This is a genomic window from Acetobacter sacchari, assembly GCF_017377715.1.
Taxonomy (GTDB): Bacteria; Pseudomonadota; Alphaproteobacteria; order Acetobacterales; family Acetobacteraceae; genus Acetobacter; species Acetobacter sacchari.
In genome coordinates, this window is the sequence record NZ_JAFVMF010000009.1 from 1 (window position 1) to 57,671 (window position 57,671).

A 57,671-nucleotide genomic window follows, 5' to 3' on the forward strand; every position below is an offset into this window, starting at 1 on the left:
GACGAGGTGACGAGGTGACGAGGTGACGAGGTGACGAGGTGACGAGGTGACGAGGTGACGAGGCGTCTCGCACGTTCCTGACCAACGCAACAGTAGCTTTCATCATATGCGGGGAGCTGTGCTGAGCTGCAGACGACAAGACAGACCGAGACCGCGTTCTCGTGCTCTTCCACGATTTCAATTCTGGACCATACACGGTGCTTCCATGAAAATTTCTACCCGTAGCGCAACCTTTCTCGGCCTTGTTTCCGCCTTCGCATTAGCTGCCTGCGCATCCAGTGAGCCGACGGGCGGGCCCGCAGCCCAGATTGTCGCCGCCGCCCCGAAGGTCATCGTCGTAGCAGGGTGGGAGAATGGCGCAGATTCTGGCGACGCGCCGGGTGAGTATCAGGACTGGGTGGAGCGCGAACATCTGGACGAGGTCGTGCCGGTCCGCGGCGTGCCGGACGCGATACTTCGGCGGAACAAGGACGGGGTCTATGGCCTTGTGTTGCGCCATGGCGCAACCGACCTGATGGCGCTGGCGCTGGACCCGCATTTCGACTTTCAACACAGCTACTGGATATTTACCGGCATTTCCGGCGTCGATCCGAACGTCGCTTCCGTCGGCAGTGTTGCATGGGCGCGCTGGGTGGTGGACGGCGACGCGCTCCGCGAAATCGACGACCGAGACATTCCGAAAAATTGGCCTTACGGCCTCTACGCCATCGGCGCCGACAGGCCCGACACATTGCCGTCCGACGCCAATCATTATGGCTCGGTCACGAACATGGACGAACTCAGCAAGGCTTATCCGCTGAACGTCGGTCTGGCACAGTGGGCTTACGCCATAAGCCGCACGGCAAGCTTGTCGGACGACCCGGAAATCGCCCGCCGCCGCGCCGCTTGGAAAGGGTTTCCGAACGCGCAGAGACCACCCTTCGTGTTGATGGGCGAAACGCTGGGGGCCTTGCGCTACTGGCATGGCCAGTCACGCAACCGCTGGGCCGAACGCTGGGTTTCCCTCTGGACGCACGGCAAGGGCGTTTTCGTCATGACGAATGAAGAGAGCCAGACAAACCAGATCGAAATGAGGTTGCTGGCCGATCGCGGCTATCTCGACGCACGCCGGATCATGGTGCTGCGCTCGGGCAGCAACTTCGACATGCCGCCGCCGGGGAAAAACGCGGCGAAGTCCATGGGCGACGAAGGACCAGGGCAAACGGTAGCGTTCGATAATAACGAGCGCGCCGGAGCGCCAGTCATCGCTGAACTTCTCGCTCATTGGGCGGATTACGAGGATCATATCCCGTCGTCGGAATGACGCGCGGCTGCGCCAGCGCTCAAGCGGGACGTTGGCGGGGGATTCCCTCGCCAACGCCTGTCAAACGATTGTTAAAAATTTTACCTTATATATGGCTATTTTTTAAATATCGAAATCACCTCGTGTCACGAATTTCTTTTTCCAGATGCACATTCATTGCCCGTCGATCCGATGGCTCCTTGAATAAGTCATTTAATCCCAACCTGTCCCGGGCGCGAGATTTCATACGAGAAATCCTGGCTCTCAAACTATAACGCGGTATTTTCGGGTCCGGTCCTCTTAGGGAATAGTACACCTCAGCCAACCCGTCGTAATCGTGCGTTTCGAACGGAAGGTAATCAATCAATCCCTCCGGTTGACTCTCTGGAAGGTAAAGGGGTTCGAAGAAAACCCCATATCCGTAGCGGTATTCATCATAACGTCGCAATTTTGCTTCACGCTGCGCGCGCGTCCGAATGATCCATTCGAAATGGACAATATATAACTCGCTGGAAAAACGGGACCATTTATCGATGTAAAACCCCTCACTATGCATTGCCGGGACATATTCGACTTCCTGAGGGCGAAACAGCCTCCAGGCATGATCCGCTCCTGCGTGAAGCGCCCTGTCGGCCCAACGATCGGACCGACCGAACTTCAACGGTTGTCCCGGTTCATACCATGCCCACCGACGTGGAATCGCAACGGACTGTGCCTCTGCGGGAGGCTCCGGTCCGTCCAGCCGCTCGAAAAGCGCGTCCGAGGGAATCTCGTCGTCATGAATAAACAACGCCCACGGGGTCGCAACCACGTCCTTCACCAGAGGCACGATCGCTTCGGTGAAGGTAAAATCCTGAACTTCCACACACTGCGCGCCGTATTCGGCGGCTATCTGGCGCGTGTCGTCAGTGGTTCTGGCGTCAATCAGCAATATCGGCGCGACGCTCCGGGCTCGATAGTGCTCCAGAAGCGCTGACATCCATTTCCCGCTCTGTCGCGTCGGAATGACCACGGTATACCAACGTTGCATGTGCTTCACTTACTCTCTCTATGATCGCGAAACGCTTCCGCCCGGTCATCCAAAAAAGACGCATCAGGGAGCAACTGATAAATATTTTTGTGAATTTCTGTAGTTTTCATTTAATTCTACTAATCGCAGGCACGCTTCAACTGGACCAAAAAAACCTGGATCACTTGCAGAGTGAGCCCCATGCGTAACTGCACCTTCACGGCGAAAGCTGCTCCCGCATAATAATCAAAGCATTGGGCAGCATTCCAATTACCCGAGATGGGATACGTTAACTGATGATGGAGGTTCCATGCTTTCAGCATCACGTTGACTTGAGAACCGTGCGAAGGATTCACCACGTCGCCGCTCATAAGCCGCCTCTGAACGTCCCAACGGCGACTGCACGACGAACTGCAGGAACGTCTCCGGCCTTCCGCCGTAAAACTTGCCTAACGGATGCAGCGAGACCAGAAGCACCCGAACCGTTCGATGGAAAGATCCCGACTTGGCGCATGCGTGCACCCCTGTCCCGCTCCGCTTGCGAGCCCCGCTCCCCTCTGTCCGCCGGCGCGCGCCTTGCTGAGCGGAAACTCCGTCGCGGCAATGCTGATTGCGCTGGCTCTGGACGCGATGATCGGCTGGCCGGACAGCGTATATTTACGGATCGGCCATCCTGTGACGTGGCTCGGCAGGCTGATCGATCTGGGCGACCGGGGCCTCAACCGCGAGGACGCAAGCAGCCTTGTCCGCCGCATCGCCGGCTCGGTCTGCGCATGCTTTACGATCTGCGTAGCCGCCGGCGTTGGCCTGATCGCTGCCAGACTGTTACCCGGAGGATGGATCGGATCAGTCCTGACCGGGGGGCTGGCATGGCCGCTGGTCGCCGCGCGCTCTCTGAACGATCACGTCGCGGCGGTCGCGAATCCGTTGGCCGATGGCGACCTTTCCGACGCGCGACGCGCCGTCTCCATGATCGTCGGTCGCAACCCCGATCTGCTTGACGAAGCGGGGATCGCGCGGGCTGCGGCCGAAAGTCTGGCCGAAAACACATCCGACGGCGTGATAGCCCCATTGTTCTGGGGAGCATTGTTCGGGCTGCCCGGCATAGCCGCGTATAAGGCGATCAACACGCTTGATTCGATGATCGGCCATCGAACGCCCCGCCACGAAGCGTTCGGCTGGGCCGCAGCCCGGATCGACGACGTCGCCAATCTGGCTCCGGCTCGCCTAACGGGGCTGATGTTCGCCGTCGTCTCCAGAAGGCCTCTCATTGCGTTGCGTACGATGTGGCGCGACGCACGCTTCCACCGCTCTCCAAACGCCGGGTGGCCCGAAGCAGCATTCGCGGGCGCCCTCGACATTCGTCTTTCAGGGCCCCGCGCCTATGCTGATCGCGTCGCCAACGAGCCGTGGCTCAACGGCGACGCGCCAGACCCGCAGGCTCAGGACCTCCTGCACGGACTGGCCCTGTACCGCAGGATGCTGGCGGCTTTGGCGGTGGTCATGGCCACGATCTCAGTTTTGTCCGGGCATCATGACCCGCACTCAGGAGAACCGCCGGATTGCACTGCGTCCCGGCCATCGATAACCCACTGCGTCGGCCACACAAGGTTGGCCGACGAGACGCAGGGAAGCTGATTCGATGAAATTCACCGCCGAGGACGCGAAGACCCTGCGCCGCATCCTGCGCTGGCGTCGGGATGTGCGCCATTTTCGGACCGATCCGATCGACGAGGCGATCATCGCCCGATTGCAAGAAGCGATGGACTTGGCGCCCTCGGTCGGCAACGCCCGTCCGTGGCGCGTCGTCCGCGTTGACGACGCGGCCCTGCGCAACGCCGTCCGTGCGAATTTCACGCGTTGCAACGCTGAAGCCGCCGCCACGTATGACGGTCAGAAGCATGAGGATTACCTACGCCTGAAGCTTGCCGGTCTGGATCGGGCGCCGCTTCAACTGGCAGTTTTCACCGTCTCCGACCCGGATGAGGGTCATGCTCTGGGCCGTCGCTCCATACCGGACACGCTTCGCGCCTCTACGGATATGGCGATCCACAGTCTATGGCTTGCGGCCCGCACGGAAAATCTGGGGCTTGGCATGGTCTCCATTCTCAATCCAGCGTCCATGGAGACCCTGTTCGACTGCCCGCCCATCTGGCGTTTCTCCGCTTATCTTTGCATCGGCTATCCAGAGTTCGACGACGACATGCCGCTGTTGCATCGCGTTGGATGGCAAAAGAATCACGCGCACCCATGGGAGCAACGATAGAATCCAGCAACGTCACTAAGCCGGGCAGTACCTAACTCCTCGTGACGCCATCCGACGCGTTTGCGCACGACGTCGACTTAATCTCACGGTTTATTTTTTAATAACATATTTTATGATTTTCATTATATATTCATGAAAAATTTACCTATTGAGTTTTTTTACTAAAAAACCGTAAGATAAAAATGATAGTAAGGAGGGGATTCCCAAAAGAGCAAAAGTCAAAGAAAATATATTCAATATCGAGACTATGAACCACGCCACATAAAATAGTACGCAGAATTCACCTTCCTTTCTTCTAGCTATTTTTAATATTGGATTTACTATAAATATTAATGACAATATCATATCAATTCTCAAAATTATCGCGAAATAGTGAAGTGGATTCCACGAAATAACACGCAGAACAAAAGGGATCATTATAAAAGTGTATATTAAAATTTCAATAGTATTTGAGAGGAAGAACAATACAAATGCAAATTTTTTCATATTTCCACACTACAAAAACGGCGCACGGAATTCATTTATGCTCATATTTAATCTTCATTTTCCCTAATTATATCCAAGACATACCTCCGGATCAACGACAAGCTATAGGAGGTGGAAGGATCGAAAAAACGTAAATTAATGCCTTGACATGGGTTTAAGACGCTTTTTTCCTTTAGAACTTTAAAAAATGCTGATGACCACCCTGACGAAATCGCTTCTTAAAGAGATCGACTCTGATGCTTTTGCTCCGACCCGGTTCGCGGCAACCCTCACCTTCCTTCAGTAACGGCAAGCAGTAGTTGAGGCGTATCAGACTTCTTCGCCCGCTAGGGCGATCCCAGTTGAACGAATCAAGACCTAACGCGCTGCGGCCAGCATACCGGTCACATCGCAATGCGCTTCCAGATGATCCGCCAAACCGTCGAGGACAGCGTCCACCCGCTCGCCATAGTTCAGGGCGGAAGGCGCCGCGCCGAGCTGGCGCAGAAAGGCGTTGCGAAACCGGTCGTCGGCGAACATGCCGTGCAGATAACTGCCCATGATCCGTCCGTTGGCCGAAACCGCCCCTTCGGACGCGCCCGCCACATGCGCGAAGGGACGGTCAAGCGCGGCGCCTGTCGTCTCGCCAATGTGGATTTCATATCCCGACATGGGCGCGCCACTGGCCGCATGGATCGCCTCCACCCGCGACAGGCGCTTTTCGGGCCGCATGACCGTGACCAGATCCAACAGTCCCAGTCCTGGCGTATCTCCCGCCGCGCCATCAAGTCCCAGCGGATCGTGGATCGCACGGCCAAGCATCTGATATCCGCCACAAACGCCAAGCACATGTCCGCCACGGCGCACATGCGCGGCAATGTCGATATCCCACCCCTGCGCACGCAACCAGGCGAGGTCTGCTCGCGTCGATTTGGTTCCCGGCAGGATCACCAGATCCGTGTCGCCCGGAATGGCGTACCCTGCGCCGATCATGGAAAGCGTGACGCCCGGCTCCTGCGCCAGCGGATCGAGATCGTCGAAATTGGCGATGCGGGAGAGAACCGGAACCGCAATACGCAAAGCCCCTGAACCGGCGGCGCGGCGCAGGTCGAGCGCGTCCTCCGCAGGCAACAGTGCGGCGTCCGCGAAGTGGGGGATCACGCCAAAACCGCGCCATCCGGCGCGGCGTTCGATAAGGGCGTACCCGTCATCGAACAGACTTGGGTCGCCGCGAAAACGGTTGATCAGAAACCCCGCTATCTGCGCTGCGTCTTCCGGCTCCAGCACTGCTTTCGTGCCGACGATCTGGGCGATCACGCCGCCCCGGTCGATATCCCCGACGAGGATCACAGGCACGTCGGCAGCCCGCGCGAACCCCATATTGGCGATGTCGCCCACGCGCAGATTCACCTCCGCCGGGCTGCCCGCACCTTCGACGATGACGATATCCACGCTTCGACGCAGCCGGTTGAAACTCTCCAGCACGGGAGCCAGCAATTGCGGCTTGAGACGGGCATATTCGCGCGCTTTCACTGTTGCGAAACGTCGGCCCTGCACGATCACCTGCGATCCTGTGTCCGATTCAGGCTTGAGCAGGACAGGATTCATGTCCGTGTGCGCGGCGCGCCCACAGGCCAGCGCCTGCAACGCCTGAGCCCGTCCGATCTCCCCGCCGTCCGCCGTCACTGCCGCGTTGTTGGACATGTTCTGCGGCTTGAACGGCGCGACCGACAGCCCACGGCGCCGCGCCACGCGGCACAGCCCCGCCACCAGCAGGGATTTGCCGACATTGGAGCCCGTTCCCTGAATCATCAGCGCACGCACGGATAATGTCCTAGAATTCAACGCCCGCCTGCGCCTTGATCCCGGCGCGGAAGGGATGTTTCACCAGCGTCATTTCCGTCACCAGATCGGCCATCTCGATCAGCTCGGGTTTGGCGTTGCGTCCTGTCAGCACCACGTGGGTCATCGGCGGCTTTTCCTCACGCAGGAACGTCAGAACCTCGTCAAGGTCGAGATAGTCGTAGCGCAGGGCGATATTGATCTCATCCAGCAACACCATCTGAATACGCGGGTCGCGGATCAATTCCTTCGCCTTCTCCCACCCCCTGCGGGCGGCGGCGATGTCGCGCTCCCGGTCCTGCGTCTCCCAGGTAAAGCCTTCGCCCATCGCATAGAACTGACACAGATCGGCGAAGTTGGCTTCGATCAGCCGTCGCTCGCCAGTGTCCCAGGCGCCCTTGATGAACTGCACGACAGCGCAGGGCATGTCGTGGGCTATACAGCGCAGGATCATCCCGAAACCGGATGAGGATTTTCCTTTTCCCGTCCCGGTATGAACGATCAGCAGGCCTTTCTCACCCTGCTTGGTCGCCATGATCCTGTCGCGAGACGCTTTCCTCTTCGCCATCTTTTCGGCGTGGCGCGCATTATCGTCCTGACCATTGTCGTCGTGATCAATATCGGTGGTCATGCCCGGCTCCAGTCCCTGAGATGCGAACGCTTGACATGCCAGGCGCATTGCCCCAACAGCCAGATTGCTTGGTTCCGCTCTATAGACACATCTATCGAGAGGCGAAGAGGGAATGCGACAGGACGACGTCCGAAGCGCAGCCGCCCCCGCGACCGTGACCGGAAAGATCGCGCACAGCCACTGACGACAGTCGGGAAGGCCGCCCGATCATTGGGGAGACCCTGAATCCGCAAGCCGGGAGACCTGCCAGCGACGATACAACGGACAGCCGGGGTGCGCTGTGACCGGCTGAACGTCCCTCGCCGCGACATCGTGGCGCGGGCACGGCCGCGCACGCCTTTCCCGGCTGCAACACAAGGCCGGGACATGAACGCGAAGCTCTACGTCTGCACGACCTGCCGCGCCGGAGAGCCGGTTGTGGAAGGCCAGCCCGTACCGGGCGCGCGCCTGCACGCCGCTCTGACCGCGGCGGACGCGCCGGACGGCGTGACCATAGTCCCCACCGAATGTCTCTCGGCCTGCAGCAACGGTTGCGCCGTCGCGCTCGCCGGGCCGGGACGATGGAGCTACGTCTACGGGCGCCTGACCGACGCCGACGCCCCCGACATCCTGAGCGGCGCCGCAGCCTATGCCTCGACTGCTGACGGCATCGTCCCCTGGCGCGAACGCCCCGTGATTTTCCGCAAGCAGAGCCTTGCTCGCATTCCCCCGCAGGAGAACTGACATGTCCGCATCGGCGCCAGCGACGACGCTCGAAAAAATTCCGGTCACCATCGTCACCGGCTTTCTCGGGGCGGGAAAAACCACGCTCATCCGTCACCTGATGACCAACCCGCAGGGCCGCAGGCTCGCGGTGCTGGTGAACGAATTCGGCACGCTCGGGGTGGACGGAGATATCCTCAAATCCTGCGCAGACGAGAACTGCCCCGAGGAAAACATCCTCGAACTGGCGAACGGCTGCATCTGCTGTACGGTGGCCGACGACTTCATCCCGACGGTCGAGCGGCTGATGGCGCTGCCGCAACGCCCGGATCACATCCTGATCGAGACTTCGGGCCTCGCGCTGCCCAAGCCGCTGCTCAAGGCGTTCGAATGGCCGGGCATCCGCTCGCGCATCACGGTAGACGGCGTCGTGACGCTGGCGGATGCGGAAGCCGTGGCGGACGGCCGCTTCGCCCCCGATCCGACGGCGGTGGAGGCTCAGCGGCTGGCTGACGACAGCCTCGATCACGACACGCCGCTGGCGGAGGTGTTCGAAGACCAGCTTGCCTGCGCCGACATCGTGCTGCTGACCAAGGCTGATCTGGTGGACGAAAAAAAACTCGCCCGCGCCCGTGCAGCGATCGCAGAGATTGCGCCGCGTCCGCTGCCGATCGTCGCGATGAACGACGGCGTCATCGATCCGCAGGTCATCCTCGGACTGGAAGCAGCCGCCGAAGATGATCTGGCCGCTCGCCCGTCGCATCACGACGGCCATGACGATCATGAGCACGAGGATTTTGACAGCGTCGTCATCGACCTGCCGGAGATCGCCGATCCCGAGGAGCTGACGGAGGCCGTCCGCGCGCTCGCCCGCGAGCAGCAGATCCTGCGCGTGAAAGGATATGTGGCCGTCGCTGGCAAGCCCATGCGTATGCTGCTGCAGGCGGTCGGCGAGCGCGTTCGGACACAGTACGACCGGCCATGGGGCGCCGCGCCGCGCATGACGCGGCTGGTGGCGATCGCCGAGCACGATCATATTGATCGCGTCGCGATCCGCGCCGTGCTGGCGGGCCGGACCACACAGAAAGCGTAACCCGATGCACGTCATCTTCCGGGAAAGTCATGGTCTGGAAGAGACGGAAACGCCGGTCGATCTCGGACAGACTCCGGCCGAGATCGTCGTGCTGTCGTTCTCGGACAGCGACCTTGGCGCCTTCGCCGCCGGTTGGCGCGCGGCGAACGGCGCGTTGCCGACGTTGCGGCTGGCAAATTTGGCGGCGTTGCGGCACCCGTTGTCGATCGACACCTACCTCGACGCCACGCTGTCGCACGCGAAAGCGATCCTGATCCGCCTGATCGGCGGGGTCGGATACTGGCAATACGGGCTGTCGCAGGTGGAGCATCTCGCCCGCCGCAACAAGATCGCGCTCGCCGTGCTGCCGGGCGACGGGCAGGACGATCCGCGCCTGAACGCTGCCTCCAACATTCCGGAAACGACGCTCCGCCGCCTGTCCCGCCTGTGCGACACTGGCGGGGCGACGGCCGCGCAGGCGGCGTTGGCCGAACTGGCGCAGGCCGCCGGCCTCTCCGCCCCTCCTCCGCAGGCGGTTGCAGCGATCCCGGACTACGGCTGGTACGAACCGGACGCAGGCGTCGTTTCCTCTCCACCGGACGGCTCCGAGCCGCTGGCGGTGGTCAGTTTCTACCGGGCCTATCTCACGGCGGCCGACACCGATCCTGTGGACGCCTTGATCCACGCCATGCGCGCGCGCGGGTTTCGCGCGGTCGGGCTGTTCGCGACGTCGCTCAAATCCCCGGACGCCGCGCGCTGGATCTCGAGCGCGCTGCGCGACGCGCACACCGACGCCGTCATCAACGCCACCGCCTTTTCCGCACGCGGGGAAGATGGAGCCTCGCCGCTCGACGCTACCGAATGTCCGGTTTTTCAGGTCGCGCTGTCCACCGCGCGGCGCGAAGACTGGGCCGTGTCCGAGCGCGGGCTGTCGCCTGCCGATCTGGCGATGCATGTCGTTCTGCCGGAAGTGGACGGCCGGATTTTCGCTGGCGTCGTCAGCTTCAAGGCCGCGGACGAGCGCGATCTCCAGCTTCAGTTCTCTCGCCTGACACATCGGGCCGACCCTGCGCGGATCGCAGCGGCTGCGGATCGCGTGGCCGCATGGCGCAGACTGGCCGTCACGGCAGCGGCGGAGCGGAGTCTGGTTCTCGTTCTCTCGACCTATCCGGGGCGTCCCGACCAGATGGCGCACGCGGTAGGGCTGGACGCGCTCCTCTCGACCGACGCAATTCTGGGCGACCTGTCGCACGCCGGATACGCCATAGAGCCCTCCGCGACGCCTTTGGTCGAGGCGTTGCAGACCGAGCGGTTCGAATGGTCTCTGGAGTCCTATCGCGTAGCGCTCGCCAGCCTGCCGTCCGCGTTAAGACAGGCGGTCGAAGCCGAATGGGGCGACCCGTCCTCCGACCCTTCGGTCATCGACGGCGCCTTCCGGTTTCCTGCAACGCGTCGAGGCGCCGCGCTGATCGCTCTGCAACCCGAACGCGGCGACGCCCGCCAGCGTGACGGCGACTACCACGACCTCTCCAGAACGCCGCGCCACGCCTATGTCGCGTTCTACCTCTGGCTGAGGACGCAGGAACCACACGCGCTGATTCACGTCGGCGCACACGGCACGCTGGAATGGCTGCCGGGCAAGGCGGTCGCCCTGTCCGACGCGTGCTGGCCGGAAGCGCTGACCGGCGCGTTGCCGGTGATTTATCCTTTTATCGTCAACGATCCGGGCGAGGCCGCGCAGGCAAAGCGACGGATCGGCGCCGTCACGCTCGGCCACATGCCGCCGCCGCAACGGGCCGCTTCGGTTCCTGAAGGTATGTTGCGGCTGGAGCGACTGCTCGACGAATATTCGTCCGCCGAAGGACTGGACCCGGCGCGGCGTACGCGGCTGATCGACGCGATCCGCGCCGAAGCGCGGGCGGCGGGCGTCGAGCAGGATCTGGGCGTCCCCGAGGAAGCCGGCGCCGCCGAGGCCATCGTGCGGATCGACCGATTTGTCTGCGACATCAAGGAAAGCCAGTTCGGCGACGGCCTGCATATCTACGGACAGGGAGCAGGCGAGCGCGAGGGCCTGCTGGCGGCCCTTGCGGGGCGTCGGGTTGCGCCGGGGCCGTCCGGATCGCCGCTGCGCGGGCGGGCCGACGTGCTGCCTACCGGACGCAATCTCTACGCCGTCGATCCGCGCAGCGTGCCCAGCCGCGTGGCGCACGCGCAAGGCGTCCGGCTCGCGGAAGAACTGTTGAGACGTCACCTGCAGGATCACGGCGACTGGCCGCGCGGGCTGATCGTCGACCTGTGGGGATCGGCGACCATGCGCACGGCGGGCGAGGAATTCGCCATGGCGCTGCATCTGGCGGGGCTCGCCCCCCGTTGGAACGCCGGTTCGGAGCGAGTGAACGGTTTCGAGATCCTGCCTCCGGTCCTCCTTGGTCGCCCGCGCATCGACGTGACGCTGCGGGTCTCCGGCCTGTTCCGCGACACGTTTCCCGGCCTCGCGCAGATGTTCGAAGCCGCCGCCGCCACGCTGGCGGAGCGGGAGGAGCCAGTGGAGGACAACCCCTACGCCATCCGTGGACCACGCGTTTTTGGACCGAAACCCGGTCATTACGGGATCGGTCTTGGCGACGCGGCGGAGAATTACACCGCCGACGGCCGCGACGACGCCGGAGAGGCGTGGCTCGGGGCCTCGGAATGGGCGATCGGCGTGGACGGCGACATACGGCAGGATCGGGAGGCTCTGGAGGCGCGCCTGCTGAACGCGGACGCCATGGCCCATGTGCAGGATCTTCCCGAAACGGACCTGCTGCTTTCGCAGGATTACGCCGCGCATGAAGGCGGCCCCGCCGCCGCCGCCGCGATGCTCGGCGGCGCTGCGCCCGCACTCTACCACATCGACGCGACCCGACCCGAAGCCCCCCGCGCCCGCACACTGCGGGAGGAACTGTCGCGCGTCGTGCGCGCCCGCGCGGGCGATCAGAACTGGGCGAGCGGCATGATGCGCCACGGCTTTCGCGGCGCGGCGGAGATCACAGCCACGCTCGACAACCTCGCCGCCTTCGCTCACCTGACGCGGGACGTGCCTGTGCATCTGTTCGACATCTACTACGAAGCAACGCTTGGACAGGATGATCTTGTCGCGTTCATGGAACAGGAAAATCCGACTGCCCTCGCGGCCCTGCGCCATCGGTTCCGAGCCCTTGCCGACGCCGGGCTATGGGTCACGCGCCGCAACGCCATCGCCGCCAGCCTGCGGGATTCGCCGTGACGACGCCCCCGCGTCCGTTGGTCAAGGGCTGGTGTCCGGGCGCGCTGCGTCCGATGAGGTCCGGCGACGGGATGCTGGTCCGTATCCGACCGCCCTGTGGTCGCCTGACGCAGGCGCAGGCGGCGGGCGTGGCGCTTTTGTCGACGCGCTACGGCAACGGGCTGCTCGATCTGTCGACGCGCGCCAATCTGCAACTTCGGGGCGTTAGCGAGGAAGGCTGGCCGCGCCTGCTCGACGGTTTGGCGGAACTGGGGCTGCTCGACCCGACACCGGAAGCTGAGGCGCGACGCTCGCTCGTCGTCGCTCCGTTCTGGCGAGACGGCGACGGCACGATGGAACTGGCCAGCCGCCTTTCCGACGCCCTGCGCGACGAAGAGGGTCTCTCCCTGCCCGGCAAATTCGGCTTCGCGATGGATGCCGGGGAACAGCCGGTCCTGCGGAACGTCTCCGCCGACATACGGATCGAGCGAAACGAATCGGGCGCGCTGCTGTGCCGCGCTGACGGCGCCAGCCATGGCGCGCGCGTCACAGCCGCGACGATGGCGGACGCCGCGCTCGCCCTTGCCCGATGGTTCGTCGCAAGCGGCGGCGCAGTGCGCATGGCGGCGCATATTGCGAGCGGCGCGACGCCTCCCCCTATGTTCTCCGAAGTCGCGGCGGCGAGGGAGTGTCCCGCCACGCGCCCGGCTCCCGGCCCGGTCGCAGCCGGTTTCATGGTCGCTCTCACGTTCGGGCAGATGGAAGCGGCAACACTTTCGGCCCTCGCCGACACTGCGCCGCTTCGCGTCACGCCATGGCGCATGGTGTTGCTGGAAGGCGTGACGACGGCTCCTGAAATCGACGGCGTCATTACCTGCGCGGACGATCTGCTCCTGCGCGTCGTCGCCTGCGTTGGCGCGCCCGGCTGCGCGCAGGCGTTGCAGCCCACGCGGCCTCTGGCGCGCGCGTTGGCGCCGCAGATCCCCCTGGGCGAGACGCTGCATGTCTCGGGTTGCGCCAAGGGTTGCGCCCATCCCGCCGCCGCCTCCGTGACGCTCGTGGCGCAAACCGGCGGGTTCGGTCTTGTGAGGAACGGCGACGCCTCATCCCCTGTCGAACGCTCTCTGACGTCCCGGCAGTTGCAGGCCGCGCCCGAAACGCTGACAAGGGGCGCCGATGCCATATTCCTATGAAACCGACGGCGCCGCCATCTATCGCCAATCCTTCGCCACCATCCGCGCGGAGGCCGACCTCGCGCGCTTCAGCGCGGAGGAGGAGATCGTCGTCGTGCGGATGATCCACGCCGCCGGAATGGTCGGGCTGGAACGCCATATAGAGTTCACGCCCGGCATGGCCCAGGCCGCGCGGGCAGCGCTGGAAGCGGGCGCGCCGATCCTGTGCGACGCCCGTATGGTCAGCGAGGGCGTGACCCGCGCCCGCCTGCCCGCCGACAATGCCGTCATCTGCACGCTGCATGACGAACGCGTGCCCGCTCTGGCGCAGGAGATGGGCGATACGCGCTCGGCTGCTGCGCTGGAACTGTGGCGGCCGCATCTGTCCGGCGCCGTCGTCGCCATCGGTAACGCGCCGACGGCCCTGTTCCGCCTGCTCAACATGCTGGAGGAGCCCGGCTGCCCCCGGCCGGCCGCGATCATCGGCTGCCCCGTCGGTTTCGTCGGCGCGGCGGAGTCCAAGGCGGCCCTGATGGAGGCCCCTCCGACCCCGGCAGTGACCGTCAGGGGAAGACTCGGGGGTTCCGCGATTACAGTCGCCGCCATCAACGCACTGGCCAGCCGGAAGGAATAGGCCATGGCGGGAAAGATCATCTGCGTGGGTCTTGGGCCGGGCGATCCGGAGTTAATGACCGTACGCGCCGACAGGCTGATCCGCAGTGCGGGGCGCATCGCGTATTTCCGCAAGGCCGGACGCGCGGGACAGGCGCGGCGCATCGTCGAAGGCATGCTTGCGCCGGATGCCGTCGAACACGCTATGGAATATCCAGTAACCACGGAACTTCCTTTCGAAAGCGACGAATATCGGAACACGCTCTCCACGTTCTACGACGACTGGACGGATCGCCTCGTTGCGCTTGCGCAGACACAGGACGTCGTGGTCCTGTGCGAAGGCGATCCTTTCTTCTACGGCTCCTTCATGCATCTGCACGTGCGCCTGCAAGGCCGCGCGACTGTCGAGGTCGTCCCCGGCGTTCCCGGCATGACCGGCTGTTGGAACGCGACCGGAACCCCGATCACCTGGGGCGACGACGTGCTGACCGTGTTGCCGGGCACGATGCCCGAAGCTGAACTGACTCGGCGCATGCGCGACGCCGACGCACTGGTGGTGATGAAAACCGGGCGTAACCTGCCGAAGGTACGCCGCGCCCTCGCCGCCGCCGGCAGGTTAGAGGACGCGTGGCTGGTCGAACGCGGCACCATGCCCGGCCAGCGGGTGCTTCGTGTCGTCGACGCGGAGGATGGCGACTGTCCCTATTTCGCGACGGTTCTGGCGCATGGAAAAGGCCGTCGCCCCGGAAGGGAGGATGCGCCGTGAGCGGCGTCCTGACAGTCGTCGGGCTTGGCCCCGGAAACGACGCACTGATCACGCCGGAAGTCACGGCGGCTCTTGCAAAAGCGACTGATGTGGTCGGTTATATTCCTTACGTTAAGCGTATTCCCGTGCGCGAGGGACTGACGCTGCACGCGACGGATAATCGCGTTGAGCTGGAAAGAGCCGTCCACGCGCTGGAAATGGCTGCGGCCGGTCGGCAGGTTGTGGTCGTCTCGTCCGGGGATCCCGGCGTGTTCGCCATGGCGTCGGCCGTTTTCGAGACGCTTGAGAAAAACCCCGCATTCGGAAGCATCCAGATCGAAATCATGCCGGGCGTCACCGCGATGCTCGCCGCGGCCGCGCGCGTCGGCGCGCCGCTCGGGCACGATTTCTGCGCGATCAACCTGTCCGACAACCTCAAGCCCTGGGCGACCGTCGAACGGCGGCTTCGCCTGGCCGCGCAGGCGGACTTCGCCATGGCGCTCTACAACCCGCGTTCAGCCGCCAGACCGCATCAGTTCGCACGTGTTCTCGATATTTTACGAGAAGAATGCGGACCAGATCGCCTGATCGTCTTCGCCCGCGCCGTGACCACGCCGGAAGAACGGATCACCGTCATGTCTGTGACGGAGGCCGACGCCGACATGGCCGACATGCGAACGGTGGTGCTGGTCGGAAACGCCGCGACGCGACGCGTCGGACCGTATCTTTACACGCCGAGACACGCGGAATGACCAAGCCACGCCATTGCGTCTTCCGTAGTGCGGACCACCGGACGAGGCGGCGCTTCGGGCCGGTCGATCACGATCACAGGCAGGCCAAGCGCGCGCGCGGCGTCCAGTTTCGCACGCGCGCCTGCGCCGCCCGCATTTTTTGCGACCACATGCGTGACGCCATGCGCCTTCATAACGGCCAGATCGCCTTCCACTGTAAACGGTCCGCGTGCGACGATGACCGTTGCTCGCGGCAGCGGGAGCGCGACTTCGGGGGGATCGACCAGCCGCAACAGGTAATCGTGCTCCGGGCGGAGTGCAAAGGCGTCAAGAAACTGTCTGCCTATGGCCAGGAAAATCCGCGACGGCGTTTCCGGCAACACTTCGGCCGCGCCCGGAACGTCGACGACCATGCGCCAGTCGTCGCCTTCGCCCGGCGTCCATGGCGCTCTCTCGAACGCCAGCAAAGGCACATGGGCGGCGGCGCACGCCTCCACCGCGTTACGGCTCATCTGGACCGCAAAGGGATGGGTGGCGTCTATGACGTGGCTTATACTCTGTTCGCGCAAATACTCCGCAAGCCCGTCCGCGCCGCCGAAGCCGCCAATCCGCGTCGGCAGCGGTTGGGCGAGCGGCGCCGCCGTTCTGCCTGCGTAGGAAAAGGTCGCGTCCACGCAAGACGACTTCAGAGCGCGCGCCATTTGGCTGGCTTCGGTCGTGCCGCCGAGAAGAAGGACGCGGGTCATGGCTGACCTCCGGACTAAAACTGCTCCTGAACCCAAGCCGGAGTGCGAAACGAGGAGCCGGAGCGCCCCTGTGCCCTGGCTTGTGATCATCGGCGTTGGTGAGGACGGGATGGCAGGTTTATCCGCTACGCGCCATGCCGAACTTGACCGGGCCGCGGTGATTTTCGGTGGCCCCCGTCACCTCGCGCTGGTGAATGCGGGGGAGCGCGGACGCCCCTGGCCGGTTCCATTCTCCGTCGCACCCGTTCTGGCCGAACGTGGGCGGGCAGTCGTTGTGCTTGCTTCCGGAGATCCGTTCTGGTTCGGCGCGGGCGCCAGCCTTGCCGAGCGGCTCGATCCGGACGAATGGATCGCGCACCCGGCCCCGTCCACATTTTCCCTCGCCGCCAGCAGCCTTGGCTGGAGTCTGGAAAAAACCTCCTGCTTCGGTCTGCACGCCGCTCCGTTCGAACGGCTGCTGCCCGCGTTGAGCGACGGCGCGCGCGCGATCTGCCTTATGCGTGACGGTCCCGCCGTCGTGGCCCTGGCCGGATGGTTGAGCGAACGCGGTTTCGGCGCCTCGACCCTGCACGTCATGGAGGCTCTGGGCGGTCCGCGCGAGCGGGTTCGCAGCGCTCGCGCAGAAAGTTTTTCGTTGGCCGACATCGCCACGCCCGTCGCAGCAGCCATCGAGTTCGCGGGCCGGAGCGGGCTGGCCCGCGCATCAGGGCTACCCGACGAACGCTTCAGCCATGACGGGCAGATCACCAAACGTCCCGTCCGCGCCTTGACCCTTTCGGCCCTCGCCCCACGGCCCGGCGAATTGCTTTGGGATATCGGCGCAGGCTCCGGATCGATTTCCATCGAATGGTGCCTGTCTGGAGGTCGCGCCGTCGCGATAGAGACGCGCGCGGACCGCGCCGCGACAATACGGGCCAATGCGCGCGAGTTCGGGGTTGATCACCTGCTGCACGTAGTGGATGGCGCGGCGCCCGACGCATTTGCGAATCTGCCTGAACCAAACGCCGCGTTCATCGGGGGCGGCGCGGACGAGGTCCTGCTGGCTGCGTTGTGGGAGCGTCTGCCCGCAGGTGCGCGCATCGTCGCAAACGCGGTGACGCTGGAGACGGAAGCCTTGCTGACTCTATGGCATGGGCGCAAGGGCGGCGAATTGCTGCGCATCGAACTGTCCGTCGCGGCGCCGCTCGGGTCGATGCGCGGATGGCGACCGGCAAGGCCCGTGACCCAATGGAGCGTCACGCGATGAGGGTCGCGGGCTTCGGCTTCCGTCGCGCGGCGGAACTGGCGTCACTGCGCGAGGCGCTGGCGGCGGCTGGCGGGGCGGAGGGGCTGGCCGCGCTGGCGACGCTGGTGGAGAAAGCCGACGCACCGGCATTTCTGGCGCTGGCGAAAGAACTGGGCCTTCCGGTCGCCGCCGTATCCGCCGACGCTGCAGCGCGCATCGTCACTCTGACGCGCTCCGAACGGATCATGGCTGATTTCGGGACCGGCAGCATCGCCGAAGCCGTAGCGCTCAGCGCCGCAGGCGCGGGTTCGCGTCTGCTGACCCCGCGCGCCGTATCTTTTGACAGGATGGCGACTGCAGCGATCGCCGAAAAGACCGAGGCGACAGGCCCATGACCGTTCATTTCATCGGTGCCGGACCGGGCGCCGCAGACCTTATCACGCTGCGCGGGCGGGACCTTATCGCCGCCAGCCCGGTTTGCCTCTACGCAGGGTCTCTGGTTCCGACGGCGTTGCTTGATCACTGTCCGCCGGGCGCGCGCATCGTCAACACAGCGCCCCTTTCGCTGGACGAAATCGTCGCCGAGATGGCGGCGGCGCACGCCGCCGGGCAGGACGTCGCACGTCTGCATTCGGGCGATCTGTCGGTCTGGTCTGCCATGGGCGAGCAATTGCGCCGCCTGCGGACGCTGGGCGTGCCGTATGACGTAACGCCGGGCGTGCCGTCCTTCGCAGCAGCAGCAGCAGCGCTTGGCGCCGAACTCACCTTGCCTGGCGTGGCGCAGTCCGTAGTGCTGACCCGGATGTCGGGGCGTGCGACGGCCATGCCTCCGGGCGAAACGTTGTCGGCGTTCGCAGCCACGGGCGCCACGCTGGCGGTTCACCTGTCGGTTCATGTGCTGGATCGCGTCGTCGCCGAATTGCTCCCGCATTACGGCGCGGACTGCCCGGTGGCCGTCGTATGGCGCGCAAGCTGGCCGGATGAACGCATCGTCCGCGCCACTCTGGGCGCGCTGGAGACAGCGCTGGGCGGAGAGTTGGAACGAACGGCGCTGATCCTTGTCGGGCGCGCGATCGGCGCGACGGATTTCGAAGAGAGCCGCCTTTACGCAGGAGATTACGATCGCCGCTTCCGGCCCGTCGGCGCAGCGCCGCGCTTCCCGGAGGGCGAATGAGCACGCCCGGCCTGATCGTCACCGCGCCGTCCTCGGGCGCAGGAAAGACCATGGTGACGCTGGGGCTGCTCGCGGCCCTGAAGGCGCGCGGGGTGGCGGCGCAGCCCTTCAAGAACGGACCGGACTATATCGACCCCGCGTTCCATAGCGCCGCATCGGGGCGCGTGTCAGTCAACCTCGACACATGGGCCATGTCGGCGGAGCGGATTGCGGGTCTGATCAACGGCAGGTCCGACGCTGACCTGATTCTGGCGGAAGGCTCGATGGGGCTGTTCGACGGAGTCGCTTCAGCCGGAGAAGCCGGAAACGGGGCCAGCGCCGACCTCGCCGCCCTTACCGGCTGGCCGTTCTTACTGGTCCTCGACGTGTCCGGACAGGCTCAGTCGGCCGCCGCCGTCGCGCATGGGTTCGCCTCCCTGTCGCCTCGCGTACGCATGGCCGGAGTGATTCTCAACCGGGTGGCCAGCCCGCGCCACGAAACACTGATCCGCGCAGGGATGGAGACCGCCGGGTTGCGCGTGCTCGGCGCCCTGCCCCGGCGGGAGACCGTCGCCCTGCCCGAGCGGCATCTCGGTCTCGTTCAGGCGGAGGAACAGCCGGGACTGGCCGCGTTGCTGGAGGAACTCGGCGCGTTCGTCGCCGAGCATGTCGATCTTGATCGCCTGATGACGCTGGCTGATGGCGCGTTCGGGCGTGGCGCGACGCCGGCCCCGCTGACGCCGCCCGGACAGCGCGTGGCGCTGGCCCGCGACGCAGCTTTTTCGTTCGTCTACCCACATCTTCTGGAGGGGTGGCGCGCGGCCGGTGCGGAGATTCTTCCTTTTTCGCCGCTCGCCGACGAAGCGCCCGCAGAGGGCGCTGACGCCTGCTGGCTGCCCGGCGGCTACCCGGAACTCCACGCGGGAAAACTTGCTGCAGCCCGCAATTTTCGTGACGGACTGCGCCGCTTCGCACAGACCCGCCCCACGCATGGGGAGTGCGGGGGATACATGGCGATGGGCGCTGGAGTGGTCGACGCCGCTGGCGTCCGGCACGAGATGACCAGCTTGCTTGGGCTGGAGACGTCCTTCGCCAAACGGAGAATGCATCTCGGCTATCGTCTGGCCACGCTTCTCTCGCCAATACCGGGCTACGACGCCGGACGGCGGCTGCGCGGGCATGAATTTCATTACGCCACGATCCTCGACCAACCGGACGCCCCGCTTGCGCGAACGGTCAACGCCGACGGCGCCGATCTGCCCGAAACCGGGTCGCGACGCGGGTTCGCCAGCGGCACGTTCTTCCATCTGATCGCGCCTGCTAGCGAAAAGGGCGCAACGTATGAATGAACTCATTCTCGTTGGCATTGGCACGGGAAATCCGGAACACCTGACACTACAGGCCGTGCGTGAACTCAACGCTGCGGACCTGATCCTGATCCCGCGCAAGGGGGAAGACAAGGCCGATCTCGCCGATCTGCGCCGGATGATCTGCGCGCAGGTTCTCACGAACCCTGCAGTCCGCCTCGTCGAATTCGACATGCCGCGACGTGACGCGAGCACCCCGGACTATCGTCAGGGCGTCGATAGTTGGCACAACGCCGTCGCGAACGCGTGGAGCGAAGCTATCGGCGCAAGCCTGCCCGATGGTGGGAAAGTCGCTCTGCTCGTCTGGGGAGATCCTGCGCTGTATGACAGTTCGCTGCGCATCGCAGCCCGCCTGACACCGAAGCCGATCGTGCGCAGCATTCCCGGCATCATGTCCCCAAACATGCTCGCCGCAGCGCATGGCGTCGCCCTGAATGAAATCGGCGCGCCGTTTCTGGTGACGACCGGGCGCCAGCTCCGCGACCATGGCTGGCCGCAGGGCGTCGATACGGTGGTCGTGATGCTGGACGGAGAATGCTCATTCCGACACCTCCCGGCCGATGGGATTGTTGTATACTGGGGCGCGTATGTGGGGATGCCCGAACAGATCGTGCTCACTGGGCCACTTGTGCAAATGGGACCCCGCATCGTCGCCGCCCGCGCCGCCGCACGAGCAAAGCATGGCTGGATCATGGACATCTATTTACTTCGACGTCGGGGAAACGCGGATGCAGGCGGGGCGTGACGTCGTGACGCGAGATACAGTCAGCATCAGGAAGGAATTTTCCAACCAACCTGAAACCCGGGAACAACTTCCTTTTCTTCCTACCCACGGAGGGCAGGTCAAAGCGGTCATGCGTCATTTCCTCGATGCGCCGCGCCCCTTCATCGACCTGTCGACCGGCATCAACCCGAACGCCTATCCTCTGACCATGCCATCACTGGTCAGCCTGACCCGCTTGCCAGAGCAGGACGAAGAGGACGATCTGCGCGTAGCGGCGGCGGCGGCTTATAGCGTCTCCGACCCTGCCCTGGTCGCAAGCGGTCCAGGAAGCCAGAGCCTTATTTCCCTTTTGCCGCGTATTTTGCATGCCAACCGGGCGTGCATTCTTGGGCCGACATATTCAGGTCATGAAACAGCATGGCTACAAGCAGGCATCTCTGTCAGAAAATTTACCGACTTCGGCGACCTTGAATCGCAAGCATCGCAACCCGGCACGGTTTGCGTTGTCTGCAACCCGAACAATCCAGACGGACGCAGTCTTTCGGCGAAAATTCTTGCCGCTCTTGCCGATCGTTGCGCAGCATCTGGAAATTATCTTGTGGTTGACGAAGCGTTCGCCGATTTTGATGGGGAGAGCGTAGCGAGCGCCCTGCCGCATCCCGGCCTGATCGTTCTACGATCATTTGGCAAAACCTATGGTCTGCCCGGCGTGCGTCTCGGGTTTCTTATCTCAGCAGAACCCATAGCACAGCGAGCGCGTGATCTGCTTGGCTCATGGCCTGTCAGCGGCCTCGCCATCGCTGCTGGACGGCAGGCGTTACGAGACACCGCATGGCTGGAGTGCGCGCAACTGACGGCTCGGCGCGCGCGTGCGCGGCTTGATGGAATGCTTCACAATGCTGGCTTCAACAGCAAAGGGGACAGCTGCCTGTTCACGCTGGTGGAAACCGAACACGCCATGAAAGTCTGGCTGCATCTTTGCCGGCAAGGGATCGTGACCAGATTTTTCGTTGGCAGAACTAATTTTTTGCGCGTTGGCCTTCCTGATGGGGAGGCTGCTTGGGCGCGAACAGAATGCGCGCTCCGCCTGTGGCGCGAACAAGCACTTTAAACGAAAATACCTTCCGCATGGGCCGTTTTGGGAAGTCGCATCAGGACGTGGATCAGACTCACCAGCCCCACGCACAATCTTTAGAGCGTATCGTCAGTTAACGGGTTGCGAAGGTCACGTCGGCGGGACTGTTGCGGATAATCGTCTGTTTGTGGAAGCGGTTCTGTATCGTCACCACGCAGGCATCTTCTGACCTGACCTTCCTATCCGCTTTGGCCAATGGAAAGAATGTTCACGGACGACGGCGCCGCTGGCGCGAAAGCAGTGTGATTGAGCGGGCTTTCCGACATCTGGTTACCAAAATCCATGCCATTGTCGATACTACGGAAAAGGTTGTGGCTCTTTCTCTGACGCCTAAAAAAGGGGAGAACATCGTTGAAGCAGAGCATTGCTCGATGAAGTCGATCTCAAGCCCATCACCGCCGACAAGGTTTATGACGCCCCCCTTATCGAAGGCGTCTTCGCCAGACCGCAACAGCTCGGAAGCACAGCGATACGCTACGGCAAGCTTAAGCCAACTTTTCCTCGCAGCAATGCAACTCGTCTCCGCCATCATCGGGATTAACCGACGACGCGTCCTAGCTGTTTAGTCTCGGCATCCGAGTGATGTTGTTCAAATGGAACAACATTTCAATATTCTTGAGTTTTTAAATTACTGGAAGCCAAGTCGATAAGTTGGATTAATCGACGTTTCTACACACTATTTTGTAATATTTAGCTACACTGCACCTACCCCGCATGCCGTCACCGAGCGGCATGCGGGGTTGCCTGACGCTACAGCGCCACTCGAACCTTTTCGTCAAGTTCGCGGGCAACATTTATCAGTTCAGTTCCGTCCGGCCCCCAGAACACATCGAGCGCTCGTTGGAAGGTTTCCGGAGATTCCTGCATCTGACGAATGCGTTTTTGGGAGCCTGCAAGCTTCTTGACGCCTTCGGCACGCTGCGCCTCACCCCACCCTGCACCCCAAAGCTGGATTTTCTCAGGGTAGGAAGCGATGACAGCAGGCATGGGCTCATTGAAGAACTCGTTCAACAGATCGATAACCTTTTGCTGAGTCGGGTGCCAGTTGTTCTTTATCTGTTCGTGCATAAGTTGAGCGAAATGCTGTCCAGTGTCCGGCATAATGTCTGCCGTTTCGGATTTTTTGAACAAATCCTGATATTTATCAAACAAGGCATCCGCCTCAGCCATGGTGTGCGGAATCTCATCCTCAGGCGAACCCACCAAGCGCAAGTAAGCCGCAGATTCGCTGATGTATTGGTCCCGCTCTTCGTCACTTAGGCGAGAGGGGGGGGTATCCCCGTGCCAAGCGAAGTGCTCGTACACCCAAAGCATTCCGACCATCTCGGTGAGCGCTGCCCACATAACCTCTCGGGAGCCGGTCGCGGAAAAACCGCCAAGTCCGGGCTCACCCACATCGATGACGCCACCCTCAACGTGGCTGTGGATTCTGTAGAGATGCTTCCATATGCCCTCGGCCGTCGCGGTGTCGCCAAACCACATGGGAGCGTGTATGCCGGAGTTTCGCTGGAGCCGCTCAAAGTAATCGAAAGCGGTGAGCTTGCCCTGGCGAACTTTTCGTGCGAGCGGATCTTGATCACGCACACCGGCAGTCACCGGTTTGTACATGAGCTGCAGCCCCCATTGCGCAACCGACTGGAAGACGATGTTCGACGGGTGCAAAGCCACCTTCCAGACGATGCTGCCCGGACCGAATAACCCATAGTCGGGCGAGCCGTCCTCTTTCTTGGAACCTCCCGCAGGCACGGGCACTCCGAAGCGACGCCAACGATTAGCGTTGCCCATCAACTTCTCGTCACTCAGCTCGAACTCGTCGCTGATCCTGACCTCTGTCTTCTCAACCATATCGATCTCTTTCGACAAAAAATGCGCCGTGATGGCGGCCATCACGAGCGCAGCAGGTTCGTACGGGCCAGTTGAATTACCTCATCCCCGCGGCCATTCAGGATGGCCTTCAGCATGTAGAGGCTAAAACCTTTGTGCTGCCCGAACTGAATCTTGGGAGACAAAACCAGCTCTTTCGTCGCCGTGAGCACCGCCACAGCGCTGGTCTTGGAAGAGCGACGGCCGCGTTCAATGCGTCATCAAGCTGAACTAAATCAGTGACCTGAAAGATGGCTACTCCGATAGCTACGGCTAACTCCAGCATCAGCGAAAGTTTGTACGACTAAATCGGCTACGGTGAACTCCATGGTGATGCTCCAATAACGGTGAGTCGGTGCTGCTCATGGGGAAAGTATTCAGAGTCGGAAATTTATGTTCCAATGCGGCGATTTCGTCCAAGACGAATAAACGCGATGATTAAGAGGAAATTCCCATAAATGTCGGTTTAAATTCCAAGTCAGGCGACGCGCTCCGAGCCAGATTGTTCGTGATATGTCAGAGCTTAGCCACGAACGACGAACGATCTATCAGGCGCATATTGAATATGCTCGACACCGAGATCAAAATGCGAGCAATAAAAACACGCGCCGGCCACTGGCTATTACCTTGGCGTAGGATGTGTCGTCGGTTAATTTCGACGATAGCGGAGGCGAGTTGAACTACCGCGAGGAAAGTTAACTTCAGCTTGTCGTGATGTATCGCTACGCCTTTGAACTGCTGCGGTCTGGCGAAGGCGCGCTCGATAAGCAGGGTCATAAGCCTTGTCGACGATGATGGCCTTGGGATGGACTTCATCCAGCAATGCTCTGCTTCAGTGGCGCCTGCCCGTTGCCCGGCCGCCGGAGAAAGAGCCTCAGCCTTACCCGCGGCATCGAAAATGGTATGGATTTTGGTGGTCAGTCCGCCACGGGGTTATTCGATGACCTGATCTGCGCCTCTTTCTTACAGGCGCCCGCGCTGTGTCAGTGAACTCGGACAATCGTACTGCCGATCATCATATGCGCATCGTTGTGATCGGTGGCCAGACGCCGGGAAACCCGCTCAATGACGCCGCTTTCGCTCCAGCGCCGTAATCGTCTGTGAACACTCCCCCAATCGCCAAAGCGGACAGGGTGGTCACGTCACGGAATGCCACTACGGTAATGATACAGGGCCGCTTCCACATACAGGCGATTATCCTCAGCGGTCCCGCCAGCGTGACCTTCGCGGCCCAAGAGAATATCTTTCATCCGCTCCCACTGACCATCGCTTAGACCACACTGACCCATCTATGTATCCCCAGAAAAACCGGGCAAGAACATCCTAAAGCGCGTCAATGTACAAGGTCAGTTTCGCTACAAGCTAACTGGCGGCACACTCTAAGAGACTGTTTTTCCCGTCTATCCTGCTCGCCCGCATGACGCCTCCACTCCGCCATCGCGAGGCACGCACCGAGGAGCCTCACTCACGCAGGGCGCTTTTCTGAGCATGTCCGTGTCCCGCCCTTCCCGCCCGCAACGCGCGGACGGGCTGTCAAAAAACTTATTGCGCAGCGCGGGTGTTGACGCCCAGACGAAAACCTTCCTGCTTCAGCGCCTTGATCGCAGCTTCCGAATATTTTCCAACAAGCGGAGTGACGTTCGCCGGTGCGCACCAAAAGCCAAGACCCACAGAGATATTGGCTGGTTGCGGCAGGAAAGATACCGCAGGCGCCGGTGAATCCAGAACAAGCGCATCCCCCTGCAGCAGAGCGAGCAGCGTGGCCCGCGCCTTATCGGTGTCATCGGCATAGTCGATCAGCAGGGAGACCGTCGCGAGCACCTTGTCTTCTTGTGAAGTATTCACCACCACATTGTTCGATAAAGCGCCGTTCGGCACATAGATGATCTCGTTGCTGGCGCTACGCAGCACGGTACGAAACATTTCGATCGAGACCACCACGCCAGAGCTGCCGCCCGAATTAATGGTGTCTCCCACCTTGAAGGGCCGGAAGAGAAGTATCAGGACGCCACCTGCGAAATTCGCAAGACTTCCCTGCAACGCCATGCCGACGGCCAGACCGGCTGCGCCGAGCACAGCGACAAATGAGGTCGTGGCGATGCCCACCATCGAGGCGACGCTGATCAACAGCAGCGCCTTCAGGAACAGACTGACGACGCTGAGCAGGAACCCGCGCAGGGTCGGCTCTATATGACTTGCCGCCATCATCCGCCCCATCGCGCGGGTCACCATATTTATGATGGTCCAGCCGACAAGAAACACGATAACCGCGAGCACAACCTGCCCGGCATATCCCAGAACCGTGGGCAGCCAGCCGTTGAGTTGCGTCCACAGCGAATTAACCTGATGTTCCATAAATACTCCCGTCACCTGTTGCCGTTATTGGATTCAATCATCTTCAATATTATGCCCGGCCAAGGAAAGCATGGCAATTTCACGGCCAGAGGCTGCTTTGACGCGCAAAACGGAGCGGGGCGCTTTGCCGCTGCAACCCTATTGGCCGTCGAAAATTCGTGCGAAACAGCATACGCCTCAGCCTTCCTCCCACTGCTCGTAACCACATCGGTCTGATCACGAATGTCGCCCACGGACCGCTACGCCAAAGGAAACGCAGAATTATAAATCAATTTGAAAATTGTACGGCGAAGGCGTGACGAAATGAAAATATTTATGCTTACGTCCAGTATTGCCGACGACGTAAAAATGGGCTGCATTCCGGCACGGGGCGTACCCCCTACCCTCGCCTCGGGCACGCGTGCGTGGTTACGCCGCGTCCCCGGCGACAGCGTAATATTCGCCGGTCGCGACATGAATTTGATCGACTCATTCCCCCCAACCCGCCAGATTTTCAGTGAATCGGCGTTGTCCGACCGGGATCATGGCCAGTGGCACGGGCGAAATTTACGGGACCTCCCCTCCGACGATCTGTCACGGTGGATAGCCGACCCGGATTTCGCCCCGCCAGAAGGAGAAACCGCCCGCGGCGCTTTCATGCGCGCCGCAGCGTGGCTGGACGAAGCGCCTCATACGGGCGTGGATGTTGTCGTTGTGGCGCAACCATCGGTTGTGAGAACTTTGTTGATCCACGCTCTCGGCGGCGGCGTGGAGATGGCGGCGCGCCTCGATATTCCTCCGTCGAGCCTTAGCGTCATGACCCGCCACACACATTGGCGGGTCGCAAGCATGGGCACGCTTCTGGATTGAGGCCTGGCGCTCCCGGGGATCAACCCGCCAGACGCCGACCGCCCTCTTTCGGAGCAAGCACGGCGGCGGCGAGAGGCCCGAAGATCAACCCGAGCGCCCCCCACAGGACGATCTGCATGCCGATGGCGGCCTCCCTAAACCGCCACAGCACAACGGCGGGAAAATTAGCCGGCACTTCGTTGATGTCTGGCGCAGTCGCCTGCACGAGCGCCGTCAGAACTACGAACAGCCCGACGCCGCACAACGTCGCGTTCCATGCGCCAAGCCGCAGAGCCAGACGCCGCCCTACAAGGATGGCGATCGCCATCACGCACACGGACAGAGCGATCACCTCGAAATAGGTCGCGGTTCGCAGTTGTATCGTGTCAGGATGTCCAATGCCCGGGGGGTTAGGCGGATATTTCAGCCCGGGGATCAGCACGAACGTGAGAAAACCCGCCCCGGCAAGCAGCAGGGCGAGTGCGCGCGGCGATATCCGTCCCATCCGCCCATAGGCGAACGCGAAGACGACGGCGTAAATCCCGCCATAAGCAGCGCCATACATCAGCGAAGCGACAAGCAGCCCGAACGACGCCTGCACCGCGCGGCTGACGAGTTCCGGCTCCGGCGCCATGCCGGCAGCCGCGTCCTGCGCGGCTTCGAACGCTATGGCCAGATTGACCTGAGGCTCGCCGAAAATCCGGGCGAACAGGAAAGCAAGGCAAGCGGCGATAACGCCCGCAACCATGCCGCGGGCGAGAAGACGACCAGCCATGAGACACGACCCGCCGTCAGTGGCAGGGGAAGCCCAGAAGGTGACGTCCGTCATGAACGAACTCATGCACTGCATGACCGGAAATCAGCGACGTCGCGCCCTGCTCCGCGCCCACGAAATAGAGCAGCGCGAGAGCGAGAACCACGCCGAACGCAGCCCACGGCAAGACGGCGCGGACCGGGATAGCGGCGGGCGCCGGAGCGAAACCGGGAATGGACGAGGAAAGACTGTGGCTCATGACCTGCTCCGCTCGGAAAGGCGCGTTCCGTGTTGGGACGATAAAAAAGTGACAGAGGGTCCGGCTTCCGCCGCCGATGATGTGGCGGCGGTTACAGTGGCGCGACCGCGTCGGATTTTCACCGACTTCCCCTGATGCATGTCCGCACATTTAATCGCCCCCCCTTCCCTGTCAACAATTACGCGCATCGAACTGGCAGCGCTTTCGTATTGCTGGCGAGGCCTGACCCTGCCTATAGACACGCTGTCGATGGTTCCGCGCGAGCGGATGAAAAGGGAACGCCGTGCGCCTTTGCAGACTACGATCCGCAGGCAAGTCGGCGACTGCCCCCGCAACTGTTGGCGGAGAGACGCCGTTCATGTCGCCCTTTCGGGGACGAGCCACTGGTCCTGCCGGGCCGGGAAGGTCGAACGGACGTCTATGACCCGCGAGTCAGGAGACCTGCCATCGTCGCGATCAACCGAAAGCCGGTCGGGGTTGGCCAGCGTATCGAAAGACAGACGATGACGTCGACATCTCCGCGCCTGACGCGCCCCAGGCTTCTCCGCTACCGGACGGAGCCATAGCCGCGCTCTTCCGATCACGTTGAGCCGCAGCAAGCCGCCCGCAGACTAGGCACGTCGTTTGTTCCTCCGCTCCCCGGCGAGGCTGGACAATCATCCCGGCCGCCGGACGCTGACAGGGTGAACGGTCGTCGCGCGCCGAACGGCGCTGCCGCATGCACTTCATCGACTTTTCCCGCCCGGCTCCGCAAAGCGCCGACTTAACGGCGCCGCACGTCCGCCGAGGACGACGTCCGGGCGGGAGAAGATTCGCGGAAACCATGTTTCCGCGTCGTCAGGACTTCCATGCCCCCCAACACCCCGCCGCGAATTTCACTCGGCCGCATACGCCACTCATCCTCGCCACGACGTCTGCCCGTCGCCGCTGCGGCGATCGTCACGTCGTTCGCCGCGCCCTCATTTTCCGCCTCAGCCGCGTCACCAGCGTCGCAGGACAGCGACAGAAAGGCGGCGCACGCAAAAACCCGGCATGATGACGAGGCCGTTTCCGCGAAAATCTCCGGCGACGCGCAATCCCCGGCACAGTCGGCAACAGGGAGTCATGCGGAGAGCATTCAGGTCACGGCGTCTCGACGCGACCTTCTCGGACGAGCCGGGACCGCAAGCGAAGGATCGTTGACCTCCAAGGAATTGCACCTGCGCCCGATCTATCGCGTGGGACAGATTCTGGAGGCCATTCCTGGCCTCGTCGTCACCAGCCACTCCGGCGAGGGCAAGGCGAACCAGTTTTTGCTGCGCGGGTTCAACCTCGACCATGGAACCGATCTGGCGAGTTTCGTCGACGACATCCCCATTAACGGCGCGACCAACGCGCACGGGCAGGGATATACCGATCTTAACTTCCTGATGCCGGAACTGTTGGAAAGCGTCGACTACACCAAAGGACCTTTTCACGCCGCGATCGGCGATTTCGGCGTGGCGGGGTCGGACCACATGCGTCTGGCAGGGGATATCCCCCGCCAGATATCCCTCAGCGCCGGAACGCTTGGCGATTATCGGGCCTATATCGGCGGCACGGCGCACATGCACAACGGCGACCGCTGGCTCGGCGCGTTCGCCGTCTCGCATTCCGACGGTCCCTGGCGCTACCCGGACAATGCGCGCAGCATCAAGGCGACCTCGCGCTACACGCACGGAGACGCCTCAAACGGCTTCGATGCGACCGCAATGTTTTATCGTGGGCAATGGCGGGCTACCAATGATCAGCCACTGGAGGCCATGCAGGACGGAATGATCGGCAAATATGGTTCGCTGGACCCGACCGATGGCGGTTTCTCCGAACGCTACAGCCTGTCCGGGCACTACCGCTTGTCCGCGTCGAACTGGCGGTGGGTCACGAGCGCCTTCGTCTCGCACGACAGGTTAACGTTATGGAACGACTTCACCCATTATCTCGACGATCCGGTCAACGGCGACCAGCATTCGCAGGACGAAACGCGCACGACCCTTGGCGGGACCAGCACTTATTCAAGGCATGACGTCATCGGCGGCTTCCGCACGGAAACGCAGTTTGGCGTACAGGGACGATACGACATTCTCTATGTCGATCGCCGACACACGCATGATCGCGTCACGCTGAAGGACTGTCCCGGCAGTCTGGACGATTCCGACGACTATCGTTGCAACGCAGACAATATCAACATCGGTTCGGCTGCAGTCTTCGTTCAGAACACCACGCACTGGCTGCCTTGGTTTCGCAGTGTCGTCGGTCTGCGCGAGGATTATCAGGCCGGGTCGGACGACAATCTTGTCGACGGGAGCCACACCCGGCGGCGCCAGTTTCTCTTTCAACCGAAAGGCAGCCTGATTTTCGGCCCGTGGAGAAAGACCGAACTCTACCTCAGCGCCGGACGCGGTTATCACTCCAACGACTTTCGCTCCGTCGTCGGATCTTACTCTGTAGGAAAATTTGCGACCGGATCTGTCCATGTCCCTATCATGACCGCAGCGACCAGCGGAGAAATCGGCGTCAGGACCACGCTGGCGCCGCATCTCAACGTGCAGGCGGCGGCGTTTATCATCGATTTTGATTCAGAACTGACATATGACGGAGACGCTGGCGTCAACTCGCCTGGCCCGGCAAGTCGGCGTCAGGGCGTGGAACTTTCCGCCCAGTATAATCCCTGGAACTGGCTTGAGTTCAACACCGACCTGTCTTTCGCGAAAGCGCGCTATCGCACGCACGATCCGGCTGAATACGGCATCCCCGGCTTGTATGTGACGAACGCTCCCGATTTCGTCTGGTCGTTCGGAGCCATCGTCGACACCCATGGCCCCTGGTATGGTGGGCTGCAGGTCCGCTGGCTCGGCGGATACACCCTGATTGAGGACGACTCGCTGCGTTCCAAAGGATATCAGGAAGTAAACATGAACGTCGGGTATCGCTTTACGCGGTATTTCAACGCTGAACTCAGCATCTTCAACATGTTCAATAACCACGGATACGCGGCGCAATACGCCTACGACTATCGGCTCACGCCAACCTCATCGGAGTCGACCGGAGCCACCGGGCATGCGATCGAACCTATCTCCGCTCGGCTGACAGTGACTACAAAGTTCTGATCTGCGGATTAACGAAAAGCGTCCCGCTGCTCCGGTTCCGCGGCGGGCGCGCGATCCGGAGCAGCCGTAACGTTACAGGCTGAGATTGGCCTTGAGGTAATAGAACCCGCCATTCATGCCAAGTTGCGACGTGCTCATGTAGTACTGCGGAACGCCGAGGTAGCGGTTGCCGTCCGGCACCCGAGAAGGTCGCGCGTCGAACAGATTGTTCGCCCCCAGAGTGAAGGCAAGTTTCGGCGTGACGCGGTAAGTAATTTCGAGATTCGTGACGAATTTCGGCGTGTTGTGGAATTGCAGGAAATTATAGGCGTTCGCGACGCTGCTATTCGTCGCGCCGGAATAGACGCTGAGTTCGGACGTCGTCTGTCCCCAACGTATTTCATGCACGCCGACGGACCACTTTCCGTCCGCGCTCGTGAAACGGCCGCCCCAGATCATCTTGCTTCGCGGGTAGGCTGTCGTGATGTAGGCGACGCTCTGCGCCGTCAGCAACGGTTGGCCGGACGCGGACACGCCCTCATGCGTCAGGCGCGTACGGTTGAGATTGATCGTCACATCCCAGTCGATGCGTCCAACGTCGCCTAGCCTGCTCATATAGGTGGCGGTGAGATCCAGCCCCTGCGTACGGGTGCTGGCCACGTTGGCGAACCAGTGCGTGGACAGCGCATTGCCCCATGTCGACGCGGCGTCCGGCAGAGTGAAGCCGTTCATCTCCAGAGCCTGCAGCGCCTGCGTACCGTAGACGTTGCCGCCCGGCAAAATCTGGTCGCGCAGGTTGATCTGATAAACGTCGACAGTCAGGTGCAGGTTCTTCGCAGGCGTGATGACCACGCCGCCTGACGCGTTCGTAGAGCGCTCGGGCTTCAGGCGCGACGCCCCGTTGGCCAGCGCTCCCGGCGAGCTTGCGCCGATGATGCCGTTCGCCGCCGTCGGAGATAAAGAAACCGCGCTGTAATATTCCTGCGCCAGAGTCGGCGCATGGAAGCCGTTCGAGATCGTGGCGCGGAAACCCAGCCACGGCGTCGGGTCGTATCGCAGGGCCGCCTTTCCCGTCTCGGTGTCGCCGACATCGGTGTAGTGTTCGTAGCGACCGGCGAGATCGAGCTGGATATTGCGCGTCAGATGCGTGGCGACGTCGAGGTAGCCGCCAACCACGTCGCGGTTGTAATGCCCCGCATTGCCCGCGACCGTTCCTGCCAGCGCATCGGAACCACTGCCATAGGTCGAATCCGGAGACCCCGTTCCGATCGCATAGCTTTCATAGCGATAGGTCGCTCCACCCGCGACGTTGATCGCGTGCGGCCAGAAGCGTGTGCGCAATGACTTCGAAATATCGAACGTGTTGCTCCACATCTCATTGGTGAAGCCCTGAACGTCGAAATTCCGGGGCGTGCGGCCCGTAGCCGTCGACAGCGACAGGTTGACTGAATTATTCAGGCCGACATCATCGTAGTCACGGCCATAAACCGACGACAGATCCCAATGCCACTTGTCGATCTCGCCGCGCAGTCCGGCAGTAATTTCCCAATCGTTCTCATCGAGAGTTTCTATCGGCGAATATCCATCCGGATAGATCGCCGCATACGCCGGGTATTTCGCAAGAGATGACGCCGTCCGGTAATTCTGGAACGATTCCGCATGGCGATGGGCGTAGGTCGCGACGACATACGCCTCGAGATCGTCAAGGATGTGGTAGCCCGCATTGACCGCCACGCTCTCGCGCGTCTGCTCCGGCTGACCGAGAATCTTGTTGATCTTCGTGCCTGTACGAAGATCCGGCGCGCTGCGATACGTGTGGTCCTGGTGATCGAAGTCGCCGCTGATATGAATATAACCCCGGTCCGTCAGCTTGGCGCCGCCGTCGAGGTAGAGTCCCTGTTCGAAGCCATCCTTGGCTGCAGTGATGCCGGTGATGGATTGCGCGTGGAAACCGTGATCCTGCTTTTTGAGGATGATATTGACCACGCCCGCGACCGCGTCCGACCCGTACTGCGCCGATGCGCCGTCACGCAGGATTTCAACATGGTCGATCGCCGCCAGTGGAATCATGTCGACGTCGACCGGCGTGCTTCCCTGCTGCGGACCGGCGTTGGCATAGATATTCGCTGTGGTGTGGCGGCGTTTTCCGTCAACAAGAACCAGCGTCTCGTTGGGACTCAGGCCCCGCAGGCTGAACGCTGACGTCAGCGCGCCGGTGTCGAAGCCGCCTGTCGGCATGGTAAGCGACGGCAGCAACTGCGTCAGCGCATCGCGCAATGTCGGCATGCCTGTTTCCGACAACTGCTTCGCGGACACGACGTCGATCGGGGAAATGCTGTCTCGCGCCTTCTTGCCCGTCTCCCGCGTGCCGGTGACGATCACGGTTTCAGTCCCCTCCGCCTCGCGCGCGGCAGGAACCGGAGGCGTCGACGGCAGCGCGACGGAACGCCCCAGCACTGGGGCGGCGGACGTACGCGCCGCATGAGCCACAGCCGGGCGTGTATAGGCGTGGGGCTTGACGCTCGCCTTGCGAGTAGTCGTTGCGCTACCGGAAGACTGATGAGAGACAAGACAGACTACAGATGTAGTACCGAGCAACGTCACCCGAAGTACAGAACGCAATGAAAAGCTCACAGAACGTTTCGAACCCACAATAAATCCTCACACTATTCGACCAAATCAGGGTCAGGCACTCTTCATAGACCTGATTGAGAGGATTTTTCACGATGCGATACGCCGCAGATACGCATTGCCTATCGTGTGTATCCGAAAAGACATAAATTAAACTATACTTAATAGTGAATTATTCAGACGAGCCGCACGAAACCGCCAAGTGGCTTCAGGCGCCCCGCTCGGGCTTGCCACCCGCCAACCATGACGCCTGTCCGTTCCGTTGCCCGCCACCCAGCAACAAGGAACAAAGCCCAACGATCTGCAACGGCATGCCCGCCAGCAGCATGACGAAGCCCGCCCATCTCTGGTCTTGCAACGGCGTCAGATCCCAACGGCACAAAACGTCGAGATAAGGCGCATAAAGCACATGGGAGGAGACCATCCAGATCACCGCGATGACGGTCATCGGCAGAGATCCGACCAGCACCAGAACCCCGACCAGAAAATCGCTCTTCAACACCCGGACGCCGGGTAAAATCTGCGCCCAGAACAACAGTCCCGCGAACAGGCCCAGCAACGCCAGGGGCGCGCTGAACAGGGCGTTGGCAAGAGATCTGTCGAGCACTGACGGCAGTCCGGTCGCGACGCCCAGCCCGGCGAACAGCACCAGCGCCACCATCGGATCGCGCAGCCACCCGCCCTTGCTCGGCATGAAGCCACCCGCTGGCATCGCCAGAAGCAGAAACGGCGGAACCACCTGTCCCATGACCATCAGGCCCGCCGTATATTGCGTCATCGACGCCAGAGGATCGTGCAGCCCCCATTCAGCCGCAATCCAGAGCCCGCACCCGAGGGCGCCTGCGACGCTACGCGCCAGACCGCGCCTGCGCGAGCGTCCCGCCCACAGCACGGCGCAGGCCGCCATGATCGCGGCCGCCGTCCAGACAAGAGCGACCCCGGTCGTCCATTCCCTCATCCCGCCCTCAAGGCCGCCCTGATGTCCGACGCCATGCCTGCCGGGTCGTTGAGTTGCGTCATCCCGTAGCGCGCAACAGCCCGACCAGCCGGACCGACAAGGGTGAGGACGGATGTATGGTCGATCCGTCCGGCGCCACCAGAAGCCGACCAGGCGATCCCCCAGGCCTTCGCCGTCTGCGCAACAGCGCCGGGCTCGCCCGTCACGCCGATGGGCGTCGGATCAAAGTTGGAGAGGAACTCATGCAGTTCGCGCGGCGTGTCGTGCTTGGGATCAAGCGTCACGAAAACGACCCGAACCTTGTCCGCATCTGCGCCGAGTTGAGAGAACACCGGTTTCAATGAGTCCAGAACCATCGGGCACACATCAGGGCAACGGACATATCCGAAATAGACCAGCGCCGCACGGCCATGAAGGGAAGCAAGACTGAAGCTGCGTCCCTTATCGTCCACCAGCGACAGGGCAGGAGCCGCATCTCCTGCGAGCGGCGACCCTGAAAAACGCCCGAACCCGCCGCCGAGCCCGGCGTAAGCCGCCAGTCCGGCGAGGGCGAGCGCACCGACGCAAAACCCCCGAAATACCGATCGGCGGAAGCGGGGCGCGTCCGCCGAGCCGCTCACCAGAGAACCCATCCGGGGGAATGGGTGACATTATGCAGGAACGGCCAGAGGATCGGAACGTAAGCCGCGACCGTCGCGACGGCGGTAAGGCCGACGAGCGCCCACACATGCTCAAGGCGGTTGGCGAGAACCGACGCGCCATGCCCCGTCGCCACAGGAATGGCGACGCCGGTTTCGTGGCTCACCGGTCCGCTCAGGGCCTGCGCAAACGGAACGGCCGGACGATCGGCGCGACGCCCGAACAGCAGCGTCCCGAAAAACACAAGGAAAAAGCTGTAGGTAGCGACCCACAGGATCACGCCACCCACTGCGATCAGCGTCGTCGGCGTCGCCGCGACGCCATAGAGAGCGTGATAGGTGTCGTGCGGTAGCGCCGAAACCCAGGCGCGGCGCGGCAGGCCATACAGGCCGGCCCACTGCATGCCGATCGCGAAAATCGACATGCCGACAAACCACGTCCACACTGAGAAAAGGGCGATGCGTCGGCTGATCAGCTTTCGTCCTGTCAGATGCGGAATCATCCAGAACGCCAGCCCCATGAACGTCATTGCGGTCACGCTGCCGACCGTCACATGGAAATGTCCCGGCACAAACGTCGTGTTGTGAACGATCGCGTCCAGCTCCCAGCTTCCGTTGACGATACCGGTGGCGCCGCCAAGGATGAAGGTCAGCGCGCCGAGGACCTGCGCCGCCACACTCGGATCGCTCCAGGGCAGAGCGCGGAACCAGCCAACCAGCCCCGAACCGCCGCGCATGCGCCCGGCGTATTCAAGACTCAGCCCGAGAGTGAACGCCGTGATGATGCTGGGTATGGCCACCGACATGGTCAGCACAACAAGAATCGCCCGCCAGATCTGGGAGAATCCGGGATCTGAGAATTGATGGTGCGAACCGACCGGCAGCGAAAAGATCAGCAGCAGCGCAAACGTCATCCGCGCCATCGGGTCGGACGCCAGCTTACCGCCCGCTTGCCGCGACAGCAGGCCATACCAGGAGATATAAGCAGGCATCAGCCAGAAATAGACGATCGGATGGCCGGTCAGCCAGAACAGCGTGCGGTTGATCATCGGGTCGATCGTCCCGATCAAACCGAGCGACCACGGGTCAAGTTGCAGGATAAGTTCAGACAACGCCCCGACGCCCGCCAGCGCCCACATCAGCATGGTGACGAGGCTCATATACGTCACCAGCGGCGTGACGCAGCCCGGATGCGCGCGCTTCCACGCGGCCCGCATCTTCAGCAGGACCGGCAGCGGCTGCACGCTGCCCAGAGTCAGGATCGTCATTCCGAGATAGAAGAACGGGCTGCCTTTCAAGGGGGGATAGAACGTCCACAGGACGCTCGATGAATTGTCGAACATCGCGTAGATCAGGCTGAGCGCCCCAACCGCCATCAGGCCGAAACACGCGCCCCACAGCGCCATACTTGGGCGCTGTCCCAATTCCCGGGCGGGCAGGTAAACCAGAAGGCCACATGTCACAAAAAACGTGAAGACGTAGCCGTTCAGAACCCCATGAACCGTCAAACCCTGATAATAGGTATGAAAGATCGAGCGAAGGGCTGGATAGGCGTTCACGCCGTCATAGTTCAAGGCCTGCAGCGGGCCGATCGACGCGCCGATCAGCAGCGCGCAAAACCCCGCGATCAGGAAAAGCAGCATCATACGCCGCTCGGGGCGCCAGCCCTCGTCGGTTTCCACAGGATAGACCACGGGACCCGGAGTAAAAGCGCGTCCGCTCATTCCGCCGCCCTCGCGTCAACGATGACCTGCCCGATCATGGCGTGATGCATCATGCCGCAGTATTCGTTACAGATGATGCGGAACACGCCCGTCCGATGGAACGTATATTTCACTGTGCCGACGACGCCCGGAACAGCAGTCAGATTGACCGGCGTGCCCTGAATTTCAAAACCATGCAGCACGTCGGAACTGGTGACGTAGAACGTGACCTCCGCGCCTTCCGGAACGTGAATAACGCCCGGCGTCCAGCGCCACGCCTTGCCGGTGATGTGCACCGCGTAGCTGTTCGGGCCCGTCTTGACGACCCTGCCTGTATCAGCAGCGGCGACTTCACGTTCCGCCGCCGTCGGATCGGAATGAAATGACTGCGTCGTGGTGACGAGTCCGAAATCATGCACGACGTAAAACATCGTCGCGACGGTCAGCAGCGCCATCATCACGATCACACAGACGATGAACGCCCGCTCGTGACGTTCGGCCGAAGCGTGGAAGGCTTCATCGAACGGGGTCATCCCGGAATCTCCACTCATGATTTTTGCCCCACCCTACGCCCGGTGCAGGAAGATCAACGAAACCAGCACCCAGATAACCAGAATGCTGCTCAACACGACGCCAGCGACCACCCATGCGCCGACAGGACGCACCGCTTCCGGGCTCCAGTCCTGCGGGATGATCTGCGTCTCAGCGGAAGAGTGTTCCTGCATGGCCTCAACCTGTTCTTCGGGACCGCCTTTCGGCGTGATATCGACTGTCATTTCGCGACGCCCGGCGATTGCGGCAGCGTGTAAATGTAGGCGGCGAGCGCCTGTATCTCCTCGTCCGTCAAGCCGTGAACTTCCGACATCATCATCTTGCCCATCGGATCGCGGTCCTTTCCGGCCTTCCAGCCTGAAAGCTGCTGAACGACATAGGATGGCGACTGCCCGGCGATCGCCGGAAACATGGCGCCAAGCCCCTGCCCTGCCGGACCGTGGCAACCGGCGCACGGCATGACGTGCGCCGACATATTGCCTTTCTTGTAAAGATCATTTCCGTGCGCGATCTGCTCGGCGGACGTCGCGATCCGGGGCGCCTCCACCGCCGGAGCCTGCGCAGCGTAATAGGCCGCCACGTCATCGATTTGCTTTGGCGACAGCTGTTTCGCGTATTGCGTCATCCACGCACTGGGCCTCTGGCCTGATGCGAAGAACGTCAACTGCTGCTTGATGTAAGACGCCGCCACGCCGCCAATGCGTGGGATGGCAGCCTCGGCCTGCCCGGCCCCGCTCTCCAGATGACATGCCGCGCAGGCGGCGTGGCCCGCCAGCACGCCCTGCGTCGCTATCGCGCGTCCGGCCTCCACGTCCTGAGCCTCCGCGCGCGCAGACACACCTGCAGTGACCGCCATGGCGAGGCCCAGAGAAAATACAAGTCCGACGAGAGGACGTCCGCGACCGCGACCCTCGACGCGCAAACCAAACATACAGGTCTCCTGACAGGTCTTCCGGCGGCTGGCGCTCTTTGCGTTCTTCATTCTGCGCCGCCACTGAAGCTTTACGTCACCTTTCCGCCCTGTCACCGCGTCAGATCACGCTGACGCAGCCTACCTGTCGCAGAATCGCGACATCGGGAGCGAACACTCGCCGCATCATCGGGCAAAAAAGGGGTAAAAACAAGGTTATGGAACCAATCCGAAACGACCGAAACGGCTCAGCCCTGACCCACGTAGAAGCTTAAAAGAAGCGTTTGCCGCGCCGCAGAATGATTATGCCCGACAACTCCATCGCGTCACACGGCAAACCGTCGCAGATTTGCGACATATCGGCGCGCGTTCGAATTCCGGCGTGGTGACATATTCGTAACGTCACGGCACAGACAATCGGACGTGACAAGCAAAACAACGAAAATCCGTCACGCCTAGTCAACAGATTCCAGGAACGCCTGATCGCTCTCGCCGCTCCGCCCATGGCCATCGCTCCGGTACAGCGAGCCCCGGACACACGACGGAACGCCGCGATCGATCTCTCGTTCTAACTCATGGTTTCACTTACGAAACTTCCTCTCGGGAGATTTTGGAATGAAGGTCGCTCTTCGTAACGCCGCCGCGACAAGATCACGAAAGTCCATTCCGTCGCTGGCCCTCGGGGCCGCGCTGGCGTGCGCCACAGCGCTGTCCATCCCTTCGCACGCCAAGGCGGACGGAGACGCGGGACCCTATTCGCCCGTCACCACCAGCCGCCTCGCCAATGCGTCGAAGGACAATGGCTGGCTGATGTACCGCCGCGACTACACCAGCTCGGGCTATGCACCCTTCACCGACATCAATACCGGCAATGTCGCGCAACTGAAGCCCGTCTGGGACTACGAAACCGGGATCAAAACCGGACACGAAGCCCCGCCGATCATCAACGGCGACTATATGTTCGTCAGCACGCCCAAAAACCACCTGCTGGCTTTTCAGGCAAGCACCGGCAAGCTCCTGTGGAAATATGAGCGCGACCTCTCCGAAGTCGGGTTGAAGACGATCTGCTGCGACGTGGTGAACCGCGGCGTGGCGCTGTACGGCGATAACGTCTACATGGCCACGCTCGACAACCATGTGCTCGCGCTCGACGCCAAGACGGGGAAAATCGTCTGGGACGTTCAGCTTGAACCCGCCGATCTCGGCTACGCCATGACCCTCGCCCCGCTGGTGGTGAAGGGCAAGATCATGGTCGGCATCTCCGGCGGCGAATATGGCGGGCGCGGATTTATCGCGGCGCTCGACGCCAAGACCGGCAAGCAGGACTGGAAGACCTTCACTGTTCCGGAACCCGGCCAGCCCGGCGGCGACACCTGGCCGAAGGGCGCCTATACGACTGGCGGCGGCGCGACCTGGCTGACCGGCAGCTACGACGCCCAGACAGACTCCCTGATCTGGGGCGTCGGCAACCCGGGTCCGTGGCTCGCCACCTTGCGGCCGGGCGACAACCTCTATACCGACAGCGTCATCGCGCTGAACCCGGATAATGGCCATATCAAATGGCATTATCAGTACACGCCGCATGACACATGGGATTACGACGGCACCAACGAACCCGTTCTCGTCGACCTGACCTATGAAGGAAAGCCCTACAAGGCCCTTGTCAGCGCAAGCCGTAACGGCTGGTTCTACGCCATCGACCGTCAAAACGGAAAATTCATCTACGCAGAAAAATTCGCGCATGCGACTTCTGTTTCCGGATTCAAGGACGGCGTGGCGATCACCGATCCCGCGATGCGACCGGATATCGGCAAGGAAGTGTTCACCTGCCCAAGCTTCCTTGGCGGCAAGAACTGGTGGCCGATCGCGGTCGACCCGCAGAACCATCTGGCTTTCGTTCCAACCCTGCACACCTGCATGAAGATGAAGGGCAACCCGGTCTCTTATAAGGCTGGGCTGCCGTTCCTCGGCGAAAGCTTCAACGTCATGCACGATCCCGAGAATCCCGATCACTGGGGTTCGGTGCAGGCGATCGACCTGAACACTGGCAAGCGGGCCTGGTCGTTCGAATCCACCCTGCCCTGGAACGGCGGCATGCTCGCAACGGCGGGTGGGCTGGTGTTCTCCGGTAGCGCGGACGGCTATCTCTACGCTTTCGACGCCAAAACCGGCGACGTAAAATGGAAGAGTCCGAAAATGTCATCCGGCGTGATCGGCGTGCCTGCGACATGGAAGGTGGGCGACAAGCAGTACGTAGCCGTTTACGCGGGCTGGGGCGGCGGCGTGCCGATCTGGGGCGGCGATATGGCGAAGGACAAGGCGGTCCGCTCGATCCCGCTCGGCGGTCATCTCTACGTGTTCGGCCTCTAAGGAGTTGATTTCATGAATGCATTCAAAATCGCCGCCCTCGCCGCAACCCGCCTGACCTGCGTCGCCGCTCTCGGTATGGCCGCGGCCCCTCCGCACGCTGCGAACGCCGCCATTTCGGTATGTATCGACAAGTCCAGCCCGGCTCAGGCCATGGACCATCGCGTCATTGACGCGGTGGCCCAGGAGCAACACACGTCCGCGACTGTCGTGCCCTTCGACGGCAACGCCGGGGGCGACGATGACGGTTTCGACGTCAAAGAGTTTAAGAAACTTGCCTCGTCTCGTTGCGAACTCGTTCTCGGCTTCCCGGTCGAGGCGTCAAGCGGAGAGACGCCGGAAGGCACAAAGGCGACGACGCCTTACGGAGAAACCGGCTTCGTCCTTCTGACGCCGCGCCAGCACGACGCCAGCACGTTAGACAAGCTTCCGGCGGGCACCACGGTCGCCGTCACCTATCTGACACCGCCCAACCTGTATTTCGCAAAACACCCGAATATTCAGGCCGACATTCGCCCGGACGATGAACACACGCTTGCATCGCTTTTCCAGCACAAGGTGCAGGCGGCCATGATCTGGCGCGCAAGTGCGGTGTCCGCTCTTGCGGACAAGAATCACGCGCGGGATTACTGCATGCACGCGCTGAGCGAACCGTACTCCCGCTGGAACGTCGTCGCACTGTATGCGCCGCAGAACGAGCGCGCGGCTGCAGCGTTCATGAAAAGCGTCGCAGATCTCCAGAATGACGGGAAACTGGCCTCCCTGGTGCAGCCCTTCGCAACGGCGCCGCAAAAATCGGGGATTATTCTCGCCTCTGCCGACGCGCCGGCTCCGGCCGCCGCCGCAGCTCCGACTGGAGGAGACACCGCGCTCTACACGTCAGCCCAGGCGGACGCAGGCAAGAAGGAATACGCAGACAACTGCGCCCAATGCCACGGCGATAATCTCGAAGGCATGGCTGGCCCCGCGCTCAAGGGCAAAAACTTTGCCTCGCCCAAGGCCAACTTCCACGTCAGCGATATCTTCACGATCGTATCCCAGAACATGCCCGCCACCCAGCCGGGCAGCCTGACCCATGATCAGTACGTCAACATCATGGCGTTCCTGCTTCAGCAGAACGGAATGCCCGCCGGGTCGACCGCACTGACCTTCGACGCCGCAAAATCCTCCAAGACGCCTCTTGTCTACAAAGGCGACTGATCGTTACGACTCAAAAGCAACATGCAAAAAGAAAGAGTCCGTAAGATGCAGACAAGACACAGCATCCGACTGGGGCTGCTGCTCACAGTCGCTGCCGGATGCGCGGTCGCAACATCGCCCCGCGTCGCCCGCGCAGACGATTACAGCGACCTGCTCGACATTCTCCGTGCAAAAGGCAGCCTGACAGGTTCTGAATACAACACGCTGCTTGCTAAACATTTGCACAGAGGACAAGCATCGGAAGTCAGGAGCGCGACGCCCGTAAAAGGGCGTCGGACAGCGACTGCGAGGCACGGGACGACCACAGCGACGGTCGAAGATCCGGTCGTGTTCGAAGCGCAACGAGCCGCCGACGACGCCGCTCGAAGCGCTCGTTCAGCGCAGGAAGCGCTCGCCGAAACGCGCATGAGCATGAAAAGCGCCAGCGTCGTACGCGTCGCTCCGTACGTTCCAGGCAAGGGTTTGACGTTCTCCGCCGGTCCCGTCGACATCACATTATCGGGATTTATCAATGGCTTCTATAGCTATAATTCTCCTGGCGGCGGGCACGGCGTAGCCGGTGGCGTATCCACCGGGTCCAGCAAATTCGACCAGTCGGGCGTCCGTAACGGCCTGCTTCCTGCAGGTCTGATCCTGAAAGTCGCGACGACGCAATCGGGCATAGACCTTGCCGGCACGCTGGGCATGTATCCTGGCCTGAACAACGCCGCGAGCGGCGCCTTCAACGCTAATTCCGGCGGAAGCGCAGTCGGGCTCGGAACTCCTGGAATCGATTTCCGTCAGGTATTCATGACGGCAGGAACAAAGACTTTCGGAACCGTGAAAATAGGTCGCGACCTGGCGCTGTTCGGATCTGATGCGATTCTAAGCGACGCGACGTTGCTGAGCGTCGGCTCTACGGGCGGCACCGCTGCTCCCGGCAACACATCGCTCGGCCGTATCGGCGTCGGTTATGTCTACGCGGACTGGATCCCGCAGATTTCCTACGCTTCCCCCATTTACAAGGGCCTTCAGGGAACCATTGGCGTTTTTCAGCCTCTTGATGAATACAACTACGCAGGATCTGGACTTTCCGCGACATCGATTCACCACAGTTCGCCTATGGTGCAGGGGAAAGTCACTTACGATTTCACCGTCAACAAGCTGACGGGCCGAATCTGGTCCAGCTTCCTCGTGCAGCGCCAGCAAAGCCTGACCGGCAGCGACATCGACACGGGCGGACGCCCGCGTAGCGTCGTTGCGGAAGCTGGCGATATCGGAACGAAGCTGACATGGCGCGGCGCCCAGCTCGTCGCATACTACTACCGTGGCAGCGGCCTCGGGACGACAGGTCTGTTCTTCGACGGCGTGGCGACGAACGGACGCAAACGCGCGTCTGAAGGCTATTACGTTCAGTTTGGCTACAACTTCACGAAAAAATTCAAACTCGTCGGCAGCTACGGCGTGAGCAATCTCTACCGGGCTCCCGGTGATTATTCGCCCTCTCTTGTAAGGCGCAATGAGTCTGAGATCGGCGCAGGTTACTACGCATTGACTGACTGGCTGACGCTGGTTGCGGAATATGCGCATACGCGCTCCGCCGCGCGTGGTCCGTTCAAGGAAGACGACAGCACCATTTCCGCTGGCGCAGCCATCTTCTTTTGACGCTTCGGGTGATCGGGTCAGGAAGCCCGATCACCTTTTTTCTTTCAGTGCTCGGGTCTCGCCAACATCGCAAACCGCAACAGATCGGCGGTACTCGACACACCGAGTTTAGTCTTGATCAGGCTCATCGCATTTGCGACCGTCTTGTAACTGATGTCGACGCACGCGGCGATTTCGCTCAGTGTCTTTCCCTCAGAAAGCAGGCGTATCAGATCCAGATCACGAGCTGTGAGTTTCCCGAAATCACGACCGAGAACATCTGAATGCAGGGACAGTTGCTCCGCGATCGGCTTCTCGACGTAGATACGCCCCTCGGAAGCCTGCTTCACCGCGTGCAGCAACTCACTCGCATCGATATTTTTCGATATATACCCGCAAGCCCCCGCATCCAGTGCGCGGCGTGCGTAAATCGCCTCGGCATGCATGCTCAGCACCAGGCAGCGCAGTCCCATATCGCGCAATCGGGTCAGTAGCCATAAGCCGCCCGCTCCCGGAAGGCCCAAATCGACAATGACCAGTTCCGGGCGACAACGCCGAAGCCAGTCCAGGGCAGAGTTTTCATCTGAAGCTTCAAAGACCTGCGCGCCCAGAGACGCCGACAGTAATTGCGCAAGCCCTGCGCGCACCACCGCATGATCGTCGACCAGCAGTATTTTCATGGGTACGCTCCAGTCAGGGAAGTCACTCTATCGTCCGGCACTGACAATATCACAGTCCATCCGCTCTCCTGCCGGATTTCCAGACTTCCACCGATAATTTCCGCGCGACGCTTCATTCCGAGCAGACCAAAGCCTGTCGACGCCGCCTGAGCACTCCCGTCGTCGTGAATCACAAGCCGCACCATGGAACTCTCTTGCACGACCGACAGCGAGACCCTCTTCGGAGCGCCATGACGTATTGCGTTGCTCAAAGCCTCCTGAGCAACGTGCGCAAGGACGACCCGCGTCTCTTCGTTAAGACTTTCTATGTCGCACTGGATATTTGTATCGATTGCGACAGACGGCGCGACCGCCTTCCAGAAGAGTTTCATATCTTCCAACGCGATACGCAGCGGAACATCGCACGTCGGATTCCCATGGAGACGATCAAGCATTTCTCGCACAACCTGTTGCGCGGACCGGGTCGTCTCCTTCAGGGTTTTTATCTGGGCCGACGCGGTATCGATCCGCTCTCCGGCAAGCGAGTGCTCGATCGCCGCCGCGAACGTGTTTATGCCGAACAGGAGAGCTCCAACCTCGTCATGAAGATCGCGAGCGAACGCCGCGCGTTCTTCCTCCGCGATGCAGGCAAGCTGCTCCTGCAATCGGGCGTTTCGCTCGTTGGCATCACGCAAGGCCAGGGCCATGCGATTGAACGCCGCCGCCGCTATGGAGACCTCTCTTGGTCCACGCTCGGAAAGCACAATCCCTGTTTCGCCTTTTCCCAAACGCGACAAGCCAAATGTCAACGCGCCGAGTGGTTTCAGTCCGCGGGAAACAATAGCGCCGCAAAGCCCGGCCATAAGGGCCGAAAGCGCGCCAACGACCACGATTTCCTGTAGAAAATCCGACCATCGCTCCGCAGCCTCATTGGTGGGATCGGCGGACAGATTGACTGTGCGCCCATCACGTCCGACGGCGAGAAGAGCATCGGATATCTTCGGAGCGACAGTTCGTAAAAACCACGATGGAGGCGATGATGACGCAAGAGGGCCAGTCTCGCACAACACGCGCCCTTCCCGCGACACTACGCGCGCCGTCACATGACGATTGTCCCTGAATATCGCGCATACGGACTGCCCGTCCCTCTCATCCACCGACGCGGGCGGAAGGGCCGCAACCGAGTCACGCGCGCCGCGTAACGCAGACGACAACTCGACACGCACCGAATGGGTCGCCCGCAACATCGCAATCGCTGTGCCGAAACTGAAGCAGACGACGCTCGCGGAGACGACGGCCAACAGGAGCCTCTGACGGAGAGTCTGGATGGGCATACCACGTCGCTCCTGAGCTGCCAGATCGATCAATCGTTCACAATTGCGGTAAAATTCTGAGATTTTCTTCTTCATCGGGAATTATTCCCGTCGACATGCACTGTGCCGACTGATGAGATGCGAGGCAACCGATACAGAAAAACAAGAACGACGATCATGCTCTCGAACCTCTACCGACGCACCGAAACACGATGGGGATTGTTCGCGGTCTGCCTCGGCTGCCCTGCGGTCGCATTCGCGCAGACTGCGACAACGCCTACGACGTCCCCCGTCTATGCGCAGGATCCTGAAGACATCACCGTCATCGGCACGTCTCCCCTCCCCGGCTCCAGCATCGATCGCAACCGCCTGCCGGCACGCACATCCGTCCTGACCCAGAACTCTCTCTCAAACGAAGGGACGCCAGACCTTCTGCATGCTCTCGACACGCAGCTCGCGGGTGTAAGTCTGAACTATGCCTCTGGAAGCCCTTACCAGCCGACCGTCATGATGAACGGCTTCGAGGCGTCCCCGCTGCAGGGCGTGGCGCAGGGCGTGGCGGTTTACATGGACGGCATACGTTTCAATCAGGCGTTCGGCGACACGGTGAACTGGGACCTGATCCCTGATATGGCGATCAGCCGAGTTGCGGTCGAAGGCTCAAACCCGATGTTCGGTCTGAACGCACTCGGCGGCGCGCTGAACATCAACATGAAGAACGGGTTCAACACCCGGGCAGGCGGCGAAGCCGACATGTCCGGCGGATCGTTCGGAAAAATTCAGGCCGAAGGCGAATACGCCGGTCGCAGAGGAAACACAGCGTTCTACGTCGCTGCACGTGAAGTGCACGAAGATGGATGGCGTGACCTGCAAAGTTCCGACATCCAGTCTCTCTACGCGGATCTGGGCTGGAAGGACGAACGAACGGAAATCCACGGAAATCTGGATCTGGCTAACTCTGTTCTCAACGGTCCCGGAACTTCGCCAATCCAGTTGCTCCGCGCCGATCCCAAGGCGCAGTTCACGGCGCCGAACCTGATGGCGAACAAATTCATACAATTCGGCCTGAACGGCCGTCACGAATTCAGCCAGCATCTTTCGATCCAGGGCCAGGCTTTTTATTCTTATTTCCAGCAGCGCGTTCTGAACGGCAACGCCGCCAACGACACGCCATGCGACGATAGCGAAAACGCAGGTCTTCTCTGTTCCGACGACGACACACCTTCCAGGACCGTTGGTGGCGGGACCATACCGGATTTTCTGAATGGCGGAATGTATTCGGAAATGGATCAGCAGACGACGAACACCAATAGTTACGGCGCCTCGTTGCAGGAGACTTTCACCCATAATATTTTCGGATTCAAAAATCACGAAGTCGCCGGCGTAAGTTATAACGGCGCGCAGACCATGTTCTCCGCGACCAGCCTGATCGGCGGCCTTACGCCCTATACGCGCGTCTATTACGGCCCAGGCGTGGTCATCGACGAACCGGGCGACAATGTTCCGGTCCGCGTTTCCGTAAGCGACACCTATGTCGGCGCATTCGTGGCCGACACGATCGACATTACGCCGCGTCTCTCACTCACTGGCTCCGCACGTTATAACTTTGCTGAAATTAACCTGCATGATCAAAACGGCGGCGACCTTTCGGGCAACCACGCCTACGGTCGTGTCAACCCGGCCGCCGGCCTCAGCTATCGGTTGACGGACTGGGCGAACATCTACGGCGGCTACTCGGAAGCCAACCGGGCGCCCACGCCAGCAGAGCTGTCTTGCGCCGGACCAGAAAACTCCTGCAGTCTGGCGAATTTTTTCGTCGGGGACCCAGACCTGAAACAGGTCGTGGCACGCACTTACGAGGCCGGATTGCGCGGCAGGTTCCTGCTCAACAAAAAACATAACAGCCTGAGCTACGACTTCGGTTTGTTCCGCACAGACGCCGACAACGACATCGTCTTTATTAACAGCGAAACTCTCAATCGCGCATATTTCGCCAATATTGGCGGCACTCGCAGGCAGGGAGCTAAAGTCCATCTCTCGCTGCAACTTTCTCGGTGGTCAGCCTACCTGAACTACACATACACCAAGGCGACTTATAGAAGCAGCTTCACCGAGGACGCAGGCAGCAACCCCGCCGCAGACGCCGACGGAGACGTGACCGTGCGGCGCGGCAACCGACTGCCGGGCATTCCCAGCAGCAAGTTGACCGGCGGCGTAGATATGCGCATCACATCAATCTGGACGGCCGGGTTCGACTTCGATCTACAGTCAGGCCAGTATCTCTACGGAGACGAAGCAAATCTCAACTCGAAGCTGCCAGGCTTCTTCGTGCTGAATTTTCACACGGCTGTGCAGGTTCTTCCCCACCTGCAGGTGTTTGGAAGCATCGCGAACCTGACCAACCGTCGCTATTATACATACGGCACGTTCTCGCCCACCAGTTCGGTCTATCTGGCTCAGGCGCCGAATGCCACCAACCCCCGCAGCTATAGCCCATCTGCGCCCATCGGCGGCTTTGGCGGAATCCGTGTGACGTTCTGATATGACGGGAACACACCCTCTATGCAGGCCCTACGGGGCCGCAAGATCAGGGCGCTACGACACTCGTCGAAGAATGACGCTTGATCTTACGGTGCAGGGTCGCGCGACTGATTCCCAGCTCCCTTGCCGCTGCGGACACGTTACCGCCGCATCGCTTCAACATGCGTTGGATCGCAGCGTGAGCGGCGTGAGCGGGATTCTCATGTCCAGACACGGAAAGAAGGTCTGGCAGGGTGACACCGCTATCATTACAACATCGAAACATAACCCGCGCAGCCTTGTTCGCGCCAACAATCACCTCATCGTCATCAAGGGCGAACAACGCCTGCCCGTCGACCCCGAACGAAACTATCCGCCGCTCGGAGAACAACTCGCTGAACAGGCGTCGCTCGATGCGACGGGCTGCGTCCTCCACGACGAGCGACAACAGGGCTATGGCCCGCCCGTCGCTTTCCTGATCACAGATCGATATGTCGACGCCGCCAGCCACCCGCCCCTGCGGATCGTGAATGGGCGCCATCGTGCAACTGAGCGGCGTATTGCGCGTGTAAAAATGCTGATCGCGGTGAATCGTAAGGGCGCGATCTTCCGCCAGACAGGTTCCTATGCCGTTGGTGCCCTCATGCGCTTCGTCCCACAACATCGCAGGTGTCAAACCCCATCGCGCAAACGTATCTTCGTCTCCAACGTCACAACGCTTTTCGAGTGTGACGCCGTGTGGGTCCGTCAGGAGCACGCAGTATCCGGGGCGTCGAACGGCGAGGGCGAGTCGGTCGAGAACCGGCGCGCTGGCCAGCAACAATGCGGCGTTTCGATCTCTAACCTGATCAAACTCGACGCCCGAAAGCTGGTTGGGGGGTCTTTGGGTGTCAGGCTCAAGCCCATAGTGCCTCAGGGAGCGCATCCACGACGCCAGAAGAGCGGATCTGCCGGAGGCGGATTCGTCCCTCAGCGAGTTATAAATCCGCTCGGCGTGTGGAACCTCTTCCCGTCTAATGCTGTACGCGAGTGATTTGTCGATCACCACTCTACCCGCCCTGATTATTGTTTAGGCACTTTTTATTCTCGCCGTGACGGTACGCTCATACAAAAACCGAATGCAATCTTTCTGCGCATCACAATTCCGAGGGTCGGCTCCGCTGCCGAAAACGGCAAATCGGCTCAAAAGTTTCCGATCAAAATGGCAGATTGGAGGGCGCCACATCCCAATAAGCGTAAATGGATTTTTATTATACTGAATTTGCATAGAAAATTTCTATCGCCGCACGCAACGATGCGCGCGTAATCCTTTATATCGACATAAAAATCATGATCAGAGTCTCATGCAGCGCGGGCGTAGATACCAAAATTTACCCCCCGATAGGTTTCCATCAAGTAAAGACCCACACAACTAACTGCCAATGCTGCAGGGAGAACGTTTCAGGCGACCTCTCATCCGCACAGCTCAGGCGCTTAGTATTTTTATCAATTTCGGCTATCTTATGTCCTTAAGGCATGTTCATCTCTGCGAAACAATTTGGTCGTAAGTTTTACGATGAAAGTATGTAGCTAATTCTGGTTTGAAACTTTATTAGGCGCATTGGACAACAAGGAAACACTTCAGGCGCTGATCGAGTATTCGAGACATCGCTCGTGCGTTGGCGAAAAGGTATCTGTTCATGGCTTTGTTTGACCTGGCCAAACCGGGATTGCGTAAATCTGACGCGGCCATCCTCAGGGTCGAACTTCTGGGGGCTACTGCGGCCCACATGCTTGACGGAACGACCATCACTCCAACGGGCGCGAAAACCAGAGGGCTTCTGGCTATTCTGGCGATGTCTGATCGACGCCCGGTATCCCGACGCGCTCTGGCGAATCTTCTATGGAGCAGGCGCTCGGACGAGCAAGCGCGCGCTTCCCTTCGTCAGGAGATTCACCGGCTGGCCGATGCATTAAGCCCGCTCGGGGCAGATGTAATCGACGTCCAGCGCCACGCTCTGGCGCTCAAGCCAGTACTCACGACGGTCGACGTCGAGCGTTATCTGAATGCGACACCCCAAAATGTCCTCAAGCTGCCTGAAATCAGCGGAACGCTTCTCTCCGATCTCAGCAACGTGGACCCGGCCCTTGATGAGTGGCTGTCGCAGCAGCGCACCCGACTGCATCACCACCTTATCGCCACCTGCGAGCAGGCGATGCTCTATCAATCCGACCCGGAACTGCGCCTCACCGCCGCGACCCGGGTCCTGAAATTCGACCGACTGAACGAAAACGCGTGGAAAACGGTCCTGCGCGAACTGGCGCGGCGCGACGATGGCGGTAGCGCGCTGGTGGCCGCCGAAGAGTGTCTGTCTGCTTTTCGCGACGCCCTCGGCGCGGAGCCTGGCGCTGCGACCATGGCGATAATCTCAGAGCTGAAGGCCGCGCGCGGCGGCTCACCCCAGCCGCACCCCAGCCCGCTTGCGTCTGGCGCAAACGTCCCTTCGGCCAACGCTGACTCCACATTATCGCCCCCTACCCCTCCCTACATAGCTTCGATCGCCTTTACATCCGGGAAGCCTCGCCAAGACGGCGACGACATACGGGAGTTGTCTGAAGATATCGCGGAGTCGATAGCCACCGGCCTCGCCCAGTTTTCCCTTCTGGGCGTGGTGCCGCCCAGTGCGGACGAGGGGCCTGCGCCTCACGCGAACTCAACGAGGGAATCAAAGCGACAAGATACTTCCGACGCGGATTTCCTTGTCGAACACCGTTTACAGCCGGCGCCCGCAACCGCCAGCGCGCCCAGTGACATGCTTCGGCTGCTCGTGCGCGTGACCGACCGGCGACGAGGCGGCGTCATCGTTTGGGCGACGCGAGTCGATTTCCTCCAAAGCGCCATCGACTCCCACGTGAGCGGCATAGTCACGGAGATACTTTGGCGCGTCGCGTTGGCCGAGGCGAGAAGCGTGGCAAGCCGCAACGCCGACGAGTTGCAGCCTCTTCAAGCCGGACTCCGTGCGCTGGCGCTGATGACGAGAGGCGATCCCTCGGTTTACACCGAAGCCAGCAATCTGTTGCACTATGCGTTGATGCATGAACCAGACCACCCGTTTCTGCTGCTGGTGTCTGGCTTGACGTCTTTGCTTCAGTCTTGCGAGCAATGGGACACTATCCGTGAGCAGAGCATCGAGCGCGGTGTAGAAGTCACGCGCCGTCTGCTTCAGGTTGCGCCTGACAGCGTTGGCGGCAAAATGCTTCTTGGCCGTCTGCTCCTGACTATGCCCAAGGAACAGACTTATGGGGTAGCGCTACTCGAAGAACTGGCGGCAAAAGCTGCTGGCGTCGATCTGGTCGCTATCGGCGAAGCCTATCGGCGCCTGACGCAGGGGCAGTTCACCGAAGCGTTCGACGTCATGGCCGCGTTTCAGACCCGCCATGCGACCCATCCGTTCACCGAACTCATTGACAGCGACATTCTGCTGATCGACCTGTTGGCTGGGCGCTTCCAGGAAGCCGCGTCCTGGGCACGAGCGCGTTTGAGCGTTACACCGACGCGAACGTCGCTCCTGTTATTGCACCTTGCTGCGCTCGCGCGCCTCAACGCGGCTGTCGGAGCCTCGGATTCTGGGGAGATGCAAGACGTCATGGAACGCCTGTTCCTTATCAAACCGGATATCTGCATAAATGCAGCGGTCAGACGATACACGCATCTGCCTGAGGCGGCTCGCGGCTTTCTGAAAGAAGCCCTTCAGGGCAGCGGCCTCCCGATGGGCCTAGATCTGCCCGGACTGACTCAATCGGATGCGGCCGACTCCAGGGTGCTTGGCGGCGTGACGGCTACAGGATATGAAGGCCCCTCACAGGCTGGCGCCGTCGTGCCTCAACAGATGCGGTAAGTTCCCTCGCAGACGAGGCGGTGACGCTTGGCAAGTCAGGCTACAGGAGTCGCAGCATCACCATGCCCACCACCCGGACGCTTTCGACCAGGATCACCGACCTTTCTCGACTCCTGATCGCAGGCGCGGCTGCGCTCGCGCTGCCATTGGCGGGCTGCTCACAGGGCGACAAGGCCAGCGATTTGACCGCGCCCCGCAATCACCTGCTGAGCGAAGACCGCGGCGCCACCGGCGGCGACGATCAGCTTGGCGGTGGAGTGAACGCCTATCTCTGGCGCGGTGCGCTCGATACGCTGTCGTTCATGCCGATTTCCTCAGCTGACGCCGTAGGCGGGTTCATTCTCACCGACTGGTACGCCCCTCCCGGCGCGCATGGCGAACGTTTCAAGATCACCGCCTATGTTCTGGACAAGCGCCTGCGCTCCGATGCGTTGCGCGTCAGCGTGTTCCGGCAGATATTTCAGGACGGCGCGTGGACCGACACTCCGGCGGCAGCGAACACCGCTTCCGACATCACGTCGAAAATCCTTGCCCGCGCGCGCCAGCTGCGCGCTGCGAACGGCGGCCACGACGACTGACGTCCGAGCGTGACGGCTTAATTCAGGCGTCGTTCGAATTTTCTTACTGCGCGATCGCGTATCGCCCGACACAATGCCGCTCAAGTCTACGCTTGTCGGCCTCGCCCTCTGGACTGATTGCTCATGACTGCCCACGACATGCCTGCGACCTATGACTTCCACACTGTGGAGCCGCGCTGGCAGGCGCGATGGGAAAGCGACGGGGTCTTTGCAGTTCCCGATACGCCTCCGGCCGACAAGCCCAAATACTATGTGCTCGAGATGTTCCCCTACCCGTCGGGCCAGCTCCACATGGGGCATGTCCGCAACTATGCGCTCGGCGACGTCGTGGCGCGCTACAAACGCGCCCGCGGGTACGCCGTTCTGCATCCCATGGGCTGGGACGCCTTTGGACTTCCGGCCGAGAATGCGGCGCGGGAACGCGGGGTCCATCCTCGACAATGGACGCTCGACAACATCGCCGCCATGCGCGGGACGCTGCAACGGCTGGGCTTCTCGCTGAACTGGGATCGCGAGATCGCCACCTGCCTGCCGGAATATTATGGCAAGCAGCAGAAACTGTTCCTGGATTTCCTGGCGGCAGGCCTTGTCGATCGTCGCGAGTCCTGGGTCAACTGGGACCCCGTGGACGAAACGGTGCTGGCGAACGAGCAGGTGATCGACGGCAAGGGCTGGCGTTCCGGCGCGCCGATCGAGAAGAAGCAGCTTTCCCAGTGGTTCATGCGCATCACGAAGTTCGCACCCGACCTTCTTGATGGCCTGAACTCTCTCGACCGCTGGCCCGAGCGCGTTCGGCTGATGCAGGAGCGCTGGATCGGTCGATCCGAGGGCGCGCGCCTGCGCTTCTCCCTTGCCCAGCCTCCGGCGGGTTTCGACGAAAATCTTGATTCGGTGGAAGTCTTCACGACCCGCCCCGAAACCCTCTTCGGCATGTCCTTTCTCGCGCTCGCGCCCGATCACCCGCTCGCCGCCAAGGTGGCCGAGCGCAATGTCGCCGCAGCCGACTTCATCGCTGAATGCCGCCGCCTCGGAACCTCGGTCGAAGCCGTTGAAAAGGCGGAGAAACGCGGTTTCGACACAGGCCTGCGCGTACGCCATCCCTTCCTGCCGGACCAGAGCTTCCCCGTCTGGATCGCGAATTTCGTGTTGATGGACTATGGCTCAGGCGCCCTGTTCGGCTGTCCCTGCGGCGATCAGCGCGATTATGATTTCGCCCGCAAATACGACCTGCCCATCCCACTCGTGATCCTGCCACCTGGTGAAAACGCGAACGACTGGACAGCGGACAAGGGCCCCTGGACGGGAGAAGGCTCGCTGATCAATTCAGGCTTCCTCGACGGTCTGAGCTGTGAAGCCGGGCGGACGGAAGCAATCGCACGCCTCGAAGGCCTCGGCGTTGGAACGGGCGTAGTCAACTGGCGTCTGCGCGACTGGGGCGTTTCGCGTCAGCGTTACTGGGGTTGCCCCATCCCGGTCATTCACTGTGCGGGTTGCGGCCCGGTCCCCGTTCCCGACGAACAGCTGCCGGTAGTTCTGCCAGAGGACGTCACGTTCGATCGTCCTGGCAATCCGCTTGACCATCACCCGACATGGAAACACGTCGCCTGCCCGAAATGTGGCAAGCCCGCGACGCGCGAAACCGACACTTTCGATACGTTCGTCGACAGTTCCTGGTATTTCGCACGCTTCACAGCACCGCACGCCGCGACCCCGACCGTCCGATCGGCTGCGGACGGCTGGCTCGCCGTGGACCAGTATATCGGCGGTATCGAGCACGCGATCCTGCACTTGCTCTACGCGCGCTTCTTTACCCGCGCCATGCGAGAGACCGGACATCTGGACGTTAGCGAGCCATTCGCCGGACTGTTCACTCAAGGCATGGTCAATCACGAAAGCTATCGGGACGCCAAGGGCGGCTGGCTCTACCCGGAGGAAGTGCGCCGCACGGGCGCGGGCGCATTCCACGCTGAGACCGGAGAAGAGATCACGGTCGGCCGCGTAGAGAAGATGTCGAAATCGAAGCGCAACACCGTCGCGCCAGTTTCGATCATCGAACGCTTCGGCGCTGACACCGCACGGTGGTTCGTCCTGTCCGACAGCCCGCCCGAACGCGACATGGAGTGGACCGAAGCTGGCGTCGCAGGCGCCGCAAGGTTCGTCCAGCGCCTCTATCGCATTGTCCGCGCCGTCGCTACTGCGTGCCCCGCCGACGCGCCGGAACAGACCGGAGAGATCCCTGCGGCTGTGGACGCGCTACGCCGCGCTACACATCGGACGATCGCCGCAGTGACCGAAGCGCTCGAAGCCTTCACGGTCAACGTGGCCGTCGCCCGCCTGCACGAACTGACCTCCGCGCTGGCCGAAGCCGAACGCGCGGCTGACGAGCCCGGCATGGCCTTCGCCCGCCGCGAAGCCGCGCTCACGCTGGCCCTTCTCTGCGCTCCAATGACGCCACATCTTGGCGAGGAGCTGCTATCGCTGCTTGAGCCGAACGCCGCTCTCGCCGCCCAGCGCCCATGGCCTACGCCTGAGCCTGCGTTGCTGGCCGTTACCCAGATCAAGCTCGCGGTGCAGATCATGGGCAAGCTGCGCGGAACCATCGACGCGGAACCGGACGAGGATGGAGCCGCCGTGCTGGCGCGCGCCGAAGCGGAGCCCAACGTGGCGCGGTTGCTGGAAGGCAAGAAGATCGTGAAGCGTATCCACGTTCCGAATCGGATCGTGAATTTCGTGGTGGCGGGTTAACCGATGGCTGGCCGCATGAGATCGAGAGCATTGACCGCGCTGATCCTCGGCGCCGCCAGTCTCCCGCTCCCGGCGTGCGGCTTTCATCCGCTCTACGAGACTTCTGCGGGTCATATCGACGTGCAGGAGAAGCTCAAGCAGATTTATGTCGCCGGTATTCCCGACCGGTTCGGGCAAGTACTGCGTCTGGCCCTTCAGCAACAGATGAGCGGCGCCGGACCAGAGAACCCCACCGGCTACACGCTCAAAGCCAACGGCTACGTTTCGCAAGAATCCATCGACATCCACTCTGACAATACATCTGGTCGTGTACGCGCTACGGGCCATGCGCATTGGCAACTCTGGACCGTCGGCCTGGCGCCGAAGTTCCTCGCCGAGGGCGACGCCACCACGCTCGATGGCATGAACAACACCTTCGAAGAATATTTCGCCCAGAGCCTGAATACGGAAACACTGCAGAACCGTGTCGCCAGAACGCTGGCTGACATCGTGACGCAGCAGGTCGCCATATGGTTCGAAACCCACGCCCCTGCGCCCATCGCTCAGAAACGTCGGCCCGTCTACTATCAAATGCCGAACGCGATCCCGAATTCCAGCCAGCAGCAACCCGTTCAAGGCGTCGGCGAAGACGGCCTGCCTGCACTTGCGACGGGGCGTAACGATCCGAACGCGGACGAGAACGACCCTGACATGCAATGACCCGCGCGCAGGCGGTCGGCCCGGATCAACGAAGCGACGCGACCACAGAGTTCGCTGGAGGTCCGCCGCATGGTAAAGATTGACGCTCGCGCACTTGGCAGGGTCCTTCACTCCCCTTCTGACTGGCGCGTCATACTGCTTCATGGCGAGGATGCCGGGCTGATACGCGAATACGCGGCGAACATGACGCGCGCCGTCGCCGGTTCGCTCGACGATCCGTTTCGTGTCGCCACGCTCTCCAAAGAGAGCCACGAACGGCTCGAGGAAGAAGCGACCGCCCTGTCCCTGGATGGGGGACGCCGCGTCGTTTGGGTTCGGGATGCGACAGACGCTCTGGCGGCTCCTCTCGGCAACCTGCTTGAGGCGACCGCAGAGAGCCTGATCATCGTCGAAGGCGGGGTCCTCGCTGCGCGCTCGAAGCTGCGCGCCCTGGTGGAAAACGCGCCGAACGGGGCCTCCATTGGTTGCTACCCCGAAGAAGGGCGCGCCCTTGAGGCCTCCGTGTCACGGATGTTTCAGGAACAGGGAGTCGCAATCGACGGGGACGCTCTGGCGTGGCTCACAGCGCATCTCGGCCCTGATCGCGTCAGCGTGCGCGGTGAGGTCGAGAAACTGACGCTCTACGCCGGAGCAGAACGCACACTCTCGCTGCACGACGTGCAGCAATGCGCTGGGGACTCTGGCTCATCTTCCATGGAGGACGCGGTTTTCGCCGCTATTGAAGGCGACCGCGCCGGTTCCGATTTCGCGCTCGAGCGCGCGTTGGAAGAAGGCGCAAGCCCGGTCGCCATAGCACGCGTTATGCTCTCGCATATCGGACGGCTTCGTTTGGTCCGAGCCACGATGGAGCAAGGCCGCAATCGCGCCGACGCCATAAAGACGCTACGACCTCCGGTGTTTTTCAAACGCGCCCCCAGCTTCAACCGAGCTCTCGAAGTCTGGTCTCTGGACGGACTGTCTGAAATCGCGCGCCGAACGCAGGAATTCGAACTTTCCTGCAAGCAGACCGGCGCGATGGACACGCTTCTGTGCCGCCGCCATCTCGCGGCCGTCGCCGCCCGGGCGGCCAGCGGAGCACGTCGCCGCTGAAATCTTCCGTGTTCAGGAAGAGTGGTTTGAACGAACCCGCACAAGGGGAAAAGCAATAGCCTCGACCGCTTCGCATAAGCGGCGTTTGGCCAGAATGCAGGAAAGCTGCTCAGTTCCGATCATAAATGTCTCGGTTTCAGCACGACATTTGAATGCGTGTAAACCCGCCCCTCCAGCCACGGACATGGGTATTTCGTTCCCACCCAGAACGGGTTTACCCCGCCTGCCGCCACCCACCCGACTCAGGGAGACGGTTTTCGAAACACCTCTCATCCAAGCACTCGAAAAGACCGCGAGTCGGGTATTTTTTTGCGGAAATTTG

Annotated in this window: 47 protein-coding genes, 2 pseudogenes and 3 riboswitches; of the genes and pseudogenes, 28 read left to right on the top strand and 21 right to left on the bottom strand. The window is 61.6% G+C overall.

Annotated features, from left to right (window positions below; all coding sequences use genetic code 11):
• Window positions 1-205: 205 nt before the first annotated feature.
• Window positions 206-1,303: a purine-nucleoside phosphorylase gene (locus tag J2D73_RS09190; RefSeq protein WP_207881299.1), complete on the top strand. Its 1,098-nt coding sequence runs from the start codon at window positions 206-208 to the stop codon at window positions 1,301-1,303.
• Window positions 1,304-1,418: 115 nt separating this feature from the next.
• Here J2D73_RS09190 and J2D73_RS09195 read toward each other — a convergent pair whose 3' ends face one another.
• Both J2D73_RS09195 and J2D73_RS09200 read right to left on the bottom strand, forming a co-directional pair.
• Window positions 1,419-2,147: a hypothetical protein gene (locus J2D73_RS09195; RefSeq protein ID WP_207881300.1), complete on the bottom strand. Its 729-nt coding sequence runs from the start codon at window positions 2,145-2,147 to the stop codon at window positions 1,419-1,421.
• Between the two features lie 284 nt (window positions 2,148-2,431).
• Window positions 2,432-2,662: a hypothetical protein gene (locus J2D73_RS09200; RefSeq protein WP_207881301.1), complete on the bottom strand. Its 231-nt coding sequence runs from the start codon at window positions 2,660-2,662 to the stop codon at window positions 2,432-2,434.
• A gap of 205 nt (window positions 2,663-2,867) precedes the next feature.
• Here J2D73_RS09200 and cbiB point away from each other — a divergent pair, with 205 nt between their 5' ends.
• Window positions 2,868-3,929 (top strand): adenosylcobinamide-phosphate synthase CbiB, encoded by a 1,062-nt coding sequence (gene cbiB / locus J2D73_RS09205; RefSeq protein WP_243429816.1) that lies wholly within the window; start codon window positions 2,868-2,870, stop codon window positions 3,927-3,929.
• A gap of 4 nt (window positions 3,930-3,933) precedes the next feature.
• Window positions 3,934-4,557, top strand: coding sequence for a 5,6-dimethylbenzimidazole synthase (gene bluB / locus J2D73_RS09210; protein ID WP_207881302.1), 624 nt, complete (start codon window positions 3,934-3,936; stop codon window positions 4,555-4,557).
• An 843-nt stretch (window positions 4,558-5,400) separates the two neighbouring features.
• Here the strand turns inward: bluB and J2D73_RS09215 are convergent.
• Window positions 5,401-6,834: a cobyric acid synthase gene (locus J2D73_RS09215; protein WP_207881434.1), complete on the bottom strand. Its 1,434-nt coding sequence runs from the start codon at window positions 6,832-6,834 to the stop codon at window positions 5,401-5,403.
• Between the two features lie 22 nt (window positions 6,835-6,856).
• A complete protein-coding gene (gene cobO / locus J2D73_RS09220) occupies window positions 6,857-7,495 on the bottom strand; it encodes a cob(I)yrinic acid a,c-diamide adenosyltransferase (RefSeq protein ID WP_207881303.1) in 639 nt (212 codons plus the stop codon).
• A gap of 51 nt (window positions 7,496-7,546) precedes the next feature.
• A riboswitch (cobalamin riboswitch) is annotated at window positions 7,547-7,760 on the top strand.
• A 101-nt stretch (window positions 7,761-7,861) separates the two neighbouring features.
• Here cobO and J2D73_RS09225 point away from each other — a divergent pair.
• From J2D73_RS09225 to cobJ, 7 genes are read left to right on the top strand one after another with little or no spacing between them, the layout of a single operon-like run.
• Window positions 7,862-8,218: a DUF1636 family protein gene (locus J2D73_RS09225; protein ID WP_207881304.1), complete on the top strand. Its 357-nt coding sequence runs from the start codon at window positions 7,862-7,864 to the stop codon at window positions 8,216-8,218.
• A 1-nt stretch (window position 8,219) separates the two neighbouring features.
• Window positions 8,220-9,290 (top strand): cobalamin biosynthesis protein CobW, encoded by a 1,071-nt coding sequence (gene cobW, locus J2D73_RS09230; RefSeq protein WP_207881305.1) that lies wholly within the window; start codon window positions 8,220-8,222, stop codon window positions 9,288-9,290.
• 4 nt (window positions 9,291-9,294) lie between these two features.
• Window positions 9,295-12,534: a cobaltochelatase subunit CobN gene (gene cobN, locus J2D73_RS09235; protein WP_207881306.1), complete on the top strand. Its 3,240-nt coding sequence runs from the start codon at window positions 9,295-9,297 to the stop codon at window positions 12,532-12,534.
• The gene (gene cobG / locus J2D73_RS09240; protein WP_341535062.1) at window positions 12,531-13,706 is read left to right on the top strand and encodes a precorrin-3B synthase; all 1,176 of its coding nucleotides are present in this window, start codon (window positions 12,531-12,533) and stop codon (window positions 13,704-13,706) included. Before cobN ends, cobG begins: the two co-directional genes overlap by 4 nt.
• Window positions 13,690-14,319 carry a precorrin-8X methylmutase gene (locus J2D73_RS09245; RefSeq protein WP_207881308.1) on the top strand — a complete coding sequence of 210 codons (630 nt, stop codon included), beginning with the start codon at window positions 13,690-13,692 and terminating at the stop codon, window positions 14,317-14,319. Before cobG ends, J2D73_RS09245 begins: the two co-directional genes overlap by 17 nt.
• Window positions 14,320-14,322: 3 nt before the next feature.
• Window positions 14,323-15,063, top strand: a complete 741-nt coding sequence (locus J2D73_RS09250; RefSeq protein ID WP_207881309.1) for a precorrin-2 C(20)-methyltransferase — start codon at window positions 14,323-14,325, stop codon at window positions 15,061-15,063.
• Window positions 15,060-15,794, top strand: a complete 735-nt coding sequence (cobJ, locus tag J2D73_RS09255; RefSeq protein WP_207881310.1) for a precorrin-3B C(17)-methyltransferase — start codon at window positions 15,060-15,062, stop codon at window positions 15,792-15,794. The genes J2D73_RS09250 and cobJ overlap by 4 nt, the downstream gene beginning before the upstream one ends.
• Here the strand turns inward: cobJ and J2D73_RS09260 are convergent.
• On the bottom strand, window positions 15,770-16,519 hold the full coding sequence (locus J2D73_RS09260) for a cobalt-precorrin-6A reductase (protein WP_207881311.1): 750 nt from the start codon (window positions 16,517-16,519) through the stop codon (window positions 15,770-15,772). The two genes, cobJ and J2D73_RS09260, sit on opposite strands and share 25 nt — an antisense overlap.
• Here J2D73_RS09260 and cbiE point away from each other — a divergent pair.
• From cbiE to J2D73_RS21430, 7 genes and pseudogenes are all read left to right on the top strand, one after another.
• Window positions 16,518-17,765 carry a precorrin-6y C5,15-methyltransferase (decarboxylating) subunit CbiE gene (cbiE, locus tag J2D73_RS09265; RefSeq protein ID WP_207881312.1) on the top strand — a complete coding sequence of 416 codons (1,248 nt, stop codon included), beginning with the start codon at window positions 16,518-16,520 and terminating at the stop codon, window positions 17,763-17,765. The two genes, J2D73_RS09260 and cbiE, sit on opposite strands and share 2 nt — an antisense overlap.
• Entirely contained in the window at window positions 17,762-18,139 is a 378-nt protein-coding gene (locus J2D73_RS09270; protein WP_207881313.1) for a cobalamin biosynthesis protein, read from the top strand. The genes cbiE and J2D73_RS09270 overlap by 4 nt, the downstream gene beginning before the upstream one ends.
• Entirely contained in the window at window positions 18,136-18,918 is a 783-nt protein-coding gene (gene cobM / locus J2D73_RS09275; protein WP_207881314.1) for a precorrin-4 C(11)-methyltransferase, read from the top strand. Before J2D73_RS09270 ends, cobM begins: the two co-directional genes overlap by 4 nt.
• Window positions 18,915-20,246, top strand: a complete 1,332-nt coding sequence (locus tag J2D73_RS09280) for a cobyrinate a,c-diamide synthase (protein WP_207881315.1) — start codon at window positions 18,915-18,917, stop codon at window positions 20,244-20,246. Before cobM ends, J2D73_RS09280 begins: the two co-directional genes overlap by 4 nt.
• Window positions 20,239-21,009 (top strand): precorrin-6A synthase (deacetylating), encoded by a 771-nt coding sequence (gene cobF / locus J2D73_RS09285; protein WP_207881316.1) that lies wholly within the window; start codon window positions 20,239-20,241, stop codon window positions 21,007-21,009. The genes J2D73_RS09280 and cobF overlap by 8 nt, the downstream gene beginning before the upstream one ends.
• Complete coding sequence (gene cobD / locus J2D73_RS09290) at window positions 20,945-22,099, top strand: threonine-phosphate decarboxylase CobD (RefSeq protein ID WP_243429817.1); 1,155 nt, start codon at window positions 20,945-20,947, stop codon at window positions 22,097-22,099. Before cobF ends, cobD begins: the two co-directional genes overlap by 65 nt.
• 76 nt (window positions 22,100-22,175) lie before the next feature.
• Window positions 22,176-22,353, top strand: a pseudogene (locus tag J2D73_RS21430) (transposase); the annotation flags it as partial.
• Between the two features lie 520 nt (window positions 22,354-22,873).
• On the opposite strand, the gene J2D73_RS09300 reads toward J2D73_RS21430, so the two are convergent.
• From J2D73_RS09300 to J2D73_RS09315, 4 genes and pseudogenes are all read right to left on the bottom strand, one after another.
• Window positions 22,874-24,010, bottom strand: coding sequence for an oxygenase MpaB family protein (locus tag J2D73_RS09300; RefSeq protein WP_243429818.1), 1,137 nt, complete (start codon window positions 24,008-24,010; stop codon window positions 22,874-22,876).
• On the bottom strand, window positions 24,010-24,165 hold the full coding sequence (locus J2D73_RS09305) for a hypothetical protein (RefSeq protein ID WP_207881318.1): 156 nt from the start codon (window positions 24,163-24,165) through the stop codon (window positions 24,010-24,012). Before J2D73_RS09305 ends, J2D73_RS09300 begins: the two co-directional genes overlap by 1 nt.
• A 469-nt stretch (window positions 24,166-24,634) precedes the next feature.
• Window positions 24,635-25,275 (bottom strand): annotated as a pseudogene (locus J2D73_RS09310) (IS5 family transposase); the annotation flags it as partial.
• A gap of 253 nt (window positions 25,276-25,528) precedes the next feature.
• Window positions 25,529-26,341 carry a mechanosensitive ion channel family protein gene (locus J2D73_RS09315; RefSeq protein ID WP_207881319.1) on the bottom strand — a complete coding sequence of 271 codons (813 nt, stop codon included), beginning with the start codon at window positions 26,339-26,341 and terminating at the stop codon, window positions 25,529-25,531.
• Between the two features lie 303 nt (window positions 26,342-26,644).
• On the opposite strand from J2D73_RS09315, the gene J2D73_RS09320 reads away from it, so the two are divergent.
• Window positions 26,645-27,190, top strand: coding sequence for a histidine phosphatase family protein (locus tag J2D73_RS09320; protein ID WP_207881320.1), 546 nt, complete (start codon window positions 26,645-26,647; stop codon window positions 27,188-27,190).
• Between the two features lie 19 nt (window positions 27,191-27,209).
• On the opposite strand, the gene J2D73_RS09325 is transcribed toward J2D73_RS09320, so the two are convergent.
• Window positions 27,210-27,944 (bottom strand): CbtA family protein, encoded by a 735-nt coding sequence (locus J2D73_RS09325; RefSeq protein ID WP_207881437.1) that lies wholly within the window; start codon window positions 27,942-27,944, stop codon window positions 27,210-27,212.
• Between the two features lie 16 nt (window positions 27,945-27,960).
• On the bottom strand, window positions 27,961-28,182 hold the full coding sequence (locus J2D73_RS09330; protein ID WP_026397319.1) for a CbtB domain-containing protein: 222 nt from the start codon (window positions 28,180-28,182) through the stop codon (window positions 27,961-27,963).
• A gap of 36 nt (window positions 28,183-28,218) precedes the next feature.
• Window positions 28,219-28,370, bottom strand: a riboswitch (cobalamin riboswitch).
• A 45-nt stretch (window positions 28,371-28,415) separates the two neighbouring features.
• Window positions 28,416-28,644, top strand: a riboswitch (cobalamin riboswitch).
• 386 nt (window positions 28,645-29,030) lie between these two features.
• Between J2D73_RS09330 and J2D73_RS09335 the strand changes: the two genes are divergently transcribed.
• Window positions 29,031-31,307, top strand: coding sequence for a TonB-dependent receptor (locus J2D73_RS09335; RefSeq protein WP_207881321.1), 2,277 nt, complete (start codon window positions 29,031-29,033; stop codon window positions 31,305-31,307).
• 72 nt (window positions 31,308-31,379) lie between these two features.
• Here the strand turns inward: J2D73_RS09335 and J2D73_RS09340 are convergent, their stop codons facing one another.
• From J2D73_RS09340 to J2D73_RS09370, 7 genes are all read right to left on the bottom strand, one after another.
• A complete protein-coding gene (locus J2D73_RS09340) occupies window positions 31,380-33,776 on the bottom strand; it encodes a TonB-dependent receptor plug domain-containing protein (protein ID WP_408736836.1) in 2,397 nt (798 codons plus the stop codon).
• A 349-nt stretch (window positions 33,777-34,125) separates the two neighbouring features.
• Window positions 34,126-34,875 (bottom strand): cytochrome c oxidase assembly protein, encoded by a 750-nt coding sequence (locus J2D73_RS09345; RefSeq protein WP_207881322.1) that lies wholly within the window; start codon window positions 34,873-34,875, stop codon window positions 34,126-34,128.
• Window positions 34,872-35,495, bottom strand: coding sequence for an SCO family protein (locus J2D73_RS09350; protein WP_207881323.1), 624 nt, complete (start codon window positions 35,493-35,495; stop codon window positions 34,872-34,874). Before J2D73_RS09350 ends, J2D73_RS09345 begins: the two co-directional genes overlap by 4 nt.
• Window positions 35,492-37,237 carry a cbb3-type cytochrome c oxidase subunit I gene (locus tag J2D73_RS09355; RefSeq protein ID WP_207881324.1) on the bottom strand — a complete coding sequence of 582 codons (1,746 nt, stop codon included), beginning with the start codon at window positions 37,235-37,237 and terminating at the stop codon, window positions 35,492-35,494. The genes J2D73_RS09350 and J2D73_RS09355 overlap by 4 nt, the downstream gene beginning before the upstream one ends.
• Window positions 37,234-37,767 (bottom strand): cytochrome c oxidase subunit II, encoded by a 534-nt coding sequence (locus J2D73_RS09360; protein WP_207881325.1) that lies wholly within the window; start codon window positions 37,765-37,767, stop codon window positions 37,234-37,236. Before J2D73_RS09360 ends, J2D73_RS09355 begins: the two co-directional genes overlap by 4 nt.
• Before the next feature lie 15 nt (window positions 37,768-37,782).
• Entirely contained in the window at window positions 37,783-37,992 is a 210-nt protein-coding gene (locus tag J2D73_RS09365; RefSeq protein ID WP_207881326.1) for a hypothetical protein, read from the bottom strand.
• Window positions 37,989-38,699, bottom strand: a complete 711-nt coding sequence (locus J2D73_RS09370; RefSeq protein WP_207881327.1) for a c-type cytochrome — start codon at window positions 38,697-38,699, stop codon at window positions 37,989-37,991. Before J2D73_RS09370 ends, J2D73_RS09365 begins: the two co-directional genes overlap by 4 nt.
• Before the next feature lie 594 nt (window positions 38,700-39,293).
• Between J2D73_RS09370 and J2D73_RS09375 the strand changes: the two genes are divergently transcribed.
• The 3 genes from J2D73_RS09375 to J2D73_RS09385 are packed head-to-tail and all read left to right on the top strand — an operon-like array spanning window position 39,294 to window position 43,889.
• Window positions 39,294-41,048, top strand: coding sequence for a methanol/ethanol family PQQ-dependent dehydrogenase (locus tag J2D73_RS09375; RefSeq protein WP_207881328.1), 1,755 nt, complete (start codon window positions 39,294-39,296; stop codon window positions 41,046-41,048).
• A 12-nt stretch (window positions 41,049-41,060) separates the two neighbouring features.
• Window positions 41,061-42,245: a c-type cytochrome gene (locus tag J2D73_RS09380; protein WP_207881329.1), complete on the top strand. Its 1,185-nt coding sequence runs from the start codon at window positions 41,061-41,063 to the stop codon at window positions 42,243-42,245.
• A gap of 45 nt (window positions 42,246-42,290) precedes the next feature.
• Window positions 42,291-43,889, top strand: a complete 1,599-nt coding sequence (locus tag J2D73_RS09385) for a porin family protein (protein ID WP_243429821.1) — start codon at window positions 42,291-42,293, stop codon at window positions 43,887-43,889.
• Window positions 43,890-43,933: 44 nt separating this feature from the next.
• Here the strand turns inward: J2D73_RS09385 and J2D73_RS09390 are convergent, their stop codons facing one another.
• Together J2D73_RS09390 and J2D73_RS09395 are read right to left on the bottom strand one after the other, a co-directional pair.
• Window positions 43,934-44,548, bottom strand: a complete 615-nt coding sequence (locus J2D73_RS09390) for a response regulator transcription factor (protein ID WP_243429822.1) — start codon at window positions 44,546-44,548, stop codon at window positions 43,934-43,936.
• Entirely contained in the window at window positions 44,545-45,861 is a 1,317-nt protein-coding gene (locus tag J2D73_RS09395; protein ID WP_207881330.1) for a HAMP domain-containing sensor histidine kinase, read from the bottom strand. Before J2D73_RS09395 ends, J2D73_RS09390 begins: the two co-directional genes overlap by 4 nt.
• 156 nt (window positions 45,862-46,017) lie before the next feature.
• Between J2D73_RS09395 and J2D73_RS09400 the strand changes: the two genes are divergently transcribed.
• Window positions 46,018-48,381, top strand: coding sequence for a TonB-dependent receptor (locus tag J2D73_RS09400; RefSeq protein WP_207881331.1), 2,364 nt, complete (start codon window positions 46,018-46,020; stop codon window positions 48,379-48,381).
• Window positions 48,382-48,427: 46 nt separating this feature from the next.
• On the opposite strand, the gene J2D73_RS09405 is transcribed toward J2D73_RS09400, so the two are convergent.
• Complete coding sequence (locus J2D73_RS09405) at window positions 48,428-49,405, bottom strand: helix-turn-helix domain-containing protein (RefSeq protein ID WP_341535063.1); 978 nt, start codon at window positions 49,403-49,405, stop codon at window positions 48,428-48,430.
• A gap of 634 nt (window positions 49,406-50,039) precedes the next feature.
• Between J2D73_RS09405 and J2D73_RS09410 the strand changes: the two genes are divergently transcribed.
• The 5 genes from J2D73_RS09410 (at window position 50,040) to holA (ending at window position 57,349) form a co-directional block, all read left to right on the top strand.
• Window positions 50,040-52,238, top strand: a complete 2,199-nt coding sequence (locus J2D73_RS09410; protein ID WP_207881332.1) for an AfsR/SARP family transcriptional regulator — start codon at window positions 50,040-50,042, stop codon at window positions 52,236-52,238.
• A gap of 62 nt (window positions 52,239-52,300) precedes the next feature.
• Complete coding sequence (locus J2D73_RS09415; protein WP_207881333.1) at window positions 52,301-52,816, top strand: DUF3576 domain-containing protein; 516 nt, start codon at window positions 52,301-52,303, stop codon at window positions 52,814-52,816.
• A gap of 138 nt (window positions 52,817-52,954) precedes the next feature.
• Window positions 52,955-55,561, top strand: coding sequence for a leucine--tRNA ligase (gene leuS / locus J2D73_RS09420; protein ID WP_408736837.1), 2,607 nt, complete (start codon window positions 52,955-52,957; stop codon window positions 55,559-55,561).
• A gap of 15 nt (window positions 55,562-55,576) precedes the next feature.
• Entirely contained in the window at window positions 55,577-56,260 is a 684-nt protein-coding gene (locus J2D73_RS09425) for an LPS assembly lipoprotein LptE (RefSeq protein WP_243429823.1), read from the top strand.
• Window positions 56,261-56,329: 69 nt separating this feature from the next.
• Window positions 56,330-57,349, top strand: coding sequence for a DNA polymerase III subunit delta (holA, locus tag J2D73_RS09430; RefSeq protein ID WP_207881336.1), 1,020 nt, complete (start codon window positions 56,330-56,332; stop codon window positions 57,347-57,349).
• Window positions 57,350-57,671 lie beyond the last annotated feature (322 nt).

Bases quoted from the DNA above. Each gene is read 5' to 3' on its own strand.
- J2D73_RS09360 (WP_207881325.1), bottom strand. From the start codon at position 37,767: ATGAGTGGAGATTCCGGGATGACCCCGTTCGATGAAGCCTTCCACGCT.
- J2D73_RS09365 (WP_207881326.1), bottom strand. From the start codon at position 37,992: ATGACAGTCGATATCACGCCGAAAGGCGGTCCCGAAGAACAGGTTGAG.
- holA (WP_207881336.1), top strand. From the start codon at position 56,330: ATGGTAAAGATTGACGCTCGCGCACTTGGCAGGGTCCTTCACTCCCCT.
- J2D73_RS09315 (WP_207881319.1), bottom strand. From the start codon at position 26,341: ATGGAACATCAGGTTAATTCGCTGTGGACGCAACTCAACGGCTGGCTG.
- J2D73_RS09215 (WP_207881434.1), bottom strand. From the start codon at position 6,834: ATGATTCAGGGAACGGGCTCCAATGTCGGCAAATCCCTGCTGGTGGCG.
- leuS (WP_408736837.1), top strand. From the start codon at position 52,955: ATGCCTGCGACCTATGACTTCCACACTGTGGAGCCGCGCTGGCAGGCG.
- cobO (WP_207881303.1), bottom strand. From the start codon at position 7,495: ATGACCACCGATATTGATCACGACGACAATGGTCAGGACGATAATGCG.
- cobN (WP_207881306.1), top strand. From the start codon at position 9,295: ATGCACGTCATCTTCCGGGAAAGTCATGGTCTGGAAGAGACGGAAACG.
- bluB (WP_207881302.1), top strand. From the start codon at position 3,934: ATGAAATTCACCGCCGAGGACGCGAAGACCCTGCGCCGCATCCTGCGC.
- J2D73_RS09370 (WP_207881327.1), bottom strand. From the start codon at position 38,699: ATGTTTGGTTTGCGCGTCGAGGGTCGCGGTCGCGGACGTCCTCTCGTC.
- J2D73_RS09300 (WP_243429818.1), bottom strand. From the start codon at position 24,010: ATGGCCGCCATCACGGCGCATTTTTTGTCGAAAGAGATCGATATGGTT.
- J2D73_RS09345 (WP_207881322.1), bottom strand. From the start codon at position 34,875: ATGAGGGAATGGACGACCGGGGTCGCTCTTGTCTGGACGGCGGCCGCG.
- J2D73_RS09395 (WP_207881330.1), bottom strand. From the start codon at position 45,861: ATGCCCATCCAGACTCTCCGTCAGAGGCTCCTGTTGGCCGTCGTCTCC.
- J2D73_RS09425 (WP_243429823.1), top strand. From the start codon at position 55,577: ATGAGATCGAGAGCATTGACCGCGCTGATCCTCGGCGCCGCCAGTCTC.
- J2D73_RS09260 (WP_207881311.1), bottom strand. From the start codon at position 16,519: ATGACCCGCGTCCTTCTTCTCGGCGGCACGACCGAAGCCAGCCAAATG.
- J2D73_RS09385 (WP_243429821.1), top strand. From the start codon at position 42,291: ATGCAGACAAGACACAGCATCCGACTGGGGCTGCTGCTCACAGTCGCT.
- cobF (WP_207881316.1), top strand. From the start codon at position 20,239: ATGAATGAACTCATTCTCGTTGGCATTGGCACGGGAAATCCGGAACAC.
- cobD (WP_243429817.1), top strand. From the start codon at position 20,945: ATGGCTGGATCATGGACATCTATTTACTTCGACGTCGGGGAAACGCGG.
- J2D73_RS09320 (WP_207881320.1), top strand. From the start codon at position 26,645: ATGAAAATATTTATGCTTACGTCCAGTATTGCCGACGACGTAAAAATG.
- cobM (WP_207881314.1), top strand. From the start codon at position 18,136: ATGACCGTTCATTTCATCGGTGCCGGACCGGGCGCCGCAGACCTTATC.
- J2D73_RS09400 (WP_207881331.1), top strand. From the start codon at position 46,018: ATGCTCTCGAACCTCTACCGACGCACCGAAACACGATGGGGATTGTTC.
- J2D73_RS09270 (WP_207881313.1), top strand. From the start codon at position 17,762: ATGAGGGTCGCGGGCTTCGGCTTCCGTCGCGCGGCGGAACTGGCGTCA.
- J2D73_RS09245 (WP_207881308.1), top strand. From the start codon at position 13,690: ATGCCATATTCCTATGAAACCGACGGCGCCGCCATCTATCGCCAATCC.
- cbiE (WP_207881312.1), top strand. From the start codon at position 16,518: ATGGCTGACCTCCGGACTAAAACTGCTCCTGAACCCAAGCCGGAGTGC.
- J2D73_RS09390 (WP_243429822.1), bottom strand. From the start codon at position 44,548: ATGAAAATACTGCTGGTCGACGATCATGCGGTGGTGCGCGCAGGGCTT.
- J2D73_RS09225 (WP_207881304.1), top strand. From the start codon at position 7,862: ATGAACGCGAAGCTCTACGTCTGCACGACCTGCCGCGCCGGAGAGCCG.
- J2D73_RS09250 (WP_207881309.1), top strand. From the start codon at position 14,323: ATGGCGGGAAAGATCATCTGCGTGGGTCTTGGGCCGGGCGATCCGGAG.
- J2D73_RS09375 (WP_207881328.1), top strand. From the start codon at position 39,294: ATGAAGGTCGCTCTTCGTAACGCCGCCGCGACAAGATCACGAAAGTCC.
- J2D73_RS09355 (WP_207881324.1), bottom strand. From the start codon at position 37,237: ATGAGCGGACGCGCTTTTACTCCGGGTCCCGTGGTCTATCCTGTGGAA.
- cobW (WP_207881305.1), top strand. From the start codon at position 8,220: ATGTCCGCATCGGCGCCAGCGACGACGCTCGAAAAAATTCCGGTCACC.
- J2D73_RS09330 (WP_026397319.1), bottom strand. From the start codon at position 28,182: ATGAGCCACAGTCTTTCCTCGTCCATTCCCGGTTTCGCTCCGGCGCCC.
- J2D73_RS09190 (WP_207881299.1), top strand. From the start codon at position 206: ATGAAAATTTCTACCCGTAGCGCAACCTTTCTCGGCCTTGTTTCCGCC.
- J2D73_RS09415 (WP_207881333.1), top strand. From the start codon at position 52,301: ATGCCCACCACCCGGACGCTTTCGACCAGGATCACCGACCTTTCTCGA.
- J2D73_RS09325 (WP_207881437.1), bottom strand. From the start codon at position 27,944: ATGGCTGGTCGTCTTCTCGCCCGCGGCATGGTTGCGGGCGTTATCGCC.
- J2D73_RS09335 (WP_207881321.1), top strand. From the start codon at position 29,031: ATGCCCCCCAACACCCCGCCGCGAATTTCACTCGGCCGCATACGCCAC.
- J2D73_RS09380 (WP_207881329.1), top strand. From the start codon at position 41,061: ATGAATGCATTCAAAATCGCCGCCCTCGCCGCAACCCGCCTGACCTGC.
- J2D73_RS09410 (WP_207881332.1), top strand. From the start codon at position 50,040: ATGGCTTTGTTTGACCTGGCCAAACCGGGATTGCGTAAATCTGACGCG.
- J2D73_RS09280 (WP_207881315.1), top strand. From the start codon at position 18,915: ATGAGCACGCCCGGCCTGATCGTCACCGCGCCGTCCTCGGGCGCAGGA.
- J2D73_RS09200 (WP_207881301.1), bottom strand. From the start codon at position 2,662: ATGAGCGGCGACGTGGTGAATCCTTCGCACGGTTCTCAAGTCAACGTG.